The sequence below is a fragment of the Labrenzia sp. 5N genome (assembly GCF_012395805.1).
GTDB lineage: Bacteria > Pseudomonadota > Alphaproteobacteria > Rhizobiales > Stappiaceae > Roseibium > Roseibium algicola.
The window spans coordinates 397909-455579 of the sequence record NZ_JAAZTM010000004.1 but is presented as its reverse complement, the minus strand read 5'-3'; the positions used below and the strand labels follow the sequence as shown (position 1 = coordinate 455579).

The following is a 57671-nucleotide window of genomic DNA, read 5'->3' as shown; positions in this document are numbered from 1 at the left end:
GCGTCGCGATAATGTGCCTGACCGGCCAGTCGTTATCATCCCAATTCAACGAACTGTGCCAGCCAACGAGCAGAACAGATTCAAACGTTTTATTGGCATGGGTAATGAGACCGACATAACCACGACGGCGATCGACGCCGATGTCTCGGCTTACGTTTCACGCATACTCGGCAAGGACGCATCTGGGTATGAACGGATCACGCTAAACAAGGATCCAAACAAGTCCATTCTAGTGGGCATGAAAAACGCAAACGACTATTCACAATTCCACTTTGGAGCAGGCGAGGCTTCGATTATCGAGATGGTGTCGCAGATTGAAGAGGCTGATGACAATACCTTAATCTTGATTGAAGAGATTGAAAACGGCCTGCATCCTCTCGCAACGCGTAAGATGGTCGAATACCTCTTTGATGTGGCGAAGAGGAAAAAGGCTCAGGTCATCTTTACGACTCACTCTGAATATGCGCTTGACGTTCTGCCACCTAAAGCAATTTGGGGGTGCATTGATGGGGTGGCATATCAGGGCAAACTCACGATAGAAAGTCTAAGGGCGCTGACGGGCACGGTGAGCAAGGACCGAGCGGTCTTTGTCGAGGACGAGTTCGCGAAAGATTTATGCATCGAGATTCTTCGCCAATATGCGCCTGAAATTCTAGATCAGACTGAAATCCATAAAGCTGGTGGATTCCCCTACGTCGTCGACGTGCTTAAGCACCACAACACTAATCCGACCATTAAGAACAAAGCAGTGGCGGTCATTGACGGTGATAACCCACCCTTGCCAGAGGCGAATGACTATGTTCTCGAACTACCAGACGGGGCCCCGGAGGCCGTTGTATTTGGTTACATCGAACAGAATGCAGAAACGGTGGCGGGTCTAGTTCAGCAACGGTGCCAGTGCCCAGGGATTAGTCAAGATAAAATAGTTGAAATAATTAAAAAAATCGCAATTGATACTACAGATCATCATCTATATTTTTTAAAATTAGGAGAGCGATTGGGATTTATTTCTGAAATTATAGTTCGACGAGGTCTATGTTCGATTTATGTACAGAATGCTGCCGAAGAACTCACACCGCTAGTTTTGCGTCTTAAAGAAAAATTGAAGCATTGAGAATGAGCTGTAACTACTAAAGATACACGTATAACTTGAGATTGAAGGGCGACTACATAGGATCAACCACTAAAACCTGATATTCAGCCCCCCAGCCCTTTCAGACACCACCCCTCAATGAAAATCCCGGCTCGGGAACAGGCGCTTGGCCTGTTCGCGCGGGTGCATGGCACGGGTGCGTTGTGCGTCTGATTTCAGATGCACCGGCACGTCGTCGGTCTTGGTGGTCGTCTGGCCCAGAACGTCGTCGTTCGGGTGGCCCAGAAGCGACAGGTCGCGGGAGCGGTCTTCTATGTGGTCGGCGATCAGGTGAACGACCATGCCTTCGCGCTCCAGCCGCCCGGTGACCTTGAGCAGCCGTCCGCCGAGAACGGCGGGTCGGAATTTTTCGTACATCTTCGGCCAGACAACCACGTTGGAAACGCCGGTCTCGTCCTCCAGCGTCAGGAAGATCACACCCGAGGCCGTGCCCGGGCGCTGGCGGGTGATCACCAGCCCGCAGACGGAAACGCGGCGCGCCTCGCGCGGGGTCAGCGCCGCCAGCCGGTCATGCGGGGTCAAGTGAGGGATATGCGGGCGCAGCAGCTCCATCGGGTGGGCGCGCAAGGTCAACCGGGTGGACAGGTAATCCTCCACCACTTCCTGCCCCAGATGCATGGTGGGCAGGAGGACATCCGGCTCGAAGATCGCCTCGCCGTCGATGGGGTCGTTGAAGAGCGGCAGCGGTTTGGGGCTGCGGATGGTCTTCACCTGCCAGAGCGCGGCCCGGCGGCTGAGCCCCATGCCGGCAAAGGCATCGGCTTCGGCCAGCCGCTCCAGCGTGGCCGGCATGACGCCGGTGCGCAGCCACAGGGTTTCCGTGTCCGGATAGCCGTTGCCGCGGGCAGCGACGATCCAGGCCGCGTCCTCCTCGCGCAGGCCCTTGATCTGGCGAAACCCCAGGCGCAGCGCCAGCGCGCCGTCGCTGCGCCGCTCCAGGGTGTTGTCCCACAGGCTGGTGTTGACGCACACGGGGCGCACCTCCACCTGGTGCTCGCGGGCATCGCGCACGATCTGCGCCGGGGCATAGAAGCCCATCGGCTGGGCATTCAGCAGCGCGCAGGCGAACTCGGCCGGGAAGTGGCATTTCAGGTAGGCCGAGACATAGGCCAGCATGGCAAAGGCGGCGGCATGGCTTTCCGGAAAGCCGTATTCGCCGAACCCCTCGATCTGGCCGAAGCAGTTCTGGGCGAATTCCAACTCGTAGCCGCGCTCCAGCATGCCGGAGATGAACTTGTCCTTCAGCTGCCCGATGGTGCCCATGCGCCGGAAGGTGGCCATGGAGCGGCGCAGCTTGTCGGCTTCCGACGGTGTGAACCCGGCGGCGACCACGGCAATCTGCATCGCCTGTTCCTGGAACAGCGGCACGCCAAGCGTCTTGCCCAGCACCTCCTCCAGCGCCTTTGAGGGGAAGGTGACCTTTTCCCGGCCCTGGCGGCGGTTGATATAGGGGTGCACCATGCCGCCCTGGATCGGGCCGGGGCGCACGATCGCCACCTCGATGACGAGGTCGTAGAACTGGCGCGGGCGCATGCGCGGCAGGAAGTTCATCTGCGCCCGGCTTTCCACCTGGAAGACGCCGATGGCATCGGCCACGCACAGCATGTCATAGGTTTTTTTGTCGGCCTGGGGCACGGTGCCGAGGGTCAGTTCCTGGCCATGGTGGGTGTCGATCAGCTCGAAGCACTTGCGGATGCAGGTCAGCATGCCGAGGCTGAGCAGATCCACCTTCAGGATGCCGAGCGCGTCGATATCGTCCTTGTCCCATTCGATCACCGTGCGGTTTTCCATGGCCGCGTTCTCGATCGGGCAGAGCGCGTCGAGCCGCCCCTGCGTGATCACGAACCCGCCGACATGCTGGCTGAGATGGCGCGGAAAGCCGATGATTTCGCGGATCAGCTCGATGGTCTGGCGAACGCGCGGATTGTCGAGATCGAGCCCGATCTCCTTCATCCGCGTTTCTTCCGGCCCCTTGCTGGAGCTGCCCCAGATCTGCCCGGCCAGCGCGGCGGTCACATCCGCATTCAGCCCCATCACCTTGCCGACCTCGCGGATCGCCGCGCGGGTGCGGAAGTGGATCACCGTGGCGCAGAGCCCGGCGCGGTGGCGGCCGTATTTTTCATAGACATACTGGATCACCTCCTCGCGGCGTTCATGCTCGAAATCGACGTCGATGTCCGGCGGCTCGCCCCGGTGTTCGGAGATGAAGCGCTCCGACACCATGGTGATGGTTTCCGGCCCCACATCGGTGATGCCGAGCGCATAGCAGATGATGGAATTGGCCGCCGAGCCGCGCCCCTGGCACAGGATGTTCTTGCTGCGGGCAAAGCGGATGATGTCATGCACGGTCAGGAAATAGGCGGCAAAGGCAAGTTTGCGGATCAGCTTCAGTTCCTTTTCCGCCAGCGCCAGCGCATGATCCGGAACGCCCGCGGGATACCGCCTCTCCAGCCCCTCGTAGGTCAGCCGTTCCAGCCGCTCCTGAGGCGGTTCGTTGCCCGTGATCTCGTCCGGATATTGGTAGGAGAGTTCGGAAAGATCGAAGCTGCAGCGGGTGGCGATCTCAAGCGTCCGGCGCAGGGCTGCCGGATGGTGGCGGAACAGCCTTGCCATATCCTCCGGTGCCTTCAGCCGGCGTTCGCCATTGGGCAGGGCCCGTGTGCCGATATCGTCGATGGTGCAGCCTTCGCGCAGGCAGGTCAGCACGTCGGCCAGCCGGCGCCGGCCGGCATGGTGCATCATCACGTCGCCGACGGCGACCATCGGCGCGGCAAGCGAATGCGCCGCGCGGGCGCAGGTGCGGAACCAGGCCTGGTCGGTGCCGTCATAGCGGGGCGCCGCGCCCAGAAACACATGTCCCGGCGCTTCCTGGCGCAGGCGGCGAATGTGATCCTTAGCCGTCTCACAAATTGTCTCCCGCGCCATCTCCGGCTGCGGCAGGGCAATCAGGATCATGCCCTTGCAGGCGTTCATCAGGTCGGTGAAATTCAGGTGACACTCGCCCTTTTCCGCACGCCGCTTGCCAAGGGTAAGCAACTGGCTCAGCCGCTCATAGGCGGCGCGGTCGGTCGGCAGCGCCACCCAGTGCAGCGGGCTGTCCTGCAGGCAAAGCCGCGCGCCGACGATCAGCCGCGGCAGCTTCAGTGTCTGCGGCGCAGGCAGGGGCGGGCTCGTGTTCGTCTCCTTGCGGGAGGAGGTGTCGATCTGCGAATGCGAGCGGATCTGAACGCCTTCCTCGGCCGCCGCCCGCTTGATCTCCTTCAGCGCCGAATAGGCCCGGACAACCCCGGCCAGCGAATTGCGGTCGGTAATGGCAACCGCATCGAGATTGAGCATGGCGGCACGGGTCACCAGTTCCTCCGGATGGGAGGCGCCCCGCAGGAACGAAAAATTCGACGTCACGGCCAGCTCCGCATAGCGGACCGGCTCGGGCCGGAACTCGTCAGGCGACGGAAGCACGCTCATCGAAGGGCCTCCCTGTTCTTTCCAAAGCTGTCCTTGCAGAACAAGCGCGCGGGATCCCCGTGTCCCCGCGTGCCGTCCTGGCGAAGCAAAAGCACAAAGCCCGGTCCCAACCGCCGGTCCGCTTGCCCTGCAGGCACCGGAAGTCCCTGACGGCACCGCTCTGCAAATGAGTGCACCCCGGATCTCGCGATGCTCGTCCGGGAGGGCACCGGGCAAGGGGCGGGGAGAGCCGGAACAACAACTGTCCCCTCCATCGTCATCCCGGACGCAGCGCAGCGGAGATCCGGGACCGGGGAACCCGGGATCTGCGAGCCCGGGATCTGCGAGCCCGGGACCGGGAAGGCGATAGAGGCGGGGCGCAAACTGCGGAAACCCATCAGCCGAACTCCCCTTGTACGAACCAGGCCGGGTGCTGGGGCGTGTGGAACAGCCACAGGCGCTGGCCCTGGTGGGTGGCGATGCGCCAGTAGTCGCGCAGGCCCTTGGCCCAGCTGTCGTCCAGGTCCCACCAGGCGGGGGTGATCCGTTCCGGCCCCTCGGCCTCGAACACGGTCAGGGCCCGGCCGCGCCAGCGAAAGCGCCGAGGCGGTTCGAAGCCGGTGCCGGAAATCGGCTCGGGCGCGAACAGGCGGATCGGGCGCGGCCGGTTGGCGGGCCAGGCTTGCGCCGGGCGGCTGTAGGCGGCGGGCACCAGCTTGAAGCTGCGCTCGGGAATGTGGCTGTCGACCGGCTGGAACCGCAGGATGTTGTCGAGGCCCACCCGGTTGCCGAGCTGGGTGATGAGATCGTCGAGCCCGTCCTTCTCGAGGCCCTCGGTGCGGTCCAGCTGGCGCATGCCGAGCGGTTCCACCTCGGTTGCCTCCAGGCGGATCATGTCGATGCCATAGCCCGCATCGACCGCGCTGACCCCGCGCTCGAACAGGGCCAGGATCCGTTCCGGGTCGCGCATCGGCCGGGCGAGTTTCAGTTCCACCGCCTGGTTTTCCTGGTCGACCCGGCGAAAGGTCAGCTTCAGGCTGCGTGCACCCTTCTGCGCGGTGTCGAGCCGTTGGCACAGATGCGCGGTCAGCCGGCGTGCGGCGGCCATGACATCGTCCAGAAGGCCGATGGGGTCGGGCAGGGTCATGCGCACCGCAAAGCCCGGCTCCTCGCCAAGGGGGGAAATCTGCTCGGGCAGCGCCCCCAGCGCCTGGTCGAGGCGGCGCAGGACGTCGGGCTCGTATCGCCGGGCAACAGTGGCGCGCGGCAGATTGTAAAGCTGCGAGACCGTGGCGATGCCGAGCCGTTCCAGACTGGTGCAGGTCTGGTCGGACAGCCGCAGGGCGGACAAGGGCAGCGGGCCGATGCGGGCAAGGGTCTCGCCGGTCCCGGCGATGCCTTCGGCGAACCGGGACAGCGCCCAGGCCGTTCCCGGGGTATCGGCAAGGCCGAGCCGGGCGGTCAGCCCCGCCCGGGCCAGCCGGGCGCGGATATCGTCCAGCAGCGGCTCCTCGCCGCCAAGCAGATGGGCCGAGCCGGTGATGTCGAGAAAGAGGCCGTTGCGCCCGTCAAGGCCCACCCAGGGGCAGTAGCGGGTCGCCCACCGGGCCAGCATCCTCAAAAAGCGCTGGTCGGCGGCCGGGTCCGCCGGGCGGGTCAGCAGGCCGGGGCAGAAACTGCGGGCGTGAACCAGCGTCATGCCGCGGTTGAGGCCGAAGCTTTCGGCACGTGGGCACAGGTCGTAAAGGCGTTCGGAATTGCGGTCGAAAAGGCTCAACGCAAAGGGTGCGTCGACGGGCCGGGCACGCAGGGAGCGCTCAGCCGCCAGCCTCGGAAACCACAATGACACGATGCGCCGCTGCATCCCAACGTACTACCCATTCCGACAATGTTCCTATTTTGTTCTTTATAAGCGACCAGCGCCAATGAGTCGAGTCGTGACCATTTTGACGAGGCTCCGGTGCAAGACCGGAAGAGGGGGCGGATTGGGCCGGAAGACAGGTGCTGCGCCAGCGGGTTTCGGCGGCATTGCTGCCCGCGCCTTCCGGGATCAGCAGGATGGCCGTGGTGCGTCCGGCCTCGGCCGCCAGCTGCAGCCGGCGGCCTTCCGTCAGTCCGACGGTGCCGGAAAGTTCAGCCACCACCAGCCCGGCGGCGCCGGACCTGAGCGCGGTTTCCGCACTTGCCAGAGCAGTCAGCTGGTTGCCGGCGCGGGTCAGAAGCAGCCGGCCCGGATCGCAGTAGGCCGCAAGGCCTTCCGGGTTCACCGTCGGGCGCCAGTCTTCCGAAATCCACACGACGGCCCCCTTGGCCATCCCGGCGGCGATCGCGGCAAAGCTCAACGCGCTGTCGCCGCACACTTCGTGCGCGCGGGCGTGTTTCAACGGAAAGACGGAAGAAAATTTCAAGGACATGCAAGGATCGTCTGTAGCAATCGGTTGAGCAAAGCCTAACTCATGGAAGCTGTTTGCGGAACCGGATACGGTCAGTATCCATTCCAAACAGCCGTTGCCGGGCACGACCCGGGTTGCTATACGCCCGGCACAACAGGCAGGAAAGCACCAATGACCAGCAGCCTTCTGGACGGCCGGAAGATCAGGACGATTTCCATCGTCGGCAACGGACCGATTTCTGAGGCCGATGCGCCGGAAATCGACAAGGCGGACCTGGTGCTGCGCTTCAACAGTGCGCCGGCCCTCGGGGTTGCGGGCCAGCGGATCGACGTTCTGATGCTCAACCGGGCCCGGGTCTATATGTCGAAGCGGATCAACCCGCTTGCCCTGGAACGCGCGCCGGAAGTCTGGGTGAACGACATAAAGGAGAACGGCGAGGTCGACTGGCTGTTCGCGCGCGAATGCAAGCCGCGCTATCTCGGGTTCGGCCCGACGAACAAGGCGCGGGAACACCTGAAGAGATTCGATCCGTTCGACCGCAGCAACCCGACATCGGGCGCGTCCATCATCGCCGAATTCCTGGATGTTCTGCCGGACGCCGAAATTCACCTCTTCGGCTTCACCCATCAAGGCAAGCAGCACACCCACGACTGGGATGCGGAAAAGCAGTGGGTCCAGCAGCTCTGCGACGAGGGGCGGATCCACAAACACCTGACGCCAGGGCCGAAGCCCCGGCGGAGCCTCAAGGGCAAGCTGGAATACGCCTTCCGGTTTCTGGAGAAGCGGGCCAAGCATTATCTCCACAACAAGATCCTGCATTCCTCCGAAAGCACGAAACGCCGGATCTTCGGACAGGACGCCTGAGGCGCCAAAAGCATCATCAAGGTATCTGACAAGCACCCGCAAAGTGCCTTGCCGTGTCCGCAGCTCCAGCTTCGGGCCTGCAGGCGATTGAAAAAATCTGCACTTTCCACAGGCCGGTGAATGTCACCAAGAGTTCATATGAACGACGGAACAGTTTCATATGAGCCAACTAAATTCTGCAAAAAGTCCAGCATTAGCCGGGATTGCGGCAAGGGTGGAGCCGTGTCCGGGGGCACGCTTTTACTGTCGGACGAGAACTTGGCTTCCGTAGGAAATGCAGCCCTGGATCCCATCAAGGGTCGGGATTCTTCAAATTTCCTGCGTTCCCTCTTGCGGACGCGGTCAAGGCGTCTTTTAATGTTCATATGAGCGTCATATAACGTTCATATGAAAACAATACGAAACGCAGGCGTTATCGTTTCGGGTGCCGATGAAGCCATTTCGGCACCGAGAGAGAACCAACTGCTGACCGGGGCAAAGACGCCCTGCTAGATGGGAGCAAATGAACATGGCTTATCGCAAGACCGTCGCCAGCCTCGTGGCTGCGGCCGCCCTCCTGGGCACGTCCTCCGCTTCTTATGCGGCCACTGACATCACCTGGTGGCACGCCATGGGCGGCAAGCTCGGCGAAGTGGTTGTCGAAATTTCCAACGGCTACAACGGATCCCAGGACGCCTGCCAGATCACGCCGGTATTCAAGGGCACTTACGAAGAAACCCTGACCGCCGGCATCGCAGCGTTCCGCGCTGGCGAACAGCCGAACATCCTGCAGGTGTTCGACGCTGGCGCCGCCACCATCATCGGTGCCAAGGGTGCTGTCGTTCCGGTTGAAGACCTTCTCAACGAGAGCGGTGCCGAGTTCAACATCGAAGATTACATCGCCGGTGTCCGTTATTTCTATGCCGACAGCAACGGCAAGATGATCGGCATGCCGTTCAACTCCTCCGCTCCGATCCTCTACATCAACGACGATGCGATGAAGAAGGCCGGTGTCGAAGCTCCGAAGACCTACGAAGAGTTCGAAGCAATCGCTCCGAAGCTGAAGGAAGCCGGTTACGTGCCGCTCGTTCAGTCGCACCTGCCGTGGGAATTCGTCGAGAACTTCAAGTCCCGTCATAACCTGCAGTTCGCAACCAACAACAACGGTTACGACGGCGCAGAAGGCACCGAGCTGGTCTTCGGCGAGCCGATCAAGAACCACTTCAAGGCTGCCAAGAAGTGGCTCGACGAAGGTCTGTTCGGCTACTACGGCACCGGCTGGGGTGACAACCAGACCCCGTTCAACGAAGGCAAAGTGGCTCTGTGGATCGGTTCTTCCGGGTCCTTCGGCGGCATCGCCGACACGGTCGACTTCCCGTTCTCCGCAACCTACCTGCCTTACTGGGAAGCAGTTGAAGGCGCCAACAAGGCTTCCTTCATCGGTGGCGCGGCTCTGTTTGCAATGTCCGGCAAGCCGGCTGAAGAAAACAACTGCGTTGCATCTTTCTTCGAATACCTGACCTCTCCGGAAGTCCAGTACATGTGGCACAAGGAAACCGGTTACGTGCCGGTCACCGAAGCTGCCTATGAGCTGGCCAAGAAGGACGGCCACTACGAGCGCACCCCGGCAGCTGAAGTTGGCATCCAGCAGCTTTCCCTGGAAGGCGGCGAGTGGACCAAGGGCTACCGCATGGGCTTCTACGTCCAGATCCGCGACGTCATGAACCGCGAACTCGGCAAGGTCTTCTCCGGTGAGACCAGCGTCGACGACGCATTCGCGACCATCAAGGCCGACGGCGACAAGCTCCTTGAGCGTTTCGCCAAGACCACCAGCAACTAAGCTCGACTTAGTCGCCAGACCGATAGGGGCGCCTTGCGCCCCTATCGACCTTTGAGCGTGGCTGTATACGCATACCAATTCAACCGAATATCATGCGTTTATGGCCCGGATCGACCGACATTCAGCCAGAGGGGTCTGGGTGGTCGGATGTCGATCCGCAGCGAAATGAATGAAGCCTCCGGCATTAGATCCAATGCCTGATGTTTCGGGCAGGTCGTCCCACAAGGGGAGGCCGGCGCCAATCGTTCCCGGTGGTCGAGAAACGAAATAATGAAAAAAGTCCAGTTTCAGTCTCCGTGGCTGCCTTACCTGCTGCTTCTGCCGCAGCTCGGCATCGTGACGGTTTTCTTCCTGTGGCCGGCCGCGCAAGCGATCCAGTCCTCCTTCTATCTCGAAGATCCGTTCGGTTTCGGTTCGACCTATGTCGGGCTCGATAATTTCAAGGACATGATCACCTCGACCGACTACGGCCGGGTGGCGCGGTTCACGGCGGTCTTCACCTTCTTCGTGACGTTCCTGTCGCTCGGGCTTGCTCTTCTGCTGGCCGTCAAGGCAGACAAGGTTCTGCGCGGTGCGTCTTCCTACAAGACCCTGCTGATGTGGGTCTATGCGGTTGCGCCGCCCGTCGCCGGCCTGATCGGCGTGCTTCTGTTCGACCAGCATGTCGGCCCCATCGTTGACTTGTTCGCCCTGTTCGGCTGGAAGATGCAGATCGGCGTAAGCTATTTCGACACCAGCTTTGCCATGATCGTCACCGCCGTCTGGAAGCAGATCCCGGTGAACTTCATCTTCTTCCTGTCCGGTCTGCAGGGCATTTCCAAATCCGTTCAGGAAGCGGCCAGCATCGACTGCCGGTCCGGTTTCCGGCGTTTCTGGACCGTTACCTTCCCGCTGCTGGCACCCACCGGCTTCTTCCTGCTGATCATCAACATCACCTACGCCTTCTTCGACACGTTCGGCATCATCGACGTCATCGTGAAGAACGAGCCCGGCAACAACCCGGTGACACTTGTTTACAAGGTCTACCTGGACGGCTTCCGCGGCAACGACCTCGGCGGGTCCTCGGCCCAGTCCGTGATCCTGATGCTGATGGTGTTCATCCTGACAATCATCCAGTTCCGCCTGATCGAGCGGCGCGTGCACTACACGTAAGGGAGGCGACGATGAAAAAATTGCAGATCTCGGATCACGTCATTCTTCTTCTCGGCGTCTTCTTCATGGTCACTCCGGTCGTGCTGGCGTTTCTGACCAGCACGCACGATGCGATCACCATCTACAAGGAAGGCATCCAGTTCACGCCGGGTGGCAAGTTCTTCGAGAACTATCAGACGGTCCTGTTCGAGGCCGGTGGCTTCACCAAGGAAGTCGACGGCTTCGTCATGCTCAAGAACTCGATGATCCTCGGCCTTGGCTTTGCCATCGGCAAGATCGTCATCTCGATGCTTGCGGCCTATGCCATCGTCTATTTCCGCTTTCCGATGGCAACCCTCTGCTTCTGGGTGATCTTCGCAACGCTCCTGCTGCCGCTGGAAGTGCGCATTTTGCCGTCTTACGAAATTGTCCAGTCCCTCGGCATGGTGAACACCTATTCCGGCCTGATCGTGCCGCTCATCGCTTCGGCAACCGGCACCTTCTTCTTCCGGCAGTTCTTCATGTCGGTACCGGACGAACTTCTGGAAGCCGCCCGCATCGACGGAGCCGGTCCCTGGAAGTTCTTCAAGGACATCCTGGTACCGCTGTCGCAGACCATGATCGCGGCAATCTTCATCATCATGTTCGTCTATGGCTGGAACCAGTACCTCTGGCCGACGCTGATCACCACCGACGAAAGCCTGTTTACCCTGGTTCGCGGCATCAAGCAGATCCTGCAGGTCTGGGTCGGAGCCCAGATCCCGGACTTCAACGAGGCCATGGCACTGGCGATCCTCGCCATCGTGCCGCCGGTGCTCATCGTGGTGATTTTCCAGAGCTGGTTCGTCAAAGGGCTCGTCGAGAGCGACAAGTGAGGTTTTTAGATAAATGGCAACGATAACTCTCGACAAGGTCCGCAAGGTCTACGGCGGCAGTGTGGAAGCGGTCAAAGGCGTTTCCATCGACATCGCGGACGGTGAATTCATCGTCCTGGTCGGTCCGTCCGGCTGCGGCAAGTCCACACTGCTGCGCATGATGGCAGGCCTTGAGGAAATCACCACCGGCGACATCAAGATCGGCGACCGCGTCGTCAACAACGTCGATCCGGCGGATCGCGACATCGCGATGGTGTTCCAGAACTACGCGCTCTATCCGCACATGTCGGTCTACAACAACCTTGCCTACGGCCTCAAAAACCGCGGTATGGCCAAGGACGAGATCGATCGCCGGGTCAAGGAAGCCGCGCGCATCCTGGAAATCGGCGACTACCTGGAGCGCAAGCCGCGGGCACTTTCCGGCGGCCAGCGCCAGCGCGTTGCCATGGGCCGCGCCATCGTGCGCGAACCGGCGGCCTTTCTCTTCGATGAACCGCTGTCCAACCTTGATGCCAAGCTGCGTGTGCAGATGCGCGTCGAGATCAAGCGCCTGCAGCGCTCGCTCGGCACCACCAGCGTCTACGTCACCCATGACCAGCTGGAAGCGATGACACTGGCAGACCGGCTCGTGGTTCTGAATGGCGGCAACATCGAGCAGATCGGCGCGCCGATCGATGTCTACGACAAGCCTGCCTCCACCTTTGTGGCCAGCTTCATCGGTTCACCAGCCATGAACCTGCTGAAGGTCAAGGCGGATGGGAACGGTCTTGCTCTTGCAACCGGCACCGGCCTCAAGGGGGCCAATGCAAAGGGGCGTGATGCCTACACCATCGGTATTCGGCCGGAACATCTCGAAGTGGTGACTGCACCCGGTGAAGGCGAAGGCCTTCATCTGGAAGCCAGCGTCAACGTGCTCGAGCCGGTCGGCGCGGAAAGCTATCTCTATTCCAGCTTTGCCGATGGCGGCGAAGAGATCCTGGTTCGCGTGTCGAGCCATGCCCGTCATGAGCCGGGCGAGAAGCTTTATCTGCGGGCGGCTCCGGAAAACGTTCACTACTTCGACGCTGAAACCGGACGGCGGATCGACTGATCAGGAAACGTCAGGCGAGGCGGTTTAACGAGGGCCGCCGGACCAGGACAGAGCCACCCCGGGCAACCGGGGTGGCTTTTTGTTTTTGGCCATTCGAACATCCTCCTGACGGTGCTTGTCAGGAGAGCGGCAGGAGATGTCTGGAACTCCTTCCGAAGCTCTGGCAAACACCTCGAAACCGCTTCAGGGAGAAACCTTTGGAACCCTTCAAGAACAACATTTCACCGGATCTGGTGCGCTGCATCGGTGGCCATGTCGCGCAACATCATGCCGATTTCGACCGGTTGGGCTTTGAAGCGGATATCCTGGAAGAGCTGGACAGTCTGGAACTCAAGCAGCGTGCTGCGCTGATCGCAAGACATCTGGATCATCATCTGCCACGGGAACTGTCTGTCCGCTTTGCCATCCTGCAGGCCATGCTGCATCCGATGACGGAAGTCGCCTTCGACAGGGGCAGCGACGAGCAGGGTATCCGAGGATGGGGCATGATGCCGCTCGGCATGGTCGTTGCGGCAAGTGGCCTGGAGGATTTCGAGGCTTCGTTCGTGCTGCTGAAGGAAATGACCAAGCGGGCGACGGCCGAATTCGACGTGCGCCCCTTCCTGGCCAGGGACCAGGATCAGGCACTCGCCATCATGGCGCCCTGGGTGAAGGACGAGAGCGTCCATGTCCGCCGGCTGGTTTCCGAAGGAACCCGGCCGCGCCTGCCGTGGGGCATGCGGCTCCAGGCTCTGGTGGCAGACCCCACACCCACTCTGCCGCTTCTGGAAGCCCTGAAGGACGACCCGGAAGACTATGTTCGCCGGTCCGTAGCCAATCACCTCAATGATATCGCCAAGGACCATCCTGAACTGGTAGCCGATATCGCGAAACGTTGGCTGAAGGGGGCGGACAGGAACCGTGAAAAACTCGTACGTCACGCCTGCCGGTCGCTGATCAAGCAGGGCCACACGGCAACACTGGAAGCCTTCGGGCTCAATCCGCCGGAGATCCGGGTCGAAGGCCCGCAGGTCCTGACGTCAGAGGTTGCTTATGGAGACGCCGTCGGCTTCAACATCGAGCTGGTTTCGACCAGCAGTAAAACGCAGGATCTGGTGATCGACTACCTGATCCATTTCAAGAAGGCCAACGGCACACTGGCGCCCAAGGTGTTCAAATGGACCAAGCTGACACTGGCTCCGGGGGAACGGCTGACGCTGTCCCGCAGCCACGCCATCCGGCCGATCACAACGCGGGTCTATTACGGAGGCACGCAGGCGATCAGCCTCCGGATCAACGGGAAGGATTTCGGATTTTCCGAGTTTGAGCTGGTGATGCCGACGGCAATGAACTGATCGCGGTTCAGGAAAGCCGCTTAAGCCTGAGCATCCCCAAAATTCCGAGCGCCGGGCCGATGGCCATCAGGACAAACACGCCGGGCCAGCCGATCAGCTCAGCGCCAAGCGGCGTCAGTTGCACCGTGAAGAAAGTCAGCGCGAAGCCTAGGGCGGTCTGGAAGCTCATCAGGCTGCCGGCCTGGTCAGGCGGAGCGTAGTCGGCGACAAGGGCAGAGAACTGGGCCGAATCCGGCAGGATGGAAGCGCCCCAGATGAGGACGCACAGGATTGTCAGCCAGACGGGACCGCCGAAGGTGAGGGCCGAGGCGAGCGCGGCGGTGCCACTGATGACCATGGCGGCAATCGCGATGTTCGCCTTGCCGACGCGGTCGGCCATGATCCCCGCGACAACGCAGGCAGCACCACCCGCTGCAATGGTCAGAAACGCGATCAGGCGAGACAGCGGGATCGCGGTTTCTGTGGGCATATGGGCGGAGAAGGAAACGGCAAGGGCAACGCCGATCCAGGCCCACATGGCGTAAAGCTCCCACATGTGGCCGAGATAGCCTGCATAGGCATAGCGGATCTTTGGGTTTGTCCATGCGGTGAAGATGGCCTTCATCTTCATGCGGGGCGCCTTGGCATGGAACGGCCCGAGTCCGGCAAAAAGGCACAGCACGCCACCTGCAGCGGACGCAAGAGAGGCAACGCTCAGGCTCCAGCGCCAGTCGGTGCCACCAAGCAAGGCCAGAAGATGAGGGGCGGCGGAACCGAAGGTGAGCGCGCCGACAAGCGTACCGACCAGAAACCCGCGATCCTTCTGGCCCCAGCCGACGGCGATCTTCATGCCGACCGGATAGACGCCCGCAAGCAGCGCGCCGGTTGCAAAACGCGCAAGGATAGAGGTCAGCCCACCCGGCTCGACCACCAGCAGGCTTGCGTTGAACAGGGCAGCGGTGATCGCGCTGAAAGCGAAGAACCGCCGAGGGTCGATCCTGTCGGCGAGGCCAAGAAAGGCCGACGCGACAGCGCCGAACACAAAGCCGATCTGGACGGCGCTGGAAAGAGCGGCCTGGGCAAAGTCGGATATGGGAAATTCACGGGTCAGATCGGGCAGGATCGCTGCGGACATGAACCACAGGCTCATGGCGGCGATCTCGGCCAGCATCAGCAGGCCGAGTGATCGCCATTTGCCCGCCATCTCACCCGGCAAGACCCAGTTCCTTCTGCTGCTTCCTGGTCAGCTTGGCCGCGATGATCTTGTGCGCGGCTTCGATATAGGCCTTCAGGTCCGCATCGGACAGCGCGCCTTCTTCTTCCATCTGCACCCATTTGGCACGGGCAAGATAAGGCGCGGGGATCATTCCTTCCTTCTGAGTGAGCAGGGAATAGGAAATATCGGAGCATTTGAAGCTGAACCGTGGAAAATCGCCTTCGCCCCAACCAGAGCAGATGGCGAAGATCTTGCCGCCAACCTTCCAGACCGATGCATTGCCCCATTGGATCACATGCGTGGTTGCCGGAAGCTTTTTGCAGAAGGCGTCAAACTCGTCGCGGGTCATTGGCGTGCTCGTAAAGTCGTGGGACCGGAAACGGGGTCCTTCGGCAGGAGCGGCAGAGTGGCTTTTCCAGCTGAATCACGCAAGCTGCATCGCAATGAAAAAAACGTGTCACACATTCCAGCCCCGCGCTCTCTAACATTACGAGACACCAAGAGACGGAACACGACATGACGGCAATCAGCGTAAAAACGGAAACGGTCCAGGCGGCCCAGGAAGGTGACAGGATTGCTCTGGAACGGGTTCTGGAGGGCGTACAGGATCAGATCCATCATCTGGCCCGCCGCATTCTGGTCAATCCGGAAGATGCGCGCGAGGCGACGCAGGAAATTCTCATCCTAATCCTGACCAAACTTTCAACCTTCAAGGGCGAGAGCCGGTTTTCGACCTGGGTTTACCGCGTGGCCGTTCGCTACCTGGTGAGCGCCAAGAAGGTTCGCGACCGGGATCTCGGACTGACATTCGATGCCTTTGCCGCCGATCTGGAAGACGGCCTGGTGGCGGAACCGCCCAAGGCGCCGGACGATGTGCTTCTGCTGAATGAACTCAGGATTTCCTGCACCATGGCCATGCTGCTTTGTCTGACCATGGACCTGAGACTGGCCTATGTGCTGGGCGATATCCTGGAACTGGAACACGGCGAAGCTTCCAGCATTCTGGAAATTGCTCCTGCGGCCTACCGCAAGCGGTTGTCGCGGGCACGGGAGGAAGTGATGGCGTTTACCTCGCGCCACTGCGGCATCGTTTCGGCAAAGGCGAAATGCAATTGTCCGAAGCGGCTTCCTGCAGCCGTCGCTTCCGGCCGAATTCAACCCGGATCCTATCCCAATTCCGCCGGAGGGGCGCAAACCTATCACGACGCCCGGCGGCAGGTCGCATCGGTGATCGACGGTCTGAAGGCTTTTGAACTTCAGAATGCGGTTCCCCGGCAACGTTGCCCTGAAGACATCCGCGTTCAGCTGACCGAGATCCTGTCCCCCGGCCACTGACGCAACCAGACCCGCCAGTAATCGCACAATACATCAACCAGCCCGGCAAAGGGCGGGACTGGCACCGCCTTGCCGATCGAAAGGAAGACCTCCGTGACCCAGTTGAAACACCTTGCAGCCATGGCGGCCACCGTTGCCGTCGTCACCTTTTCCCAACCCAGCCTCGCAGAAGGAACGAAAGACATGAGCCCGGAACAACAGAACGTCATCACCCTTATCGAAAAAATGACGACCTCCTTTGAAAAGGGAGACATCGATACGGTGATGCAGACTTATGAACCAAGCCAGAGCATTGCGTTCGAGCCCGGAAACCCGGTGTCCGACAGCACCCTGGCGCGCGAATTGTTTCACCAGTTCCGCTCCGTTTCGCCGAAATTCACCTATTCCGGCCACGAAGTGATCGTGGAAGGCGATCTTGCTGTCCACATCGCACCCTGGACGATGACCGGCACCGATCCGGAAGGAAAACCGGTGGCCGGCGAAGGCCTTTCCATCGCCGTGTTGCGGCGGCAGCCCGATGGCAGCTGGAAGATGGTGATCGACAATCCTTATGGCAGCCGCCTGATCCCGGTCGCGAACTGAACCGCGTCAGGTAGCCGGTACTGCCGGAGAAACGGTGACACGGGCCTGGCCTGCGCAGCCACGATCTGTTGCGCGCTTGCCAGGCGGGTCGCCGCAAGGGGCCTCGGAGATACTCCGGGGCTTCTTCCGTCTGCGGGGATGACCAAGGCACATCCTCAGGAATTTCATCACGGCCAGCCGGCGTCGTTTACGGGCCAGCCTCTTTCCGAGTTTGAGCAGCCGGACATGCTCCGGGATCTGCTGCGGCCAGAATTCCGCATGATGCGGATAGAGCGATCTGACAGGATCGTCCCAGGCGGGCAGGCGGCTCACACAGTGTTTTTTTCGCAACGGCAAGGAATAGGGAATGAGCATCTGCTGCTCCCTTCAATTTTGATTTTGTTGAAGAGGTATTTGCAGATAGTCTCATGAGACGCGCCTATTCCCATGTTTTCTAATTGAAAACGAGATTTCAAAAATGAAACGAAATATCGATTGGGAAGATCTTCGACTGTTCCTGGCGGTCGCGAAAGCAGGCAGCCTTGCCGGAGCGGCTGACAAGACCGGCGTCAGCTCCGCAACGCTCGGCCGCCGGGTTGCCGCTCTGGAGAAAAGCCTCGACGTTCGCCTTGTGGAGCGCGAGGCGCGAGGTTACCAGCTGACCGCTGCCGCACATGATCTCCTGCGCTACCTGGAAGACATGGACCAGACCGCCCGCAGCATCGATGCGTGGAAAGAAGGAGAAGGCCTTCGCCGGAGGATCCGGATATCGGCGGGTGACTGGACCGCGCGGCTGCTCATCGACAACCTGTCGTCTTTCTGGACCCCTGACGCCGGCTGGCTGCCGGAAATCCTTGCGGATCTCAGAAACCGGGACATTGCCCGCCGGCAGATCGATATCGGTATCCGCAACAGCCGGCCCAAACAGGCCTGGTTGGCAGGACAGAAGGTTGGAAAGGTCCAATATGCCGCCTATCAGGCTGCAAAGGTTGCAAAGGGTGCAGGGCTTGGTTGGGTCGGGCTGGTGGAAGACGATGCCCATTCGCCGACGGGCCTCTGGTTGAAGGAGAACCATGGCACTGATGCGGTAATCACCGTCAACAAGGCCTCGCTTGCTCTTTCACTCGTCCGCAAGGGCAATGCCCGCATGCTGTTGCCGACCTTTGTCGGCGATGCCTATCCCGATCTGATGCGCATCGAAGGCCCGTTTGACACCATGGAAACCGAGCGGTGGCTGGTCATGCATCAGGACGAGCGTCATGAACCAACAGTTCGCCAGGCCGTATCCGCTCTCACGAAGTTCTTGAAACAGAACCCGATTTTGTCTTCGTTCTCCTGAATAATTCACAGAACAGTGAAAGCAAAAATGGGTGAAAGCATGGCTCCTTGAATCAATTTTAACGAAGCTCCATATTTAATCATGAAAGGAACCGGTTGGTTCCGGTCCGGATGCCTTGAAAGGGTCCGGGCGCAAGGTCGCTTCGACAAGGACTTTGAGGATGTCACGCATGTCAGCGTTTTCTAGCCCGTTCATGCTCGGGTTCGACGATATCGAGCGCGTGCTCGATCGCGTCTCCAAGGCCGCCAACGACGGTTATCCGCCCTATAACATCGAGAGACTTCCGAAAACAGAAGATCAAGGCGATGTCATTCGGATCACCCTGGCGGTGGCAGGGTTCACACGAGAGCAGCTTGAAGTCTCGGTAGAAGAGAGTCAGCTGGTCATCCGGGGTCGTCAGGTAGACGACAAGACCCGGCAGTATCTGCATCGCGGCATTGCCGCCCGTCAGTTCCAGCGGGCCTTTGTCCTGGCCGAGGGGATCGAGATCCTCGGAGCCGACTTGAAAGATGGGCTCCTGTCCATCGACCTGGCACGCCCGGAACCGGAGCGTGTCATCAGAAAAATAGAAATCTCCAGCGGCGAATGAACGCTCGTCGGCCAACATATGGAGAATGACTGATGCAAAACCCCAATAGCCCGTCATGGGCAGACCGCACGCTACTTTCCGAATTCATGTCGGTCGATGAACTGACCGAACTGGGCACCGGAGATGTCGCCTATATCAAGCCGATCAAGGCCCGGGATCTGAAGGAAATGTTTCCGGATGTCCCGCCGCTGCACGACAACATGACGCTTTACGCGCTTCTCAATGCGGACGGTACGCCGATCCTGCTGGCAGACAGCCGCGAAGCTGCGGTTGCCAATGCCTTTGAAGCAGAACTGGAAATGGCGTCACTGCACTGACGTCAACTGACAAGACTGCAAAACGAATGCGACACCGGCCATCTGGCCGGTGTTTTTGTTTTTGAGGCCCTGTATTGAGCTGGGCCGGGTCTCATTGCTTCACAGGTGAGCGCTTCCAAATGGTGAAGCCCGGGGCCTTTGGTTATCGAATGAAGGTATTCCCCACAAACGAAACGCCCGCAGAAGCAGGACTTCTGCGGGCGCTCTTGTGTCGGGCAGGAGGCCGGCCTGATCAGGTGAGGGCCGGTTCCCGGGTTTCGGCCTTTGCCTTGGCAGCAGGTTCACCGCCATCTGCCGGAGGTGTCTTCGGTCGTTCGGACGGTCCGGTTGAGGAAGTCGCAGGCGGTTTGCGCCAGGGCTGGCTCTTGTACCAGCCAGCCACATAGGCAACGGCAATCAGCGCCAGGAAACCGAGCAGGTTCGACAGGATTTGCGGAAGCCATTCGCCGCGACCCCAGACCATGTCGCGCAGGATGCCCGCAGCCTGGGCAATGACCAGGCTTGCCATGAACACGGGCAGTGACTGCTGTCCGACCTTCTGGACAACACGCACGAACCGGCCCCAGATCTCGCCATGTCCGAGCAGGCGTCTGCCGTGCTCGCCCGCGGCAACCCAGGCCAGATAGGCAAGGGCAAGGAAGTGCAGGTAGCGGAACAGGCCGAATTCCGTCTTGATCCAGAGCGGCTTGATGATCTCGCGGATTTCGCGGGCCCAGACCAAGTTCAGGTGATTTTCCTGATAGGCGCGGAAGTAGGCGAAGGGAACCGTGGCGACAAGCACCACCGCGCAAAGCACGATCAACGTCTTGCTGACGGGGGGGGCCTGTATCCAGCCGCGCATGAACGCAAAGCCGGTGAAGAAAAGCATTTGCCAGGCGAAGGGATTGAAGAACCATTCCCGGTCCGACCAGGGCTCGGCCGGCAGGCTCAGAAGGTCGAACTGGGCGGCCAGCCACAGGCCGATCGACAATGCGAAAGCGCCCGGCACGGAATAGCGGGCGACAAGCATGATCGCCGGGATCAGCGACAGGATCACCACATACATCGGCAGAATGTCGAAGTAGTTGGGCACCCAGGTCATCGTCAGCAACCCGGGCAGAGCCATTTCGGCGTTGTCATAGAGATGCAGGAGGTTGAGCGAGGCGACATAATTTTCTTCCAGGCCGCAGCACTCAGCCAGGTAACCGCTGTTCTGAAGCATGACAAGGCCGACGGCGAGGACCAGGAACTGGCCGATATGTGCCCAGTACACCTGCCACATGCGGTGCAGGATGCGTGCTGCCCCCATGCCCCAGCCATGAACGTCGAAGATCTTGCCGAAGGCGAGCGCGGAGGCCATGCCCGAACAGAAGACGAAGATTTCAGTCGCATCGGAAAACCCGAACCGGGCGGGAATCCAGAGTGTCCACCAGTTCCAGGGCAGGTGGGCAACGTAGATAATGAACATTCCAAGGCCGCGGAAGAAATCAAGCCGCGGATCGCGTGGGCGTTTCGTTTGTGTGTGAGCGTTCACGTTGGGTCCAGAGATAATTGGTCAGTCGAGTGCCGGCAGTGGGTCAGACCGAGCCGGTAGCCCTGAGTTTTTGGTCTTCCATCACTCGGTGGGCGCGGTGCATTTTGTCGCATATTTCAAGACGTTGTTCGGCGAATCTGTCCAGTGCACCGCGTTTGTGCGTCCGGCTGTTGAGCAGCCGTTCCGCATCTTCCGGCATGCCTGCCCGCAGGGCTGCATCGATTGTGATTCGCTCGAAGACATCGCGCTGAGCGTGCGAGCCGCCGACCATGTATAGATTGTCTCTCGCCGAGTCCAGCAGGGCAAAGGCGGAGGCATAATTGCCCTTCCGGTACTGTTCCAGGCCGAGGCCTGTCGGCAGTCCGGTTTCCGCGGTGATCCGGCCAAGATCCGTTTCGGTTTGCGCCCGTTCCTTCAGTCCGGTCAGCAACCGCTCGGCACCCATGCGGCGGCCACCGTTCAATAGGGCCAGCAGGTAATGCAGGTCGGCGAAGACATTGCAGCCGTCTTCGGCGCGCTTGTCGGACAAAAGTGCCAGCTCGTCCCAGCGGGGGCCAGTATCGACCCCTTCAAGCTCCAGGCGGACAAGCAGCGAGGCCGCATTGGAAATGTCCCGGTAGTCGTCGGTCTTGTCCTTGCGGATGTCGGTGTCATAGAGCGCAAGCGCCTTGTCGGCCTGGCCCTGGTCCAGATACATCAACGCCAGGTGCCACCAAACGTGATAGCCGAAGTTGTTGCAGTGGGCCCAGCCTTCCGGCTGTGTTTCCAGCCAGCCAGCCCCTTCTTCGGAGCGGCCGGTCATGTCGTGCACATGGGCGACGGCGTGAAGGCCCCAGGCATCATCGCGGGCAAATTCCAGTCCCTTGCGGCCGGCAGCTTCTGCCAGGCGGTAGTCGCCGGTTTCTTCCAGAGAAAACGCCCGGCAGCCAAGCATGTAGCCATAGGCCGGGTGGGTTTCGCCATAGGCCGCATGCACCCGCTCGATCGACTGGCGCATACCCGTGGCATCGCCCAGCACGAAGCGGATAGCGTGAACCAGTTTCATGATCAGGGCATCTTCGGGAACCGTTACCAGCACGGTATCTAGAAGGTCGGCAGATCTTGTGGGATATCCCTGCAACCAGGACCCGAGGGCGTCGACCACGGCAAGTTCGCGTGCCGTGACCGGCGTATGCTGGACCGAGGTTCTGGCAATCGCCAGGCATTCCTGTGCCGTCGCTGTCAGTTCCTTTCGGCCGAGCAGCAGGCAGAAAATCCCGCGTGCTGCATGCCCAAGCGCGAAGTCCGGCGCCAGGGCGAGGCATGTCTCGAGATGTTGGGGAGTAGTCCTGCCATGCGCCAGAAAGGCTTTCACGGTCTCGTTCCAGGCGGTCAAGGCTTCCTTGTCCGACAGGGTAAGCTCATATCCGAATTGATCAGTTAGACGCATAACAGGCCTTTTTGTTTCTCATTCCGGTCCTCTGAAACCGGGTCCCGCCAACTGCGGCTGTAAATGGCCGGATGGCTGAATATTCCTATCCAAAATCCGCAGGCGGCACTTGAACTGCAAAACACAAAAAGGTGTTGGCAATGTGTAGGTGAAGAAAAGATACCTTCGTTGCGAAATTAAGGCGGGAAGTGCAAGTCTTCGTATCGAGGTTTTAAAGTCGGATCTGCGCGGGAGCAGGAACACATGGCCTTGGCCATCGGGAAAACTCAAGCAGCTGTTGTCGCCATTGCGGGCGGCCTTCTGGCCATGGTCGCACTGGGGGCCTATGGCGAAGCCGGACCGCGCCAGGCAGTGGCGGTCCTGATCGGCGGTCTCGCAGGCCTGTCGCTCTATCATGCAAGCTTTGGTTTCACGGCCGCATGGCGACGGATCGTCACGGAAAAACGCGGCGGGGGGCTCAGGGCGCAATTCGTTCTCATTCTTCTGACCAGCGCGGTTTCCTTTCCCCTGATTGCCTGGGGACACGCGCTTGGCTGGCCCACGGGCGGCTTCGTCTTTCCCTTCGGGGTGGCAGCTGCCTTCGGTGCCTTCCTGTTCGGTCTCGGCATGCAACTGGGCGGCGGCTGCGGATCCGGCACGCTGTTTACCGCCGGTGGCGGTTCCACCCGCATGATGATTACCCTGGCGTGCTTTGTCCTCGGGTCAGTGGCTGCCACGGCGCATCTGCATCTCTGGGGCCGCTTGCCCAAATTGCCGCCGAAGTCCCTCATCCGGGAATTCGGCCCGCATGGCGCTTTTCTTCTGACCGCGCTCATCCTCGGCCTGTTGGCAATTGCAACCATCATCATAGAGCGGCGCGCTCATGGCTCGATTGCCCAACCGAAGCCGACAGTTTCGTTTCTCAGCGGTCCCTGGTCCCCCATGCTGGGTGCGGTGATGCTGGCGATCGTCGGCATTGCCACATTCGTGGTGATTGGACGCCCCTGGGGCATCACCTCTGCCTTTGCGCTTTGGGGCGGCAAGCTTTTTCACGCGGCAGGCGTGCCGGTGGACAGCTGGCCCTACTGGACCTGGCAGCGCGGAGCTTTGGAAAACCCCGTGCTGCGCGACACGACCTCCGTCATGGACTTCGGCATCATTCTGGGTGCAATGGCGGCGGCGGGCCTCGCCGGACGCTTTGCTCCGGTCTGGCGTCTGAACCGCCGCGACGTGCTGACGGCAATCGCGGGCGGGTTGATGATGGGCTACGGCGCCCGCCTGGCGTATGGCTGCAATATCGGTGCTTACCTGGGCGGTCTGGCGTCGGGCTCGCTGCACGGCTGGCTGTGGCTGGTCTTTGGCTTCCTCGGCAGTCTTGCCGGAACCCGCTTGCGCTTGCGGCTTGGCATGGACTGAAGACGTCCTGAAGCACACCGCATTGTGACGCGTTCGTGAGGCAGGCCCCGCTAGAGTGCGCGGCATTGCAACATCGCCTGCGGGAGAAAGAAAATGCGTCTGTTTGCCCTGGTTGTCGTCACAAGCCTGTTTGCCGTCGGATTGGCCAGAGCGGACAGCCTGACCGATCGCGAAGGCTGGCAGGTCCTGCCCACGACCAAAAGTTACCCTGCGCTGGTTGATGATCTCAAAAGTGCGATCGAGGGAGAAGGCATGTTGCTGGTAACCCAGGCCAGTGCCTCGGACGGTGCGAAGGGCAGGGGAATTACCATTCCCGGCAACCGCATCATTGGCGTCTATCGCAATGATTATGCCGTCCGGATGCTGGAAGCCTCCGTTGCCGCGGGTATCGAAGCACCGATCCGGTTCTATGTCACCGAAAACACCGACGGCACCGCAACGCTTTCCTGGAAAACGCCCGGTTTTGTCTTCGCACCCTACATGGACGAGGGCGGCCCGGCCTTGCAAGAACTTGCAAGGGAACTCGATCAGGTCTTCACCTCTATCGCCGACAAGGCTGTTGCCGCACAGTGACAGTCCTGTGAATTGCGTAATCGATTGGCAACCACGCCTTGTTTTTGGGCTTGTGAAACTGTCTGGGCGACCCCACACTCTTAGTGTGTTCAACAACTGAAAGGAGGTGTGCCCATGTCTAATGAGTATCGGTGCGTGGCCCAAGTGTCTGGGCGGAATCGAACGGTGCTGGAGCAGCCTCTGGTAGTGAGAGATTTCGCTGGGATCTGATCCGGGACCTGTGTCACGTCGATCTCATGGGAGGGCCGCTAGCGCGGCCCTCTTTTGTTTTTGAAGCCTCGTTGGCCTGTTGAGGGCCTACCTCGTTCCATATTTCAGACGGTCATCCCGGACGCAGCGCAGCGGAGATCCGGGATCTTGGGGGCTGGACAGCCGACCGGCGTGCTGACGGAACTCAGATCAGGCCGACAGACTTGCGTACATCCTCGTCGCGCAGCGAGCAATCCACACCACGGTAGGCATCGCCCGCGGGCGTGCACAGCCAGCAGATGGCTTCACCGACCCAACTGGCCGGAATATGCACCGACGGATCCAGCTGGCTGACCGGGTTCAGTCCGGAGGCCTTGATATCGACCTGCATCTGCGTTGCGACCGTGCCCGGGCTGAGGCCGACGATGCGCAGGCCCTTGTCACCGAATTCCTTGTCCGCACAGCGGGTGAGGGAAAGCGCAGCCGCCTTGGAAGCACAGTAATGGCTCCAGCCTTCCAGCGCACTGACCGCAGCTCCCGAGCTGATGTTGACAACGGTACCGGCGCCCTTGGCCAGCATATGCGGCGCCACGGCACGCAGGCCGTAGTAGACGCCCTTCACATTGATATCGATGACCTTGCCCCACTCCGCCGGATCGCTGTCCTCGATCCGGGAGATCGGTTCGATCACGCCGGCATTGTTCACCAGGATGTCGAGGCCACCATAGGTGTCGATGGCCGTCTGTACTGCCTTGACCACCTCGTCATAATCCGCGACGTCGCAAACGACTGCCGTCGCATCGCGACCTTCCGCGCGGATTTCGCCGGCGATGCGTTCGATATCCGTGCCGGAGCGTGCCGCCAGAAGGACCTTGGCACCATATTTCGCCAGGCTGCGGGCGGCAGCTTCTCCAATGCCTCGGCTCGCGCCCGTCACCAGGGCAACTTGTCCCGACAAATCAAACATGTAACGTTCCCGTTCTGGATGGGCCTTTACGGCCTCTGGACCTGCCGGTATTCGCGGACGTTTGCACAAACGCCGGAATGCGGGCGGGTTCTGACAAAGGTTCGAGCGTCCTGCATTCAGCGGAATTCAGGAGGCTCTGGTTGATCGACAGCGGACATTAGTGCGGTCGGCCGCGAGAATAAACAGCTTGTTTGCAACAGCATCGTGCGGCATCTGCACGAATGATCCAGCCAGCGCGCAAAGCGTATGCCGGTCAGTTCGCAAGGAAACAGGGGAAGCCGATGGCGGACACGAAGCGGAGTTTGCAGACGATCCTGCGCCAGCTCTATTTTGGCGACACGGTCGGGTCGCGGGCGTTCCGGTATGCGCTTTTGCTGTTCGACCTGGTCACCATCGGCTATTTCATCGTCTCGTCGATGATCGACAAGGACCGCATCCATCATGAGCTGGATTATGCGATCGCCGCGGTTCTTGCTCTCGACTATGTTGCGCGTCTGATCGCCGAAAGACGGCGGACCAAATACGTCTTCAGCTTCACATCGCTTGCTGATCTTGTCGTGATCGTCTCTCTGGTCGCTCCGGCCTTCTTCGAGAATTTCGCCTTCCTGCGCGTTGTGCGCATGCTGCGGCTAATGCGCTCCTATCACCTGCTGAAGGAGCTGCGCCAGGCGTCGAAGTGGTTCCGCCGCAACGAGGAGATTTTTCAGTCGGGCATCAACCTGATCGTCTTCATTTTTGTCGTGACGGCCCTCGTCTTCGTGGTCGAGAACGACCGCAACGCCAACATCAACAACTATCTCGACGCGCTCTATTTCACCGTAACCACGCTGACGACAACCGGCTTCGGCGACATCACCATGACCGACAGCGTCGGCCGGCTGATGACGGTGGTGATCATGATCTTCGGCGTCGCCCTGTTCCTGCGACTGGTGCAGACGATCTTCCGCCCGGCAAAGGTCAATCTGTCGTGCCCCGATTGCGGTCTCAACAGGCACGATCCGGATGCGGTGCACTGCAAGCATTGTGGCCGAATTCTCAATATTCCGACTGAAGGCACGTGGGACTAGCCACCTTGCAGGCCTTAAGCCCTCTCGCCGATTTGTGAAGACGAACCGCTGGACAAACGCCGTCCGGGAGCCATCCTTACCGGCGGAGCGGGGCAATGGTTTTTACCGTGCAAGGAGCACTTCATGTCATTGGCGACAGTTACCGGGTTTTCCAGACGCCTCGGCCTGCTGGCGGGCGCCGTGGTTCTGGCTCTGGGCGCATTCGGCGCACCATCGCACGCGGCAGGCACCGCAGCCTGCGGCGAGGAAAAACCCTGCGACGTCACGAACGGCGAATATTTCATCCACCTGCCGGAGAACCGGCCGGTCGACAAGCCTCTGGGTGCAATCTTCTTCCTGCATGGCCATCGCGGCAAGGCCATCAACGAGATCCGCAACCAGAGCTTCCGCAAGATGGCGGACGATCTGGGTGTTGCCTTCGTTGCTGTTCAGGGCATGAACGGCACTTGGTCTTTCCCGACAGCGCCGCGCAACCTGCGGAACGAACCGGCGTTCTTCGACAGCGTCCTTCAGGATCTATCCGACCGCTTCGGCATCGACCGAAGCCGCACCATGCTGTCCGGCTTTTCCTCCGGCGGTTTCATGACCTGGTACATGGCCTGCGAGGATTCCGGCATGTTTGCAGGATATGCACCGATCGCGGGCGCCTTCTGGGAACCTTTGCCGCAGTCCTGCGTGACGGAGACCCCCTATCTTTTCCACGTGCATGGCACGTCGGACACCGTTGTGCCGCTCGAGGGACGCTGGCTTGGCGGGGGCAAGTGGAAACAGGGGGACGTTTTCAAGAGTTTCGACGTCTGGCGCCGCAAGGACGGTCTCTCTGAAACCGCGCCGAAGACCCATACCGAAGGCAACCTCACCTGTGAAACCTGGCAGCCGAAACACGGCTTCCTGGAGCTTTGCCTCCACGACGGCGGCCACAGCGTGAGCGCCAGCTGGATCAAACGCGCCTGGAACGAGCTTGCCGAGATGAAGGGCTGGACGACCTAGGCAAGAACGAGGCGTGCGCTGAGCCCAGTTGGATTTCAACGCATCCAAGGTCAACAAACCTCTCGGGGATGGGGAACATCCTTCTCATCTGCAGTCCCCAAAATATCGAGCCCTTCGTCATCCAAAGTCCGGATCTCGGCTCCGTCCGGGATGACGACGGAGAAATATGCATTCTCACACGTCGCCTGCCCACTCCACTCAAAGGAGACTGGAAAGGACAAGCCGCAAGTCTCTTGCCCCTCTTTCCTCCGTCATTGCCGGACTTGATCCGACAATCCATGCCTCTTCCTCACATCTCGCAATGCAGTGAGTGGAGGAAGGGACACGGCATGGATGCCATGGTCAAGCCATGGCATGACGAACTGGATGGGGGGCACCAAAGATGGTTGGATATTCATAGGGTTGGAAACTGACCTGCCGCAAGAAAACCCTTTCCGTCGTCCTCCCGGGCGAGCACCGCGAGACCCGGGGCCTACTCGTTTCCTGGGCATCAATTGTCTCGCAACCGCTTCTCCTGGCACTTAGGTGCGTTGATCCCGACACTCCCTTTGCCCGGTCTGGGCCATTCCTCTGCCTGCCAGACGTTCTTTTCCGAACGCCCCTCCTTCCCGTTTTCTAACGAGAAAGTGAGGCGGCTTGTCCGGGGGGCTGATGCTGGCTTGTTGACGGCGCCCATCAGCCTGTGGCCTTTACCGGGAAACGTCATTTTGAAGGTGAGCCTTGTCCCAGCCGTCTCCTGCCGCATCCGGCGCCTTGTCCGGCCTTGTTGTCCTCGACCTTTCCCGCATTCTCGCCGGACCGACCTGCACCCAGATCCTGGGCGATCTCGGTGCGGAGGTGATCAAGATCGAACGGCCGGGCCGGGGGGACGACACGCGCGGTTGGGGACCGCCCTTCCTGAAAGATGGTGAGGGCAGGGAGACCGGCGAAAGCGCCTACTACCTTTCCTCCAATCGCAACAAGGCGTCCGTCGCCATTGATCTCGCCAGCCCCGAAGGGCAGCAGCTGATTGCCGATCTGGCGGCAAAGGCCGACATTCTGGTGGAGAACTTCAAGGTCGGTGACCTGAAGCGGCGCGGACTTGACTATGACACGCTGAAGGTTCGCAACCCGCGCCTGATATACTGTTCCATAACCGGCTTCGGACAGACCGGCCCTTACGCACAGCGGGCAGGATATGATTTCCTGATCCAGGGCATGGGCGGGATCATGTCGCTGACGGGCTTTGCGGATGAGGACGGCGGCACGGAAACCAAATGCGGCGTCGGCATCGCCGACGTCATGTGCGGGATGTATGCGACCGTCTCAATCCTCGCTGCACTCAACCACCGCAACAGCACCGGAGAAGGTCAGTCCATCGATATCTCGCTGCTGGATGCTCAGGTCTCCTGGCTGATCAACCAGGGTGTGGCCTATCTTACCTCCGGCAAGGTGCCGGGCCGCCTCGGCAACGGCCATCCCACCATCGTGCCCTACGAGACTTTCCCGGCAAGCGACCAGTCCTTCATTCTGGCGGTTGGCAATGACAGCCAGTTCGGCAAGTTCTGCAAGGTTGCCGGTGCGCCGGAACTGGCCGAAGATCCGCGTTATGCCAGGAATGCCGACCGGGTGCGCAACCGTGCGGAGCTGGTCCCGAAGATCCGCCGTCTGACAATCGAGAAGGCCGCGGCAGAGTGGATTGCCGAGCTTGAAGCTGAAGGCGTTCCCAGCGGCCCGGTGAACGATCTGGAACAGGTTTTTGCCGATCCGCAGGTGCTGGCGCGCCAGATGCGGATCACCCTGCCGCATCCGCTTGGCGGCGAAGTCGACCTGATAGGCTCGCCCATCAACCTGGAAAAGACGCCGGTTGCCTACCGCAGCGCGCCACCGCTTGTGGGAGCGGATACTGCGGATGTTCTGACCCGTCTGCTTGGACTTGGTGCAGACGCCCTTTCCGATCTTGCCGGCAGAGGCATTCTCGACCTCGGCCCAACCCCGCCAGACACGGCGACTGAAGGACACAGCAGCAAATGACCACTGGTGCGGATATCATCGCAGGTAAACTTCACGCGGCAGGCTGCCGTCACGCCTTCGGCATTCCGGGCGGCGAGGTGCTAGCCCTCATGCAGGCGCTGGACGAGGCAGGCCTCAACTTTGTGCTGGTGAAGCACGAGAATGCGGGTGGCTTCATGGCCGAAGGCGGCTGGCATGCCGACGGCGCGCCAGGCGTGCTTCTTGCAACGCTCGGGCCGGGAGCGGCCAATGCGGTCAACGTCGTTGCCAATGCCTGGCAGGACCGGGTGCCGCTGATCTTCCTCACCGGGTGTGTCGACCAGGGAGAGGCGGAAAGCTACACCCACCAGGTGTTCGATCATCAACAGTTGCTGCGCCCCATCGTCAAGGCCAGCTTCTCTGCTCGTCTGGGCGCTCTGGACGTGATGATGGAAAAGGCACTGGCCATTGCGCTCGACGGCCAGCCTGGCCCGGTGCACATCGACGTACCGATCCGTGTTGCCGAGGGGGACACACAGGAAGCCTGGAGCCGTGTGTTCCAGTCTTCACCGGTCGCAACCGCACCGGTGTCCGGCCCGGATCTGGACACTGCGCTGGACCTTTTCAGAAAGGCTGAACGGCCGATTGCGATCGCCGGTGTCGATGCCGTCAACGAGGCAGCTTCGGCTGCAATTTCCGAATTCTGCGAAGCGTTTCAAATTCCCCTTGTCACCAGCTACAAGGGCAAGGGCCTGCTCGACGAAAACAATCCGCTTGCCCTTGGCGGAGCCGGCCTCTCACCCAAGGCCGATGGCCTGCTGCTGCCGCTCATCAACAAGAGCGACTGCATTCTGCTGCTCGGTTACGACCCCATCGAGATGCGCATCAACTGGCGCAATCCGTGGGATGCCGACGCGCCTGTGGTCGACATCACCCCGGTGCTGCGCACCCATGGCATGCACAGTGTACGGTCAACGCTGCGCAGCGCAGTGCAGCCGGCGCTTGATCTATTGGGCGCCGCGCGCCAGCCGGCAAAGCCCTCCTGGCCGGCTGGCGAACCTGCCGCTGTCCGGGCCGAGCTGGACAAGGCCTTCGCACCGGAAGCGTCCGGCTGGGGCCCGGGCACGGTCTTCCACACGCTGCGCGCGGCCTTGCCGGCCGACACGGTGGCAACCGCCGACAGCGGTGCTCACCGCATTCTTGTCAGCCAGATCTGGCGCTGTCCGATGCCTCGTCAGATGCTGCAGTCTTCCGCGCTCTGCACCATGGGCTGCGCCGTGCCGCTGGCCATGGGCCACCGCGTGGTCGAAGGGGCATCCCCTGTGATTGCCTTTGTTGGCGACGCAGGTCTGGAAATGTGCCTTGGTGAACTTTCCACCCTGCGTGACCTCAAGATACCCGTCATCATCTGTGTGCTGGTCGACACAAGCCTGTCGCTGATCGAGTTGAAGCAGCGCTCCAGCCAGCGCCCGAATGTGGGTGTGGATTTCGGCGAAACGGATTTCCCGGCCGTCGCCAGGGCCTATGGCGGCCACGGTGTGTGGGTGGAGGATGCAGAAACTTTGCACCGTGAGGCCGAGGACGCGCTCGCCCGCGAAGGTTTCACCCTGCTGGCCTGCCGGATTGAGCGGCGGGCATATGACGGGACGTTTTAGAGAAGGCTAGACCTAGCTGAGATTTGCGCAATGTCTCTGGACGTCACGATTTGATTAGCCAGTGGAAGGCATCCCGGAGAAAGGCCTGGCCGTTTTCGGACACCGGGGTGCCGTGCGCGATCAGAACCCTCTTGCTGGGCCAGTCCAAGATTTGCCGCACGGCAAACCGGGCGGCATCCCGGTTCGTGAAAGCGAGCCGGAATTTCCGTGGAACGGAAGGCGTTTGCCTTGTCATCAGGTCGAGGCGGGCAACCAGGGCACGCCATCCCTTGAACCAGCCGGGTGAAAACTGCTGCAGCAGATCCGCGAAGATAGCCGTGCCGCTGGCCCGGTGGAACAGCACGGCTTCGCTGGTAATCCGGTTCCCTGGAACTACTACGACATCAATCTCTGCCTGCCAGCCGGGCACCGTGATGCCAGCGAGTTCGCCAGCGAAGACAAGATCAGGTCGCTTTCTACGCAGACCCGGTGGTGCGAGAATTGCGGCGTCGGGATAGGCCTGCTGCCATTCCGCAAGGAAGGTGTCATGCAGACTGTTCGGCGGAACGATGTATCGGACCGTGCCGAGCGCATCGACGGCAGAACCGAGCTCCGGAGAAAAGGCAACAGGCGACCAGACGACTAACCCTTCGCTGGAAAGGCGGATGATCGCCATGCGCGTGGGATAGTGAAATCCGGCAGCGGCTCTCACTGTTGGGCCTTCCGCAATCCAGATTTCCGGTCCGAATTCCTTGAGCATCGCTTGGCTCCATTTATTTACAAGAGTGTAAAATTACACTAGGGTATAAAAATGACAAGCCTGAAACGCACCGAGCGCTCGCGCGCACTCATCCTCGATGCTGCGGAAATCGCGTTTCGCGAACTTGGGTTCGAAGGGGCTACGGTTCATGTGATTGCCGAGCGCGCAGGGCTGACGCGCAAGACCGTCTATAATCTCTTCGGGTCGAAGGAAGACATTGCTCTCAGCCTCATAGCGCGGGTGGAAGCCCGGGACACAGACTATCGTGACCGCATGGCCGAGGGGCAGCATGCGGTAACGTTGCTCGAAGCGGTGCTGATAGACAGTGCCCGTTGGTGCGTGGCCAACCCCGCAGTGGCGCGGCTTGCACTGGTGCCGGTTCAAAGACCTTCCCTCGAGCCACCGTCAGACCGCACCTCGTTTCAGGGGCTCGTGCGGGACATCCTGGCTCTCGGCCAGGCCCAGGGGCTGATACGCAAGGATGAAGGACCGGAATTCATGGCCCTGATCGTACTGGGTGTCTATGGACAGGCCATGCTGAACGGTTTGCAGGTTGGCGTGGTTCCAGAAGCAGACATCCGCAAGATTGTGCGTCTTGTGGTGGAGGGCATTGGCGGAGTGACTGCCTGATGCATCCATGTGTAGCGACGCTGCCATTATTACTTAGTTCGCTAGCCTCCACGACGGGGCGAATTTTAATCAGTCTGGCAAGAAACCCTTAACCATCGAGCCTGAAACCGCCTGCCAAGCATTGTTACCCACTATCGGTGGTCGTGGGTGTCACACAATTTCCCCTATTCGCTGTGTCTGATTCACTTTCTGTGGGATGAGGAGTGATTGATGACGGAGAAGCGTGCCAGAACTGGCTACCCCTCTTTGGTGGTGGCCATATGTGGTTTTGTTGCACTTGGAGGTTTGATTGCGGTGCTCAGTGCCTGGTCGTTCGTCGGCCAGCGGCTGAAGGAAAGCCGCGACGCTGCACTTGCGGAAGCCGTCTCGGTCAGGGCCAGGGGCGTTGGGCTCGATTTTGCCCGGGAACTCCACCAGGATTGGCGCAATCTTCGGCTTGTTGCGGTTGAGATGACAGGGCGCGGCGAGCCTGCCGTCAGAACAGCATTGGATCTGATCGTCGCCGAAAAGGAGCGAATCTCCTGGGCCGGTCTTGCGTCGGTCGATGGAAAGGTCCTGACGGCCTCATCCGGCATGCTGGAAGGCGCCGATGTTTCTTCTCGTCCGTGGTTCACGAACGGCCTTGGCGGAGATTTTGCCGGGGATGTTCATCCGGCCGTTCTTCTGGCGGAGCTGCTGCCACCCATTGGAAACGAGCCTCGCCGCTTTCTCGATATGGCTACGCCTGTAACGGATGAATTCGGGTCGGTCGAAGGGGTGTTGGCCTTCCATATCAATCACCACTGGGTCGAGCAGTATCTGACTGAAACCGCCCATTCCATGGGGCTGGATGTCTATGTGATCGACCGGACAGGGAACATTGTTGCACGAACAGATGGCCTTTCCGAGCGGATCGACAAGCTGCAGAGTTTTCGGTCCGCAATGACCGGTGCCCGGCAAACCGGGGTGGAGAAATGGCCGGACGGCGCAACTTACTTCACGACCGTGATCCCGGTGCTCGGCTATGCGGACCTGCCCGCATTCGGCTGGAGCATGATCGCGCGCATCAACAACACTGCGCACCCCATCGGCGAATTCACGAGCCTTTTCATCGTCTACTTCGTGACCCTCGGCATCGTCCTTGCCGCTCTTACGGCCTTGTTCATCCTGATTTTCGTTCGACCATTTCGCAAACTGGCAAAAACCGCCAGGGCTGTCATGCGCGGTGAGGACATCTACCCCTATGAAGCAAGGACCACGGCGGAAGCGAGCGTGCTGAGTGCGGCTGTCGCACGGTTACAAAACAAGATGCAGCCGTAAGATCTTGTGCTGTCAGCGCTGTGGCGCTGACAGTCTTTGTGCAAGGTCACCAAGCAACGCGCGGTACCGGGTTTTGGTTACGCCCGGGGCTTCTCCCGTTGTGTAGAAGCGGCGTAGCAGGGCTTCATGCTGTTCCGGTTGCGGCTCCAGCAGGAGGCGGGCGCCGTCGTCGTCCGGCATCGTCACAATGGCATTGACGATGCCAACACCGTCGATTTCGATCCGGACCGGGGTATCGTCAGGTATCGACGCACCACGGATCCTGACGGAGTTCTGCGTCAATCCCACGATCCAGACCCGGGTTCTGCCAATGTCTGAATGAAGAATGGCCCGTTCGGGTTTGTCCTGGTAATGGATTTCGCGTCTGGGAAGTTCCACGCAGACAATCATCGTCACGCCGAGGACAATCAGGTTGTAGAACGTCCAGAACATGATCACGAGCTTGCCATCGCCCGCGTCATTATACGCAAAGTGGTCGGAGATGATGCCGAGCAGCAAGCCGACAATGGTCAGCAGGAAGAACGTACCGAAGAGGGCAATCAAGCGCCACTGAACGACCACCCGGCTTCTGTCGCCGCCTTTTGCGGTCACCGAGAAGGGATGTCCCTTTGGAAAGAACAGTCCCGTGAAGGCAGCCCTGGTAATCGGCACTGCGCCAAGCAGCTGGCTGATGTCGTTGACGATCGGAACGACCAGGCCTCCGGACACAAAGTTCAAGGTGATCAGGATCCAGAGGTAATAGGTGCCGAAATAGCGCAGCACTTCCTGCAAGGTCGCATCGACGACCATGATGTTGAAGTACCAGTAGAGCAACGGGTAGACGAGGATAGCGATCCGGAACGGAAAGTTCGTCGTCCAGTAAAGCACGCTGTCGATCACGCTCCACCGATCGGCAAGCCCCAAGCGATTGTTGGAAAAGGGGCCGAACCGGCTGCGGGCGATCTGCATCATGCCGAGGCACCATCTGGCGCGCTGGCTGATGTATTCCTTGAGACCTTCCGGTGCGAGGCCCTCGGAAAGGGCTTCATTCAGGTAGACCGTGTTGTAACCGGCGTCCTTCAGGCAAAGCGTCAGAAGGAAATCCTCGGTGATGCTTTCCGTCGAAAACCATCCGATCTTCTGCAGCGCGTTCCAGCGGATGACGGAAGAAGTTCCGCAACAAAAGGCAATGCCCCAGGCATCGCGCGACGGCTGCAGGTAGTCGAAGAAAAAGCGTTGTTCGTCCGGATAGGACCGGCTGAGGCCGAGATTGTGCTGGATCGGATCCGAGTTGAAGAAATGTTGCGGCGTTTGAACCAGTCCAACCTTTTCATCCTTGAGAAGAGCGACCGTTCTCTTCAGGAAATTGCTGTGTGGAACGAAGTCTGCATCAAGGACGGCAATGAAACTGGGCGCTGTATCTTCTTCGGCCATTTGGCGAAGCGCATGGTTCATGTTGCCTGCCTTGGCACCCGTGTTTTCGGGCCGGCTGACGTAGGTAACCCCTTGCGCAACACAATAGTCCTTCAGCCAGTCGCGCCTGCTGTCATCAAGCACATGGACGCTGAAGTCCGGATAATCGAGGGCAAGTGCTCCAACGATCGTCCTTTCCAGAACGTCTCGCTCTTCGTTGTAGGTGGGGATGAGAACCGTCACCTTTGGAGCGGGCTCGGGTTCCCACCAGTCTTGCTGCCGGTCCGCCTCCTGCTTGCGGTCGCGGTGCCTCGACAGGATAAGAAACGCACTGAGCGAGGACAGGCACGCTGCGCATTCGATCGCGAAGAAGGACCAGCTTGCGAGGCAGTCGAAGGTCAGATCCAGCGGTGCAAGCGTGTAGGCGGCGCGCCAATACAGATATCGCGCGGTCAGCACGGCGCAGGCTGCAAAGAGCAGGGCCCTGTGCCAGGTTTTTTCCCGGGACAGAAGCAAAGGAACAAGCATTCCAAGCGCCAGCACAAGGTTGAGCTGCACGATGCTGGAAACGGTGTCGCTTAGGTAAAGGACCGGGAACATCTCAGAGCCAGAGGGTGCGCAGGAAATCGAGAGGTCTTGCTTCGAAGAAAACCCGGCCCGTTCTCCCGATCGCACAGGCGAGTGCCGGATCTTCGCGGATTGCGGGCACGACAAGCGTCACGTCGAAGCGCTGCAGGTGTCTTTCGCTGGGCGCAACGGCAAGGTTTCGGTAAATCGTCTCTGCTCCGGAACCGGCCAGACGCGTGATTGTACCCTCCAGAACCTTCTGGTCGTTGCTCACGCGAAACTTGGCAAGGTCTCCGATCTTGAGGCGGTTATAGACGGATTCCGCGACACTCAAGGTGATGATCGTGGAGGTGCAATTCACCAGGCGCATCAATGGCTCGCCTCGTTCAACCGTCTCGCCGTTTGCCGTCAGCACTTCCCAAACGGTTCCGTCGACGTTCGAAATGAGTTTCGAGGAGGCCAGCCGGTTCACTCTCAGCCGCTCGACATTGATGCGATTGTCCAAGGCCTTTGCCTTTTCCTTTTCCGCATTGAGCAAGGCCTGGTTTTCGGATTGTTCCAGTGTCAGTTCCGAAATGCGTTGTTCGGAGTAGGGAGCATCATTGTAACCATCGCCTAGAAACGTTCCGTCTTGAGCCGCCTGCAGTTCGATCTCGACAACGGCCGCCCGTTGGCGTGCACTTTCCAGATCCTGCGCTGCAACTCTTTGCGTCGCTCTGATCCGCTCGAAGGAGGCTGAGGCCTCCAGGCCGCGATCTGTCAGCTGTTTGGAGCGCTGGAAAGCCGCCTCCGCCTCATCCCCTCTGGCTTCGGCAGCACCGATTTCGAAGGTCAAGGCACGCAGCTCCGCTTGAAGCTGCAGGATCCGCTGCTGCTGATAGCGCTCCGATCTCGCCTGCAAATCACTGACGGACTGTTCGATCGCGGCTATCACGGTCGACAGTCGGTCGACCTCGGCTGTCGCAAACGCCTTTTCGCGGATCATGTCGTTGAGGTAGATGTTGTCGACAAGGGGATCATCAATCGACCCCAGTTGTTCACCCTCTGTAACAGACGATCCGAGCAGCCGGTGCTCCAGCGTCAGTTGTCCGGCTGTCGGCGCCCGTACCGTTGTGAGCCTTGCATTGATAACCGCATCTGCGCTGGTGCCTGACAACTGCTCCCCTGCAATCACAAACCCCGCGGCGACGATGACCAGGCCTGCAAGCAACAATCTCAGAATCCGCATCGGACCTCTCAAATGAGTCTGTCGAGAATGAATGCCCCCAGCGCAAACTCCCGTATCGCGTGAAGCGTGTAAAGGGAGCTTCTTTGCATTAGTTAATATCCCGGGCCTGTGGAAAGAAATCCAATCTATTCAATCGACAAGGAGGCTTGGGCGAATTCGATCAAAGGTTGTGGAGGGAGGGAAATCGAAGCATTCCTGCATCCCGTGGCGCATGAGCGAGGCACGTCCTGATCCCGAAGGACAGTTTTGCAGACCCTTCAAGCCGACCTGACTCCACAGATTTTCTGGCAATTGCAGCGGTTTAAGACGCAGGGCAGTTCAAGCGTCAATTCATTGAGTATCGTCTTCTTGTAATCAGCCCGCCCGTGCGGCGTTCCAATCCGCAAGGTGCCGCAGGATTGGCACCAGGGCGAGGCCATCGCGTGTCAATGAATAGCCGGTTGCAACATGTGCCGATCGGGACACCAACCCATCTTTTTCAAGTTCGCGCAATGCCCGGACGAGGACGCGGCGGCTTGCAAATTCAAGGCGGCGCTGAATGTCCGGTAGGCCGCTATCCTTCTCGGACAGCACAATCAGGATCGACGCTTTCCATTGTCCGCTCACGGTCTGGAGGCCGGCTGCAAGATCACACCATCCGTGGAGGTTCCCTCGGTTTCGCTCCTGGATCGTCGACCAGGTCCGGCGGGCTGTGTCAAAATTGTCAGACTGGTCCATGCGCGGGAAACTCCGATAGGTGTCTCCCGAAACATGGAGACCACGCGATGTCAGTACAAGTTTTCACCGGATTTCATCACTCTGCGATCCGCTCGCCGGACCTTCAGCGCTCCGTTTCCTTTTATGAGGAAATCGGTTTCCACCAGGTGCACGACTGGAGACTGCCGAGCTACGGCATCGATCGCGCGATAATGATGCAGGCACCCGACAGGAAAAGCTGGATCGAATTGTTCGACCTGAGGGCCGAGATCCCGATGCAAGGTGTTGGTGCGCAGCAAGGGCAAAAGGTTTCGACAGGTGCGCTCGCACATCTCTGCTTGAGCGTGACGGATCTTGATCAGGCTTGCGTGCGGATTGTCGAAGCCGGTGCGAGGCATCTGCACGGCCCGGAAGCACTGACACTTGGCCAACCCGAAGTGCGGGTTCGCAACGCAATTTTTGAAGGGCCGGCCGGCGAGATCATCGAACTCTTGCAGACCGTTAGCTTCCCCGGTGATCGCTAGGTTTGGATAGCTCTCGGGAGATCGCGTCGCCCACTAATCCCGCCCGTTGTCCCAGGCCTTGAGCTGGTCCACGGCCCGTTTGGGGCCAAGGGTCAGGCGGTAGAAGTCGAAGAGACCCGGACGCACCGAGGCGAAAAAGTAATTGAAGTGAAGCGCAAAGAAGCGAAAGCGCAGGTAGCGAAACCTCTTTGCGGTCATTCGGTCCGGAATGCACACGCTGTACCGTCTGGGTTCCGGCAACGTCTCGCCCGATTTGTTCGGCTGCGCATAACGCGCCACAGGCGTGGTGCGGCCACCGCAAAGCGGGTCATGCGGGCCGTAAAGATCCGTCCAGTCGACACCGGACCGTGCCACCGCCGTCATGGCATCACCAAAGCCGTCTTGCGCCCCGAACCCGCCGAGGCAATCGAACGCCGGTCCCATCGTGACAAAAGAGAAGCCGCCGGGGCGTCGAACGATATCCGGCTGCCGGCGCAGGACAGCGGCAAGAATGTAGATCGCCACGAACGTGCCGCAGCTGTGCGACACGAACACCAGGTCCGTATCTTCGTCCGCTTCCACGGCCGCGGCAACGATGAGGTCGGCGCTTTCTTCGATACGGGCAAGCATCTCGGGGTGGTCGTTACGGGCAAGCCGGGCCATGAAGTGCCAGCTGTTGACCAGGTACCGGAAGTAGGACCTGGGTTCCAGCCAGGTCATGAGCAGGTAAACCGCGAGCATCCACGCCGCGCTGCCTCCCAGCAACACGGACCAGGCGATTTCTTCGGCATGGCCTTGCCGAACCGCCGCGCCCACATTGCGCAGAATGACCGGTGCCAGAAGAATGGGTGGCAACAGGCTGGCCAGGAAATACAGAAGCAGTCCAACGGGGGGATAAAGACAGAAGACCCCATGCGCCCAGTTGCTTTTCAATGCAGCCCGATATCCGCCCGCCTGGGCGATCATCATGAAGGACCGGATGGCATCTGCAATCGTGCGTGGCCAGGAGCGACGAAAATCGGCCTTGATGACGTCCCGCCAGCCAAGCTGCACAAACGTTGTCTCGACACGGCTGTCCGGCCAGTCGACATGCCCGCTCCAACTGGCCGTGGTGCCGCCGGGATCAAGACCTTCGGTGAGCTGGGAAAGGGCACCGTTCACCTTCCGGATCTTCAGGAGGGTGTCGAACTCCTTGCGGAGCAACGGGAAGCAGTAACGGGCCGGACGCAAATCATAGCCAGGAAAATAGATCACCAGTCGGTTCAGGCGGTTCTTTATTTTTCTCTCCTGACAATACTGCTCGTTTAACCGGTCTTTGCGAGCCGGCTATTATTCTTGTTCGGACAGGTTCCATCGACTTCCCCAGCCTGCGGATCCAGCATGCACCAAACGACATGGAGGCGGCACCTGGCAAGGTCTGTTCCCCTCTTTGCCCACTGGACTTTCGTTTCGCCGTCACTATGCTGCACCTGCGAAAAGAAACCCCGGGCGGGAAACGGGGTCGCGGGAGGATGAAACAGATGATCATCTGCCGGACGAAGGCGGAGATGCGCGAAGCTGTGCGAGGCTGGAAACGCGCGGGTGAAACCGTCGGGGTGGTGCCGACAATGGGCTATCTGCATGAGGGCCATCTCGGCCTCGTGCGCATGGCGCGGCAAAAGGCAGGCCGCGTGGTTGCCACCATTTTCGTCAACCCCACCCAGTTTGGCGCCAATGAGGATCTGTCGACCTATCCGCGTGATGAAGCGCGTGATCTGGCGCTTCTGGAGGCGGAAGGCACCGACGCCGTGTTTCTGCCGAGCGTTGAGGAAATGTACGGCGTCGGCGGAGATACCTTCGTCGAGGTTCCGGGCCTCTCCGCCATTTTGCAGGGCGCTCTCAGGCCTGGTCATTTCCGGGGTGTCTCTACGGTCGTCACCAAGCTCTTCAACATTGTCACGCCGGATTTCGCTGTCTTCGGCGAAAAGGACTATCAGCAGCTGACCTTGATCCGGCAGATGGTCCGTGATCTCGACATGCCGCTGGAAATCGTGCCGCACAAGACGGTGCGTGAGGCAGATGGGCTCGCGATGTCGTCGCGCAACGTTCGCCTGACGGCGGCGCACCGGGCCGACGCTGTCCAGCTCAGCCGGTCGCTCAGCGCTGCGGAGGAACTCGCGAAATCGGCCCCGGCAATTTCGGTGCTGGAAGCTGCTGTCCGCAAAAGCCTTGCCGAAGCGCCCTCGGGAAAGGTGGAAAGCGTCGACATTCGCGATGCGGAAACCCTTGAAGAGCTTTCCGGCATGCTTGACCGCCCGGCCGTGGTGCTGCTGGCCGTGCGCTTCGGCACTGTTCTCCTGATCGACCAGCGGGTGATTGCACCTGCCGCCTGACAATCCGTCTCAAGCCCCTTATCGAAAGGACGCCGCATGAGCACCCAGAAACCCGTTCGCCGCATCACGGCCCCGCAGATCACCCGCCGCAAGGGCGGTGATCCCATCGTCTCGCTGACCTCCTATCACGCGCATACGGCGGCCATCGTCGACAAATACGCCGATTTCATCCTGGTGGGTGACAGCCTCGGCATGGTCATGCACGGCATGGAATCCACCGTCGGTGTCTCGCTGGAACTGATGATCATGCACGGCAAGGCCGTGGTACGCGGCACCAGCCGGGCGCTGGTGGTGGTCGACATGCCGTTTGGCACCTATGAGGAAAGCCCGTCGGTGGCCTTCCGCAACGCTGCCCGCGTGATGAAGGAAACCCAGTGCGGGGCCGTCAAGCTTGAAGGGGGTGCGCGCATGGCCGAAACCATCCGCTTCCTGAGCGAGCGAGGCATTCCGGTGATGGCCCACATCGGTCTGACGCCGCAATCGGTCAACGTCATGGGCGGTTTCAAGACGCAAGGGCGCGACGAGGACAGCTGGGCCAGCCACGAGGAAGACGCAAAGGCCGTTGCCGAGGCCGGTGCTTTCGCGCTGGTTCTGGAAGGTATGGTCGAGCCGCTGGCGGCGAGGATCACCAAACAGATCGCGATACCGACCATCGGAATCGGAGCGTCCGCGGAGTGCGACGGTCAGATCCTGGTGCTGGAGGACATGCTCGGCCTTAATCCGACGCCACCGAAATTCGTCAAGGTCTACGGCAATCTTGGCGGCCAGATCGAGGCAGCGGTGAAAGCCTATTCGGAAGAGGTCAAGGACCGCAGCTTCCCCGGTGAGAGCGAGGTTTACCGGTAAGACCAGTTTTTTACCTCTCGGTTGGTCATCCCGGACGCAGTGAAACGGAGATCCGGGATCGGGGCGCCCGTGCCTTGCCTTTTGCACGTGTGCTCACACCGACCGCCGGTGGCTCTCCGATCCCGGCTCGCGCTGCGCTTGGCCGGGATGACGATGGAGTGGGTTTGCCATGGTGTTTCACGAAATATCTGGCCGCGTGACTTCTCTCCTCTCAGTTGGTCATCCCGGACGCAGTGAAACGGAGATCCGGGATCGGGGCGCCCGTGCCTTGCCTTTTGCACGTGTGCTCACACCGACCGCCGGTGGCTCTCCGATCCCGGCTCGCGCTGCGCTTGGCCGGGATGACGATGGAGTGGGTTTGCCATGGTGTTTCACGAAATATCTGGCCGCGTGACTTCTCTCCTCTCAGTTGGTCATCCCGGACGCAGTGAAACGGAGATCCGGGATCGGAGCGCCCGCGCCTTGCCTTTTGAACGCGTGCCCACGCCGACCGCCGGTGGCTCTCCGATCCCGGCTCGCGCTGACGCTTGCCAGGATGACGACGGAAAGGTTGGTTTTCCGGCGCTAACCGATGGAATGAAATTAACGCCCGATTTCCGGCTGCAGTGAATTCTCGCCGGGCGTAAGGTCGGGTCATGCTTATGACCCGACCCAGTTTCGACACGCTCTATGAAGCGCTTCTGAACCGTGATCCGTCCTACGACGGACGCGTTTTTGTCTGTGTAGCTTCTACCGGGATTTTCTGCCGGCTAACCTGTCCGGCGCGCAAGCCGAAGCGGGAGAACTGCACCTTCTATGACACCGTGTCCGAATGTTTTGACGCCGGTTTCCGCCCTTGCAAGCGCTGCCGTCCAACCACGCCGGAGGCCACTGCCGACCCGGTGGTGAAGCCGTTGATCGAGGCACTGGAAAAGCGTCCATCCTACCGCTGGGGCGAACCGGATCTCGTGCGCATGGGGTTCGACACCTCAACGGTGCGCCGGGCCTTCAAGCGGCATTTCGGCATGACCTTTCTGGAAATGGCGCGCCAGCGGCGCCTGCAGGAAGGGTTCTCGACACTTGCCGACGGCGGCAAGGTGATCGATGCGCAGATCACGGCCGGGTTCGACTCGCCGAGCGCGTTTCGCGAAGCCTTTGCCAGGATTCTTGGCCAGTCTCCTGGGGTCTTTTCCGCCAAGCCCCTGCTTTTCGCCGACTGGGTGGCATCGCCGCTCGGTCCGCTGATTGCCGTCACCGACAGGACCCAGCTGCATCTGTTGGAATTTCTCGACCGAAAGGCCTTTCCGACAGAGTTCAGGAAGCTGCAGACCTACGCCAAGGGTGAGATCGGCTTTGGGCGAACGGAGGTCACCGACCAGATCCAGGGAGAACTCGATCGTTTCTTTGCCGGAACCGGCGGCCAATTCCAGACAAGGCTTGCCCTTCACGGTTCTGCCTTCACGCGGGATGTCTGGCGCGAGCTGCTGACCATTCCGCCTGGCGAGACCCGCAGCTATTCCGAACTGGCAAGGGCGCTGGGGAGGCCGGAAGCTGTGCGGGCGGTTGCCCGGGCCAACGGGGCCAACCAACTGGCTCTCGTCGTGCCGTGCCACAGGGTGATCGGCGCGGACGGCTCCCTCACCGGGTATGGTGGGGGGCTCTGGCGCAAGCAACGCCTGATCGAACTGGAGCAGAGCTACCGGCAGACCCCTGCTGCTTGACGGTGCTCGCCTTGCCCTCGTTTTGGTTCGGCGTGTTAGTGGTCGAAGCGGACTGGCACCTGCATGTTCATGCGCGCAACACGAATATCACCCGGAAACTTGGGCATGGGCGAAGCCCTGCGCACCATGTCGAGCGCGGCCTGGTCCAGCACCGGGTGCCCGGAAGACCGGGTCACGCGAATACCGGAAACAGCACCGTTGGATGAAATCGTGAAGCCGACACTCACCGTTCCCTCCAGTCTCTGACGTTTCGCTTCACGGGGATAACGTTTTGCGCGGCGCAGTTTGGCCACCACCTTGCCCTGATAGTTGGACGTTGCTCTGGTGCCGCCATCATTGGTACGGGCATTCGCCCGGCCATTGGTGTTGGATTTTGCGTTCTGGCTGGTGACGCGTTCACCACCCTTTCGGGCGCTGGTTTCCGCACCCTTCCTCTGCGCTTTCACAACCTTCCTGGCTTTTTCCCGCTCTTCGGTCTTGGGGGCTTCCGCATTTCGCACGGGCGGCTTGGGTTTGCGGTTCGGTGTCTGCGTGACCTCGGCCAGCGGATCGGCAACAGGCTGTTGCACTTCGGTTTGCAGGTCCACCGGCTGAACAGTCTCGACCGGTGCGGCTGGCTCCACCCGTGCAATTTCGACAGGTTTTTGCTCCGGTGCCGGCTCGACTGGCTCTACTGGCGGCTTGACCGGTTCCGGTGTGACACTGCCCTGCAACGTTTCGGACGCCGTCGCCACCTCCGGCGTTGTCGCCGGCGCTTTCACCGGTTCCAATGAAGTAACGCCTGCGACCATCGGAACGGACGGAGCAGGTTCTGAAGCTGGCGTGTCAGGCACTGCCTCGGCAACGGCCGGGCTTGGCTGCACTTCTACCGGTCTCACCGGCGTGCCGGACCGCACCTCGGGCTTTGCGGTGTCCACCTGTACTTCTTCGATTGGCTCTACGTCCGGCTTCACGTCCTCGACAGGCTGAGGATCGGCTACGGCATCCACTTGTGCTCCGGCTACAAGATCCTCGATGGACCCGATCACCGAAACGCCGCCGCCTTCAGAAGCTGCAATGGAGATCTCATTCGGATCTTTCGCGAAAAAGGCGGCGCCGGTGCCGTGCAGCACCAGAGAAAGGATGGCCCCGGCAGCCAGGAAACGCGCGAAACTCACTTAGAGCCTCTTCTTGTTATGAGCACGATGTCGGTGCGTCCGGCATCCTTCAGCTCGCGCAACACCTTTTCCAGGGCGTCCGCCTTCAGCGTGCCGTCCGCAGCCACCTTGATCGGGCCGTCAGTGCCGCCTGGCTCTTCCTGCTGCGCAAGCCAGTCGGCAACGTCGACTTCAGCCTCTCCGGCAAAGGTGCGGCCTTGCGGGTCAACAATGAGTGCGCCGGTGGACCGGATGGTCTCGTCTTCCAGTATGTTCAGCGGCGGTTCGATTTTCCTGGCATCGTCCCGGGCAACCGACCCTGCAAACAGGAAGAAGATCAGCATCAGGAAAACGACGTTGATCAGCGGAATGGTGTTTTCCGGCGGTTCGCGGCGCTGTGGGGATTTCGTGCGCATGAGGTCACCTATTGTCCCGTCACCAGAACGCTCTTCAGCCCGCTTCTGCGAACCTCGGACATGACATCAACCACGTCCTGGACGTTTGCATCCGGGCCGGACCAGATCGCGACGACACTGTTTTCCTTGAGCGCGGAAAACAGTTCCGCCATGTCCGCCTTCATCAGGGGGCGGCCATTCAGGTCCAGCTTATCCGACGTGTGAATACGCAGGTAGGCGGGCCTTTCCGCCGCGCCGCCACCTTCAGCACCGCTGGAAATGTCCAGCGACTGGTACCGTGTGAAGCTGGACGCCAGCATGAAGAACAGCAGCAGCAGGAAGATGACGTCGATCAGCGACGTGAGGCCGACGGGCTTGCGCCGCACTCTTGCTTTAAACTGCATGCCTCGTCTCCGAAGCCTCCAGGGCCACGATCCGGGCCGCACCGCGTTCGGCGATCGCCCCGGTGAAGAACGCCGTGACCAGCGCTTCCATCTCGGATTGCTCCGCCTCGATACGGCTGTCAAACCAGCCGACAATGGCCGACACAGGTATTGCGACCGAAAGACCGACGGCGGTCGTCAGCAAGGCTACCCAGATACCGCCGGCGAGAACGGAAGGGTCCACCGCCGCGCCGGCGCCCTGCATGGCCTGAAAGGCCTCGATCATGCCGAGTACGGTCCCCAGAAGGCCGATCAGCGGTGCTGTCTGCGCGATCATGTCGAGCGGGCGAAGGTATGCCCTTAGCGTGTTGATCCGCTGGATGCAGATCCGCTCGACGTCCTCTTTCAGAAGCTCGGTCCTGGTTTCGCTGCGAGCGCTGCCCTGCACGAGCTTCAGCATGATGTCGGCAACCACGGATTTTCCACCAGCCGCCATCGTTTTCGCTTCCTGGGGCCGGCCGTCCAGCCAAAGGTCCAGCGCCTTGCGGGCGATACCGAAACGACCGACACCCAGATACAGGAACTGCAGCAGCTTGGCGGCAATCAGCGCTGCCGCCACCAGGGAAAGGGCAAGCAGGAACAACACCACCGGGCCGCCCTGATCGACGAGACCGGTCAACGGAGACAGGAAGTGCGACAGGGCCGCGGTAGGGACATCAGGCATTTTGATCACGCTTGGGTTTTCATCAGAGGATCAGGTCGATTTCCGACCGCGAGTCGATCCGCAGCAGCGGCAGGCAGTCCTGTTGGGCGGTGTCCTGAAGGTCACAGGCGCGCACCTCGTTCACAAGGACGCGAGAGATGCCGGTACAGTCTCCCTTGGCAACGTCATATTGCCGGACACGCGTCTTGCCGGTGGGGAGATCGCCGAAGTCGATCGCCGCATAGCCGGAAACGCCGTCGGACGTGTCGAACATCACCAGGTCGAGGCCAAGCGCGTTTACGGGTGTTGGCAAGGTGTTGCGGATGACGAAGGTCAACCGGCAGGACCCGTCGACCGTCTCCGCATCGTTCAACTGGACGGAAATCGCTTCGCTTGTCTTGGAGGCGGTTTGGGACGCTGCCTGAGACGCCGATTGCGCGTTGGCTGCGGCAGCAAACTGACTGCTCAGCATCAAGGCGAGCGCAACCGCCCGAACCGGCGCCGAAACCAAAGATCTCTTCATCCCTTCGCTCTCCCGTAGCGGCTCGCGGCCTGGTTCCTGATAAGAACCTCGGCCGCGCGCCATTCGAGTTAAAGACTTGTCTCCAGGGCAGCACGTGGGTGGCATCGGCGAAGCCGGATGGAGCTATCAATCCGCGAAAAGGGCTGTCCCGTCGGGACGCACGAAACGCACGATTGGCTTTCAGAACTGCTGGAGATTTTTGAAGGCTGAGGCGGTCTGCACGATCATCATCAAGACCGTCGCTGCCCTGGCTAATCGATCTTTACACCGAAAGCAGCGGGGGAGGGAACCGGTCCGGATTAAAAAAGTTGAATTTTTAGTTCAGAATTTAAACAGGTCACCGGCGATGCCGGGACACAGACCATTTCAGCGCCTGCCAGGCGAACCCACGGGCCGCAGAGTTGCCGTCCTGAAGTACCTTTCAGAGCACTCGTCAGAAGACTGGTAGATGAAGGTCGGCGGAATGGAGAGCGCTTGTGGGCGCAGCTAAACCCGATCGAAGCACGCAAGCCGCCAGTTCGCTGCTGACCCTTGGCGGATGAGCCGTTGCCAGTCGTCCGTTGCCATCGATCGCCGAAATGACAGAAAGCAAACCAAGTCTGTCTCTCTCGAGAGAAACGGCATTGCGGGAAGCGTCAATTCTCTTCTCGTTATACCCAATTGAAAGAGAGTGGATTTACAGGTCACATTTAGAGTTTATCTTGCGGCGAACCAAAAATATTCGCCCAAATGGCTAGCCTTCAATCCGGATCGGTTTCCATTGGGCATATCAGCAAAGGGAGCGGCATGCCTCTGATCAATTACGTAACCCGGGTCCAGTTCGGTTTTGGCGAGCTTGCCACGTTGAAGGAGGAACTGGCGCTCGCCGGAATTTCGCGCCCGCTCGTAGTGACGGACAAGGGCGTGCGCGGGCTCGGATTTCTCGACAAGATTGAAGCCGTCCTCGGCAAGGAGCTGGCAGGCGTCTACGACGAGACCCCCGGCAACCCGAATGAGGCGGCCGTCCGTGTCGCGACTGACTTGTTCAAAGAGGTTGAAGCCGACGGAATTATTGCCATTGGTGGCGGATCGGCGATCGATCTTGCAAAGGCAGTTGCCATCCTCGCCGCACATGGCGGCGCCCTGAAGACCTATGCGGTCATCGAGGGTGGCCTGCAAAAAATCACGGCCAAGACCTGGCCGACCATCGCTATTCCGACAACGTCAGGCACCGGTAGCGAAGTTGGACGCGGGGCGATTGTGATACTGGATGATAGTCGAAAAGTCGGCTTGCTGTCTCCATTCCTTGTTCCGAAAGCCGCGATTGTCGATCCGGAATTGACCATGACGCTGCCGCCCGTTTTGACTGCAGCCACCGGAATGGACGCTATCTCGCACTGCATCGAGACCTATCTTGCCCCGTCCTTCAATCCGCCGGCAGACGGCATCGCACTTGAAGGACTGCGCCGCGCCTGGGCGAATATCCGCAAGGCGACGGAAACACCGGATGACAAGGACGCCCGCGCCAACATGGCAATCGCCGCAACCATGGGCGCGATGGCCTTCCAAAAAGGGCTGGGCTGTGTGCACAGCCTCAGTCATGCGCTCGGCGGGCTCAATCCGAAACTGCACCACGGCACCTTGAACGCGGTGTTCATGCCTGCAGTTCTGGAATTCAACAAGGCGGCCCCGACATCCGTCAGCGAAAACAAGTATGCCCGGATGGCCGATGCTATGGGGCTGGCAACCGGAACGGATATCGGAGCGGCCATCAAGGAGATGACGGCGGCCATCGGGTTGCCCGTCAGCCTGTCGGAGTTGGGTGTTTCCGAAAATCTCTTCGACCGCATCATTCAGGGTGCCTTGGCCGACCACAGCCACAAGACCAACCCCATTGACGCAACCGCCGACGACTATCTCAGAATGCTGCAAGCCTCTTACTAACAGCGAGTGTTAGGACCGTCTCTGAAACACCCTTGAGCGCTCTCCGGACCACAGCACCGCCCAGAATCGCCCAGAATCGCCCAGAACCGATGTGTCGGTGTTTATGGAAGCTGGTGGTTCGGAATGCGTCCCCATTTTGGACGTTCGTCGGCTTTCCGTTTGCTCCCAAAAGCCATCATTCATCGCATACGGATTGAACTCACGAGTTGGGCGTGGAATGACCGTTCATTTCGCGTCGGGTGAAGGTGTTATGGGTAGAACCTTCTAAACCTTACCAGGTGCGCTATTTTCAAAGGCAGGGAGTTACCGACAATGCGCGGATCACATATATTGGTCTGAAGCATGAGCGACCAGAAAGAGACCGGAGACTGATGTGTCACCAAGTAAGGGCCGCGTTGAAAGACTGATTGATAGGATAGGCGCAGAATTTCAGTCTCATCTCATCGACTTGCGGAACACCTCCACAGTCTTTGATATTCAAGACGGCGCCGTTCAAAAGATGATCTCACGCGAAGCGCCATTTGGTGTCATTGGGATCAAGATCCTGGTGCACAATCCCGGAGACGTAAATCGTCTTTTTGAGCACCAATGGAATTTCAGTATTGGGATCACCGGATGTGAATTCACGCTTTTGGATGTCGATTACCAGAACGACGTTTTGGTTGGTGATGCGAATTCAGCCGAATTCGTTGGGCACGAACACATTGCCTACAAGTCGGTTGAACACATGATAGCCTTTCATGGCGATGAGTTTGGCATAGGAAAGGTCTTCATCGAAAAAATTGGCACTTTCTGCCCCAGCCTGCTTGAAAAGCCACCATTGTTTTTTCGAATGCCGCGCAGGGCACCACCCGCCTACAGATACACAGAAGCACCCCAGGCCATTCGCGAGGAGGTGGGCCTATCGCCTGATGGCGGCATGCTTCTGATTGAGGCGATGATCAAAGAACATGGGATTGCCCCTTATACGATCCTTCTGTCCTTCCATTCTGACGAAAACTTCTGGCTGGTTGACCTCCCAGAAACGCTTGTCGACCGTTACCAGCATGGCCTGATTGATCCGAGCCTTGGTGAACACCATTCAAATCTTGAGGTTGGGGTATCCATTACAGCGGAAGCCCTGAGGAACAGGGTTCGGCAGAAGCCAAACAGCGCTGAGCGTGATAACGGCGTCTTTTTCTCCATTTCCGGAAGCGGTTCTGCGTCAGGCTATTTGAACGGATTGAATTGACTTTCTGTTGGCTGGGGTCATCTCAGTTGCAGTGAGAAGGCGCGCAATTCCCGACAACCTACTCTCTGACACGATCCGGACCTTGGCTGCGTGGCGCACCAATGTCCGCATTGTTAATCGCTGCGGGCATTATCCGACGGTCCGCTGCCGTTCATCGGTGGAACTGCATGCTGCGCGCCGGCCCGCCACACCACCCATCCACTGCTGCGTTATCTACCTCACTTCCAAGGCCCACTTAGGGGACTTGGCTGCCATCTACATTGTCGCGGGCAACGTCCGCTTTCTCACTTCGACGAGGCTTGCTGGAACACCTCGTACTGCGCGTCGAATGCTCGCTTGTAGGCGGGTCGCTCTGCCGCACGCGCGATGTAATCCATAAAGATTGGATACTCTTCCAGTATGCCCGATCCCTCTAACCTGCGGATCGCGTGAACCATAAGGATATCGGCTGCGCTGAAAGGTCCGGCCAACCAGGTCGGCTCTCCCAAGGCGGCGGCGAGTTGATCCAGCCGTGTTCGGATGCGGTCATCGACCATGGCGAACCGTTCCGCTTGCCAACTCTTGTCGGCCTCGAAATACTTGACGTAGTCGCGCTCGACGATCGGAGGCTCAACCGTGTTCAAGGCAGCGAACATCCAGCTTATCGCCCGTGCGCGTCCTGCTCCATCGCCGGGCAGCAGGCCAGCGTGACGCTCCGCGATGTGGAACACGATGGCCCCAGATTCGAACAAAGCCACGTCACCGTCTTCATAGGTTGGTATCTGACCGAAGGGCTGGAGGGCGAGGTGCGCTGGCTGCTTCAATTCTTTGAAAGTCACCAGTCGCACATCATAGGACTGGCCGACTTCCTCAAGCGCCCAACGGACACGCATATCACGCGCAAGGCCGACACCTTTGTCGGGAGATGATTTGAATGCGGTGATGGTGGGCACGGGTTCTCCAACGCGAATTTTGGATGGGTGCGCTTAAGACAAGTCTCTTACAAAGCTGACTTTGCTGCAAAATGCAGCATTGGTCAAAGCGGGCTCCAAGCAGCCTTTCGCCGTCGTGACGCGCCTATCCCTACCTCGTGGTGCTGGTCGACACAAACGGCCGATTCCGGACATTCACCTTCGATTGGTTCAATGGCGGCTTCGCGGCCCCACATAGGTCGTTTAGTTCCGTATGCAAGTTTCCCTGAAGCAGACATAGGCAGCGCAACTCCTGTCGGGAATTGATTTGAATTCCAGCAGCTAACATTCGATGTCTTTTAAGAGGTAAGCCACTTAGGAAGTGATTGACCGCGAACTGTTGAACAACACTCCGTTCGTGTATTTGAGGCCGCTGTCACAAACGACTGTAACGACGGTCGCGGTCGGTCCGAGTTCTTTGGCGAGCTCGATTGCTGCCAGCACGTTTATTCCAGTCGACGTTCTCTTCGCTCGCCAGACGCTGACATACAACGCGGGCCTGGCCTCCGGCACGCTGCGTGTGTCTTGGTTGCCACCTACGCCTCAAGCGATAAGCAGCGATGCTTCAGGTTGCAGCGGAAATAGCGCAGCATGAGCATAATTTGGACAGATTGTGGGAAGACCGGGCCTGCCACGGCCAGAATGATGGGTTGAGCGACGGCCAACCTTAAAAACAAAAAATTTCAATGTCTTGGAAAGAGAAATGGCGGACAGAGAGGGATTCGAACCCTCGATACGGTTGCCCGTATACACGCGTTCCAGGCGTGCGCCTTCAACCACTCGGCCACCTGTCCGTCGCAAGCGTCACCCGCTTGAGTGGGGCGCAATATACCCATGGCGCGATCAAGTGCAAGCACTTGAACAAGTTTTTTTTTCGGTACCTCGCCGCTGTGGATTGTCGAGGGGTTGCGGGGCTCGGACGAGCTGCAAAAAACGGCTGTAACGTGCCATGCAGCCGGCAATGCCTGGACCGAAAAAATCTTTCCTGTCGTGGCAGTACCAAGGCGGTTTGTCTGCGGCTGGAGGCTGGCCGGGCGCATGTATGGCCGCGCAGAATCAGCGTCTGGTGTTTTCGAAGGTCGAGAGACGTCTCGCAGGCAAGGTCATGGCATGGCTCAGTCTCTGTGCGGGAAGATAACCTCGCTTGGGGTTCGGCATTGCGATAGGCCGGGGAGACGAGGTGGCCACGGTGTGACACAGGTCTGAGCAGGCGGCTTTGTGCTTGCGTATTCGAGAAATGCTGCACTGCAACTAACGCGCTGCCTGAATTAATTTCGAAGCATTTGAAACGAAAACACTTGCGAAAGCCGGGAACCAAAGTCACAAGAATGTGTTGAATATCAAATCTTGTTCCTGCGCGGGGTGATATTACCCTAAAGGAATGCTCAACATCCGGCGGCTACTATTTGAAGGCCTGACTGGAACGAGCGCTCCGTTTAATATTTTGGCGAAGCTGAAAGCAAAGCGATGATCAGTGTTTTGAAGTTTTTATTCCGCATCCTCGGCTACGGCTTTGTCGCCGTCGCCATTATTGCCGGCATTTCCGATGCCAGTTCTTCCATTGCCCTGTCCGAAATCCGTCTGGCCCAGCTTGGCCAGGTCTGGCAGAACCTGTCGCCTGTCTCTCTCGAAATGGCGGAAGCCCACATCGTGGCGTCTTTTGACCCGACGGTCTGGCAGACCTTGAAAGAGACTGTTCTGACCTGGCCGGTCTGGGCGGTCTTCGCTCCGATCGGCCTGGCGCTGCTTTGGCTGGGAGCCAAGCGCCGCAGCCAGCGTGCGCTTTACGCCTGACGCTGCTTCTTGCAGAACCAGACGAGGTGTCGCAAAACGGCAGTTTCCGCTCACACGCGAACACCGTTGCGTGACGGGCCTCTTGGAAAGCGGGCGCAGCTGCGCCACATTAGCTCCTGAATTAAGCCGACTGCTTCCCGGGATCCTCGAGAGGCTTTGTTGGCATGTGTGGGAGAAAGCCATGTCGTTCATGACGATGCTGACCAAGAAATTTTCGCTGCCGGCCAAGGACGAGGCCCTGCCGGGGCGTTCCGAAGCGATCCGGCCGGCTGAGCCGCATTTCGTCAACGGACGGCCGCTCGCAGGCCCCTATCCGGACAACATGAAAACCCTTGTTGTCGGAATGGGCTGCTTCTGGGGCGCTGAACGCCTGTTCTGGCAGCTACCCGGTGTCTATGTCACCGCGGTCGGCTACGCGGGCGGATATACGCCCAACCCGACCTACCATGAAACCTGCACCGGGCGCACGGGCCACACGGAAGTGGTCCTGGTCGTTTATGACCCGGCAGAGATTTCCCTCGGAGATCTTCTGAAAGTCTTCTGGGAAAATCACGACCCGACCCAAGGCATGCGCCAGGGCAATGATACCGGTACCCAGTATCGCTCGGCCGTCTACGTGAGCGAAGGAGACGACCTTGCCGGTGCCGAACAGTCGAGGCAAGCCTATCAGGCCGCCCTGAAGGCCGGCGGCGTGGCAAGCACCATCACGACGGAAATCCGGGAGCTGGATACATTCTATTTCGCCGAGGATTACCATCAGCAGTATCTGGCCAAGAACCCGGCCGGCTATTGCGGGATCGGCGGCACGGGCATCTCGTGCCCGGCCGGGCTGGGCCAGACCGCCTGAAGGCTGTCCGATCGCTAGCTTGGTTCCGGTTGAGTTCAAGACGGGGCAGTGCCAGTGACGGCGCTGCCCCGTCTTTTTGAATTCTCCGGCTCTTGAGGCTGGCAGTGTCTCAGTCTTTTCCTTGCCAGGATCGCCCATATTGAAAGCCAGCTGTCGCGGGTCAAGAAAGTCAGGATCTATATAAGTACAATTTCGTAGATAGCTTATATCTTTCAGTACTCTAGGGAAGTTTCAGGCTTTTTTAAATTTGCGCTGCGAGGATTGACCTGACGCATGGGCGTTTAAGGATCGACTTCGTGAGCCGTTCGGCAAAAATTTTTGCAACCGGATACTTCCTGGCCAGCTGCCTGTTGATGCTGGTCGGCTCGTTGATGCCAGCGCGCGAAGGGCCGGTCGCGGTATTCGCATGGCCCTGGGGTGAAAGCGCGGTCAGTGTCATCGCCAGATCGGGTGGCCCGGTACTGTTCGTCGGGGACAGAAGCTGGGTGGCGCTCACCGAAGCCGGTGAACAACAGTCCATCGCAAATCTTTACCGGTCAGGCGCCGGTTTTGTGGCGTCTTCCTTCATCGCGCAAGCCTGTGCGCGATTGAGCGGTGTCTCCCTGGAGCAGTTGAAATGAACGGTGTGGAAATGTCTCAAGCGGATCAGATGTCGGGTCAGCTTTCCGGTCTGGACCAGTTCCGGCAGAAGTTTGCGCGGATGCTGATCCATTTTATCTGGGTGAATGTCTTCCTGGTCATGGGAACGGCCTGGTGGGTTGGCTATGTTTCGCTCGTGGCGGTTTGCGGGGCAGCCTTGCTCCTGGGTGTTGCGGCCACCGGTACATGGATCAAGTTCGGAGCCGGCGTCGAAACGCGCCTTGCCACCTCCATGTCCCTTGCCGGGCTGGTTGCCCTGTTCGTGGCCGCTCTGGCGACGCCGGATGGGCAGATCACCTATCAGCTCGACGCACATATGTATTTCTTCGCCGTTCTGGCGATCCTGGCCAGCTGGGTCGACTGGCGGGCGCTGGTTGCCTATGCAGCCGTCGTCGCCGTGCACCACCTTGTGTTGAATTTCGCGATGCCCTGGGCCGTGTTTCCCGGTGGGGCGGATTTCAGCCGCGTGGTCTTTCATGCGCTTGTCGTGGTTGCGGAAGTCGGGGCACTCTGGTGGATGACCGACAGCCTGGCACGAGCGTTTGCCGCTTCCGACAAGGCACGCGAGGAGGCCGAGGCCGCTCGGGCCCAGGCAATGGTGCTGCAGCACCGGACCGCTGAAAATGACGAAATGGAGCGCGCCAAGCAGAAGGTCATCAACGAACGCATCATGGCGTTTGAAAGTGATATCGCTGCCAAGCTGGACGGTGTCGGCCTGAAGGTGCGCGAAATGCGGGATGCCGCAACCGAGCTGGGCACAGTTGCCGAAAACACCTCGTCGCGTGCAGGCTCCGTATCGGATGCGTCCGAAACGGCGTCCTCAAACGTGCAGATGGTTGCTTCCGCCGCAGAAGAGCTGTCGTCCTCGATCGCGGAGATTTCGCGCCAGGTCGAACAGACCACCGGCATCGTCAACCGGGCGACGGAAAATGCGCAAACCAGCAACAGCAAGGTCGCGGGCCTTGCGAATGCGGCCAATCGGATCGGCGAGGTCGTCACGCTGATTCAGGCGATCGCCGAACAGACCAACCTTCTGGCTCTCAATGCCACCATCGAGGCGGCCCGCGCGGGCGAAGCTGGCAGGGGCTTTGCGGTTGTTGCTGCCGAAGTGAAGGAACTGGCGACACAGACGTCCAAGGCAACGGAAGAAATCGGCGCCCAGATCGCGGCGATCCAGGCGGAAACCAAGGACGCGGTGGAATCCATCGGAGTGATTGCGACGACGATGGACGAGGTCAACAGCTATACGGCCGCCATTGCTGCCGCCGTTGGTGAACAAGGCGCGGCGACCCAGGAAATCTCGCGCAATGTGGCGGAAGCCGCGGACGGCACGGGACGGGTTGCCAACAACATCGACGGTGTGCGGGAATCTGTCGAACGCACCAGCCACTCGGTCGGCTCCATGGTCGAGGCGGCCGAGACCCTCGATCTGGAGACCCAGGACATGCGCCGGGCAATCACTGCCTTCCTGAAGGATGTCGCGGCCTGAGAGTACGGCCGCAACAGATCGTGATCTTCTGAAACCGGCGGCCAGTCCGCCGGTTTTTTCGTTCTTGGGGTGCTCTCCTGTCCTGCATGCTTGACCTGATGTCGCTTGAATGCCATGAGCCGCCCCTAACGAACCAGCGTTGCGAATGAAAACGTGCCACGCTGGCAGCATTCTTCACCCTTGCGGACACTGACGCCAAACGATGCCTGCATCCTCCTTCGCGCCCGGAACGGTCCTGCTGCTGGACCTGTTGAAGCAGCGGTCTGCGCTGTTGTTTCAGGCGCCGGATGAGGTGATCACCTGCTCCCGGCTCGAGGAGGTTCAGGGCTGCCTCGAACAGCTTGAGGCCGCCCAAGCGGACGGGCGCCATGCGGCAGGCTACCTTGCCTATGAACTGGGTTTTGCCTTCGAGGAAAAGCTGCGGAAACGGTTTCATCAAACAGAAGAGCCGTTGCTCTGGTTCGGGCTGTATGGCGCGCCGGCGGAACTGGGTCTCGACGAAGCCAAAGCTATGCTGGAAAGCGTGACTGGCGATGGCGAGGCTGCCATCGGCAAGCCGGAGTTCGATATGGACAGGGCCGCTTACGATACGGCCTTTGCCCGCGTCCGCGACCATCTGGCGAAGGGCGACATCTATCAGGTCAACCTGACCATGCGCGCGCGGTTCCGGCACCAGGGGGCTCCTGAACGGATCTTCCAGACCCTTCTGCGTCGCCAGCCGGTGGAATTTGCCGCTTTCCTGCGCCTTGAAGACCGGACGATCCTGTCTCTCTCGCCGGAACTCTTCCTGGAGCGCCGGGGCACCTGCCTGCGGACCAAACCCATGAAGGGCACCGCGCCCCGAGGGCGTTACGCTTCCGAGGACGCCAAGATTGCGCGCACGCTCTCAAGCGATCCCAAGCAGCGGTCCGAAAACACCATGATCGTCGACCTGATGCGCAACGACCTTTCACGCATCGCCGACACCGGCACGGTCAAGGTGACCAAACTGTGCGAGGTGGAGCGCTACCAAAGCCTTCACCAGATGACCTCGACGGTCGAAGCTGAAGTTCCCGATGACGTCGGCTTTGCACGCATCGCCGAACATCTCTTCCCCTGCGGTTCGATTACGGGAGCGCCGAAACTCAGCGCCATGCAGATTGCCCAGGATCTGGAAACCGGCCCGCGTGGCGTCTACACCGGTTCGATCGGCTATCTCGCGCCTGGAGGCGATTTCCGGTTGAATGTCGCCATCCGGACGCTGGTGCTGCGAAACGACGGCAGCGGCGAAGCCGGAAGCGGGTCCGGTGTGATCTTCGACAGTGGCGCGTCTCCCGAATACGACGAATGCGCCCTGAAACTGAGGTTCATGAGCGAGGACACGCCCGGCTTCGATCTGATCGAGACGCTGGCTTATCACCCGGGCGACGGCTATTTGCTTCTGGAACGGCACATGCAGCGCCTGCAGGCCTCAGCGGCCTATTTCGGCTTTCCTTTCCGCGAAGAAGATGTGCGTGAGGAGCTTCTGCAGCATGTTCGCACCTTTGCCGCTTCCAGGCGTGTGCGGCTGTTGCTGTCGGCGGATGGCGGCATTTCGGTCACGTCGACGGATCTTCCGCCGGCCGGTCAGGAGGCCGTTTTCAATCTGGTGATTGCGCAAGAAACCACGTGGTCAACCGACAGGTTCCTGTTCCACAAGACCACCAACCGGGCCTTCTACGATGACACGCGCCAGCGGTATCAGGCGGAAACCGGTTGCCAGGAGGTGCTGTTCCTGAACGAGAACGGCTATCTCACCGAGGGCAGCTACACCACTCTTTTCGTGAAACGGAACGGCAGCTTGCAGACGCCTGCGCTTCGTCACGGGCTTCTCCCCGGCACCTTCCGGGCGGGGCTTCTGGAACGTGGTCTGGCAAGCGAGGCAGACCTTACGCTTCAGGATCTGCAAGAGGCCGAAGAAGTCTACGTCGGCAATTCCGTGCGCGGTCTGATACGCGCTCGCCTGCTTTCGGAACAAGCGAGTCGTTCGTGGCACATGGAAGCCGGGCAACACAATGAAGCCACCCGCAAGGCAGGGTGATAACCGGTACGCTAACAGAGCATCGCTGACGTCTCAGGCATTGTCCCAGGGAATGACTGTCAGCTCCGGCCAGAGGGCCATCATCCGCGCCGCCTTTTCCGCATAGGTTTCCGGGTTCGGCTGTGTGTAATTGGGCACCAGCCGCATGCCGAACAGGTTGGCAAGGCCGAAAGGCGCATGCAACACCATGCGCCCGTCTTCTTCGAGCCGTGCCGCCACCGAATGGGTGCGCGAGGCATAGGTCGTCAGCGAATCCATGGCACAGTCGAGAGGGCGGTATGGCCTGCCGAAACGGCTCTCGTACCACAGGTGGACGCGAGCCTGATTTCTCACTTCCAGAAGGCTCGCCAAGTCGGGCAGGGCCTGGTTGACCTTGCCGATAACAGCGTCCTCGGCCTCATAGGATAGATCGGTTCCGTCGAAATAGATGATGTCGAAA

General features: G+C 60.0%; 51 protein-coding genes and 1 tRNA gene (2 of these 52 only partly in view). 31 read left to right on the top strand and 21 right to left on the bottom strand.

What is annotated here, in order from left to right; all coding sequences use genetic code 11:
• Positions 1–1114 carry the 3' portion of an AAA family ATPase gene (locus tag HEP89_RS05160; RefSeq protein WP_168691476.1) on the top strand. Its footprint begins 353 nt before the window's first position, so the window shows 1114 of its 1467 coding nt (coding positions 354–1467); the start codon falls outside the window, past its left edge; the stop codon is at positions 1112–1114.
• A gap of 114 nt (positions 1115–1228) precedes the next feature.
• Here HEP89_RS05160 and HEP89_RS05155 read toward each other — a convergent pair whose 3' ends face one another.
• From HEP89_RS05155 to HEP89_RS05145, 3 genes are all read right to left on the bottom strand, one after another.
• A complete protein-coding gene (locus HEP89_RS05155; protein WP_168691475.1) occupies positions 1229–4618 on the bottom strand; it encodes an error-prone DNA polymerase in 3390 nt (1129 codons plus the stop codon).
• Between the two features lie 376 nt (positions 4619–4994).
• Positions 4995–6461, bottom strand: coding sequence for a DNA polymerase Y family protein (locus HEP89_RS05150; RefSeq protein ID WP_168691474.1), 1467 nt, complete (start codon positions 6459–6461; stop codon positions 4995–4997).
• The gene (locus tag HEP89_RS05145; RefSeq protein ID WP_022999626.1) at positions 6415–7011 is read right to left on the bottom strand and encodes a hypothetical protein; all 597 of its coding nucleotides are present in this window, start codon (positions 7009–7011) and stop codon (positions 6415–6417) included. Before HEP89_RS05145 ends, HEP89_RS05150 begins: the two co-directional genes overlap by 47 nt.
• Positions 7012–7161: 150 nt before the next feature.
• Between HEP89_RS05145 and HEP89_RS05140 the strand changes: the two genes are divergently transcribed.
• The 6 genes from HEP89_RS05140 (at position 7162) to HEP89_RS05115 (ending at position 14103) form a co-directional block, all read left to right on the top strand.
• Complete coding sequence (locus HEP89_RS05140; RefSeq protein ID WP_152508612.1) at positions 7162–7854, top strand: hypothetical protein; 693 nt, start codon at positions 7162–7164, stop codon at positions 7852–7854.
• Between the two features lie 508 nt (positions 7855–8362).
• Positions 8363–9673, top strand: a complete 1311-nt coding sequence (locus HEP89_RS05135) for an extracellular solute-binding protein (protein WP_031268865.1) — start codon at positions 8363–8365, stop codon at positions 9671–9673.
• Positions 9674–9943: 270 nt separating this feature from the next.
• Positions 9944–10825: an ABC transporter permease subunit gene (locus HEP89_RS05130; RefSeq protein ID WP_055657334.1), complete on the top strand. Its 882-nt coding sequence runs from the start codon at positions 9944–9946 to the stop codon at positions 10823–10825.
• An 11-nt stretch (positions 10826–10836) separates the two neighbouring features.
• Complete coding sequence (gene ugpE / locus HEP89_RS05125; RefSeq protein WP_022999630.1) at positions 10837–11679, top strand: sn-glycerol-3-phosphate ABC transporter permease UgpE; 843 nt, start codon at positions 10837–10839, stop codon at positions 11677–11679.
• A 13-nt stretch (positions 11680–11692) separates the two neighbouring features.
• Entirely contained in the window at positions 11693–12769 is a 1077-nt protein-coding gene (locus HEP89_RS05120) for a sn-glycerol-3-phosphate import ATP-binding protein UgpC (protein ID WP_168691473.1), read from the top strand.
• Positions 12770–12966: 197 nt separating this feature from the next.
• Complete coding sequence (locus tag HEP89_RS05115; RefSeq protein WP_168691472.1) at positions 12967–14103, top strand: DNA alkylation repair protein; 1137 nt, start codon at positions 12967–12969, stop codon at positions 14101–14103.
• A 7-nt stretch (positions 14104–14110) separates the two neighbouring features.
• Here HEP89_RS05115 and HEP89_RS05110 read toward each other — a convergent pair whose 3' ends face one another.
• Both HEP89_RS05110 and HEP89_RS05105 read right to left on the bottom strand, forming a co-directional pair.
• Complete coding sequence (locus tag HEP89_RS05110; protein WP_209014458.1) at positions 14111–15298, bottom strand: MFS transporter; 1188 nt, start codon at positions 15296–15298, stop codon at positions 14111–14113.
• On the bottom strand, positions 15288–15647 hold the full coding sequence (locus HEP89_RS05105) for an MmcQ/YjbR family DNA-binding protein (RefSeq protein ID WP_168691471.1): 360 nt from the start codon (positions 15645–15647) through the stop codon (positions 15288–15290). Before HEP89_RS05105 ends, HEP89_RS05110 begins: the two co-directional genes overlap by 11 nt.
• 167 nt (positions 15648–15814) lie before the next feature.
• Here HEP89_RS05105 and HEP89_RS05100 point away from each other — a divergent pair, with 167 nt between their 5' ends.
• From HEP89_RS05100 to HEP89_RS05080, 5 genes are all read left to right on the top strand, one after another.
• A complete protein-coding gene (locus HEP89_RS05100) occupies positions 15815–16633 on the top strand; it encodes an RNA polymerase sigma factor (RefSeq protein ID WP_022999635.1) in 819 nt (272 codons plus the stop codon).
• Positions 16634–16726: 93 nt separating this feature from the next.
• Complete coding sequence (locus HEP89_RS05095) at positions 16727–17215, top strand: DUF4440 domain-containing protein (protein WP_145903640.1); 489 nt, start codon at positions 16727–16729, stop codon at positions 17213–17215.
• A gap of 457 nt (positions 17216–17672) precedes the next feature.
• Entirely contained in the window at positions 17673–18533 is an 861-nt protein-coding gene (locus HEP89_RS05090; RefSeq protein ID WP_168691470.1) for a LysR family transcriptional regulator, read from the top strand.
• 160 nt (positions 18534–18693) lie between these two features.
• Entirely contained in the window at positions 18694–19122 is a 429-nt protein-coding gene (locus HEP89_RS05085) for an Hsp20 family protein (protein WP_006934007.1), read from the top strand.
• A gap of 32 nt (positions 19123–19154) precedes the next feature.
• Positions 19155–19439: a DUF1150 domain-containing protein gene (locus HEP89_RS05080; RefSeq protein ID WP_031268868.1), complete on the top strand. Its 285-nt coding sequence runs from the start codon at positions 19155–19157 to the stop codon at positions 19437–19439.
• Positions 19440–19671: 232 nt separating this feature from the next.
• Here HEP89_RS05080 and HEP89_RS05075 read toward each other — a convergent pair whose 3' ends face one another.
• Positions 19672–20952, bottom strand: a complete 1281-nt coding sequence (locus tag HEP89_RS05075; RefSeq protein WP_209014456.1) for an OpgC domain-containing protein — start codon at positions 20950–20952, stop codon at positions 19672–19674.
• A 43-nt stretch (positions 20953–20995) separates the two neighbouring features.
• Positions 20996–22381 (bottom strand): tetratricopeptide repeat protein, encoded by a 1386-nt coding sequence (locus tag HEP89_RS05070; RefSeq protein WP_055657352.1) that lies wholly within the window; start codon positions 22379–22381, stop codon positions 20996–20998.
• Between the two features lie 243 nt (positions 22382–22624).
• Here HEP89_RS05070 and HEP89_RS05065 point away from each other — a divergent pair, with 243 nt between their 5' ends.
• Positions 22625–23776 (top strand): YeeE/YedE family protein, encoded by a 1152-nt coding sequence (locus HEP89_RS05065; protein WP_077290928.1) that lies wholly within the window; start codon positions 22625–22627, stop codon positions 23774–23776.
• 93 nt (positions 23777–23869) lie between these two features.
• The gene (locus HEP89_RS05060) at positions 23870–24349 is read left to right on the top strand and encodes a DUF302 domain-containing protein (protein ID WP_168691468.1); all 480 of its coding nucleotides are present in this window, start codon (positions 23870–23872) and stop codon (positions 24347–24349) included.
• Positions 24350–24743: 394 nt separating this feature from the next.
• On the opposite strand, the gene HEP89_RS05055 is transcribed toward HEP89_RS05060, so the two are convergent.
• The gene (locus HEP89_RS05055; protein ID WP_022999646.1) at positions 24744–25505 is read right to left on the bottom strand and encodes an SDR family oxidoreductase; all 762 of its coding nucleotides are present in this window, start codon (positions 25503–25505) and stop codon (positions 24744–24746) included.
• 281 nt (positions 25506–25786) lie between these two features.
• Here HEP89_RS05055 and HEP89_RS05050 point away from each other — a divergent pair, with 281 nt between their 5' ends.
• The 4 genes from HEP89_RS05050 to HEP89_RS05035 all read left to right on the top strand — a co-directional run bounded on the left by HEP89_RS05050 (position 25787) and on the right by HEP89_RS05035 (position 31188).
• Positions 25787–26572, top strand: a complete 786-nt coding sequence (locus HEP89_RS05050) for an ion channel (protein WP_055659316.1) — start codon at positions 25787–25789, stop codon at positions 26570–26572.
• Between the two features lie 123 nt (positions 26573–26695).
• Positions 26696–27562, top strand: coding sequence for a poly(3-hydroxybutyrate) depolymerase (locus HEP89_RS05045; RefSeq protein ID WP_208984392.1), 867 nt, complete (start codon positions 26696–26698; stop codon positions 27560–27562).
• A 720-nt stretch (positions 27563–28282) separates the two neighbouring features.
• Positions 28283–29575: a CoA transferase gene (locus HEP89_RS05040; protein WP_168691467.1), complete on the top strand. Its 1293-nt coding sequence runs from the start codon at positions 28283–28285 to the stop codon at positions 29573–29575.
• Complete coding sequence (locus HEP89_RS05035; RefSeq protein ID WP_168691466.1) at positions 29572–31188, top strand: thiamine pyrophosphate-binding protein; 1617 nt, start codon at positions 29572–29574, stop codon at positions 31186–31188. Before HEP89_RS05040 ends, HEP89_RS05035 begins: the two co-directional genes overlap by 4 nt.
• Positions 31189–31231: 43 nt before the next feature.
• Here HEP89_RS05035 and HEP89_RS05030 read toward each other — a convergent pair whose 3' ends face one another.
• Positions 31232–31927: a DUF4336 domain-containing protein gene (locus tag HEP89_RS05030; protein WP_168691465.1), complete on the bottom strand. Its 696-nt coding sequence runs from the start codon at positions 31925–31927 to the stop codon at positions 31232–31234.
• Between the two features lie 51 nt (positions 31928–31978).
• Here HEP89_RS05030 and HEP89_RS05025 point away from each other — a divergent pair, with 51 nt between their 5' ends.
• Together HEP89_RS05025 and HEP89_RS05020 are read left to right on the top strand one after the other, a co-directional pair.
• Complete coding sequence (locus HEP89_RS05025) at positions 31979–32557, top strand: TetR/AcrR family transcriptional regulator (RefSeq protein WP_168691464.1); 579 nt, start codon at positions 31979–31981, stop codon at positions 32555–32557.
• Between the two features lie 210 nt (positions 32558–32767).
• Entirely contained in the window at positions 32768–33856 is a 1089-nt protein-coding gene (locus HEP89_RS05020) for a cache domain-containing protein (protein ID WP_168691463.1), read from the top strand.
• Between the two features lie 12 nt (positions 33857–33868).
• Here HEP89_RS05020 and HEP89_RS05015 read toward each other — a convergent pair whose 3' ends face one another.
• From HEP89_RS05015 to HEP89_RS05005, 3 genes are all read right to left on the bottom strand, one after another.
• Positions 33869–35848 (bottom strand): cellulose synthase catalytic subunit, encoded by a 1980-nt coding sequence (locus tag HEP89_RS05015; RefSeq protein ID WP_168691462.1) that lies wholly within the window; start codon positions 35846–35848, stop codon positions 33869–33871.
• Position 35849: 1 nt separating this feature from the next.
• The gene (locus HEP89_RS05010) at positions 35850–37043 is read right to left on the bottom strand and encodes an HlyD family efflux transporter periplasmic adaptor subunit (RefSeq protein ID WP_077290918.1); all 1194 of its coding nucleotides are present in this window, start codon (positions 37041–37043) and stop codon (positions 35850–35852) included.
• A 354-nt stretch (positions 37044–37397) separates the two neighbouring features.
• Positions 37398–37760 carry a helix-turn-helix domain-containing protein gene (locus HEP89_RS05005; RefSeq protein ID WP_077290917.1) on the bottom strand — a complete coding sequence of 121 codons (363 nt, stop codon included), beginning with the start codon at positions 37758–37760 and terminating at the stop codon, positions 37398–37400.
• A 47-nt stretch (positions 37761–37807) separates the two neighbouring features.
• Here HEP89_RS05005 and HEP89_RS05000 point away from each other — a divergent pair, with 47 nt between their 5' ends.
• Positions 37808–38263: a VOC family protein gene (locus tag HEP89_RS05000; protein ID WP_077290916.1), complete on the top strand. Its 456-nt coding sequence runs from the start codon at positions 37808–37810 to the stop codon at positions 38261–38263.
• Between the two features lie 33 nt (positions 38264–38296).
• Here the strand turns inward: HEP89_RS05000 and HEP89_RS04995 are convergent, their stop codons facing one another.
• A complete protein-coding gene (locus HEP89_RS04995; RefSeq protein WP_168691461.1) occupies positions 38297–39496 on the bottom strand; it encodes a hypothetical protein in 1200 nt (399 codons plus the stop codon).
• Positions 39497–39762: 266 nt separating this feature from the next.
• On the opposite strand from HEP89_RS04995, the gene panC reads away from it, so the two are divergent.
• The 3 genes from panC (at position 39763) to HEP89_RS04980 (ending at position 43160) form a co-directional block, all read left to right on the top strand.
• The gene (gene panC, locus HEP89_RS04990) at positions 39763–40614 is read left to right on the top strand and encodes a pantoate--beta-alanine ligase (protein WP_167579628.1); all 852 of its coding nucleotides are present in this window, start codon (positions 39763–39765) and stop codon (positions 40612–40614) included.
• Between the two features lie 36 nt (positions 40615–40650).
• The gene (panB, locus tag HEP89_RS04985; RefSeq protein ID WP_077290913.1) at positions 40651–41460 is read left to right on the top strand and encodes a 3-methyl-2-oxobutanoate hydroxymethyltransferase; all 810 of its coding nucleotides are present in this window, start codon (positions 40651–40653) and stop codon (positions 41458–41460) included.
• Positions 41461–42095: 635 nt separating this feature from the next.
• Positions 42096–43160 (top strand): trifunctional transcriptional activator/DNA repair protein Ada/methylated-DNA--[protein]-cysteine S-methyltransferase, encoded by a 1065-nt coding sequence (locus HEP89_RS04980; RefSeq protein ID WP_168691460.1) that lies wholly within the window; start codon positions 42096–42098, stop codon positions 43158–43160.
• Between the two features lie 35 nt (positions 43161–43195).
• On the opposite strand, the gene HEP89_RS04975 is transcribed toward HEP89_RS04980, so the two are convergent.
• From HEP89_RS04975 to HEP89_RS04955, 5 genes are read right to left on the bottom strand one after another with little or no spacing between them, the layout of a single operon-like run.
• Positions 43196–44317, bottom strand: a complete 1122-nt coding sequence (locus tag HEP89_RS04975; RefSeq protein ID WP_168691459.1) for a TonB family protein — start codon at positions 44315–44317, stop codon at positions 43196–43198.
• The gene (locus HEP89_RS04970) at positions 44314–44712 is read right to left on the bottom strand and encodes a biopolymer transporter ExbD (protein WP_062490616.1); all 399 of its coding nucleotides are present in this window, start codon (positions 44710–44712) and stop codon (positions 44314–44316) included. Before HEP89_RS04970 ends, HEP89_RS04975 begins: the two co-directional genes overlap by 4 nt.
• Positions 44713–44720: 8 nt before the next feature.
• The gene (locus tag HEP89_RS04965) at positions 44721–45095 is read right to left on the bottom strand and encodes a biopolymer transporter ExbD (RefSeq protein ID WP_168691458.1); all 375 of its coding nucleotides are present in this window, start codon (positions 45093–45095) and stop codon (positions 44721–44723) included.
• The gene (locus HEP89_RS04960; protein ID WP_209014454.1) at positions 45085–45798 is read right to left on the bottom strand and encodes a MotA/TolQ/ExbB proton channel family protein; all 714 of its coding nucleotides are present in this window, start codon (positions 45796–45798) and stop codon (positions 45085–45087) included. Before HEP89_RS04960 ends, HEP89_RS04965 begins: the two co-directional genes overlap by 11 nt.
• A 22-nt stretch (positions 45799–45820) precedes the next feature.
• Positions 45821–46300 carry a hypothetical protein gene (locus tag HEP89_RS04955; RefSeq protein ID WP_062491970.1) on the bottom strand — a complete coding sequence of 160 codons (480 nt, stop codon included), beginning with the start codon at positions 46298–46300 and terminating at the stop codon, positions 45821–45823.
• A gap of 786 nt (positions 46301–47086) precedes the next feature.
• Here HEP89_RS04955 and HEP89_RS04950 point away from each other — a divergent pair.
• On the top strand, positions 47087–48223 hold the full coding sequence (locus HEP89_RS04950; protein WP_168691456.1) for an iron-containing alcohol dehydrogenase: 1137 nt from the start codon (positions 47087–47089) through the stop codon (positions 48221–48223).
• Positions 48224–48596: 373 nt separating this feature from the next.
• A complete protein-coding gene (locus HEP89_RS04945) occupies positions 48597–49454 on the top strand; it encodes a hypothetical protein (RefSeq protein WP_168691455.1) in 858 nt (285 codons plus the stop codon).
• Between the two features lie 284 nt (positions 49455–49738).
• Here HEP89_RS04945 and HEP89_RS04940 read toward each other — a convergent pair whose 3' ends face one another.
• Together HEP89_RS04940 and HEP89_RS04935 are read right to left on the bottom strand one after the other, a co-directional pair.
• Complete coding sequence (locus tag HEP89_RS04940; protein ID WP_168691674.1) at positions 49739–50326, bottom strand: glutathione S-transferase family protein; 588 nt, start codon at positions 50324–50326, stop codon at positions 49739–49741.
• Between the two features lie 782 nt (positions 50327–51108).
• Positions 51109–51198: transfer RNA gene (locus HEP89_RS04935), tRNA-Ser, on the bottom strand.
• A gap of 685 nt (positions 51199–51883) precedes the next feature.
• Between HEP89_RS04935 and HEP89_RS04930 the strand changes: the two genes are divergently transcribed.
• From HEP89_RS04930 to pabB, 5 genes are all read left to right on the top strand, one after another.
• The gene (locus HEP89_RS04930; RefSeq protein ID WP_168691454.1) at positions 51884–52198 is read left to right on the top strand and encodes a hypothetical protein; all 315 of its coding nucleotides are present in this window, start codon (positions 51884–51886) and stop codon (positions 52196–52198) included.
• Positions 52199–52379: 181 nt separating this feature from the next.
• Positions 52380–53045, top strand: coding sequence for a peptide-methionine (S)-S-oxide reductase MsrA (gene msrA / locus HEP89_RS04925; protein WP_167579507.1), 666 nt, complete (start codon positions 52380–52382; stop codon positions 53043–53045).
• Between the two features lie 296 nt (positions 53046–53341).
• Positions 53342–53665: a hypothetical protein gene (locus HEP89_RS04920; RefSeq protein WP_022999673.1), complete on the top strand. Its 324-nt coding sequence runs from the start codon at positions 53342–53344 to the stop codon at positions 53663–53665.
• The gene (locus HEP89_RS04915; RefSeq protein ID WP_062490604.1) at positions 53662–55173 is read left to right on the top strand and encodes a methyl-accepting chemotaxis protein; all 1512 of its coding nucleotides are present in this window, start codon (positions 53662–53664) and stop codon (positions 55171–55173) included. Before HEP89_RS04920 ends, HEP89_RS04915 begins: the two co-directional genes overlap by 4 nt.
• Before the next feature lie 202 nt (positions 55174–55375).
• Positions 55376–57232, top strand: a complete 1857-nt coding sequence (pabB, locus tag HEP89_RS04910) for an aminodeoxychorismate synthase component I (protein ID WP_077290903.1) — start codon at positions 55376–55378, stop codon at positions 57230–57232.
• A 33-nt stretch (positions 57233–57265) separates the two neighbouring features.
• On the opposite strand, the gene HEP89_RS04905 is transcribed toward pabB, so the two are convergent.
• Positions 57266–57671: the 3' portion of a nucleotidyltransferase family protein gene (locus HEP89_RS04905; protein WP_077290902.1), read on the bottom strand. Its footprint extends 239 nt past the window's final position; only the last 406 of its 645 coding nucleotides appear in the window; its start codon lies beyond the right edge, outside the window; the stop codon is at positions 57266–57268.

Coding starts and splice junctions, on each gene's coding strand:
- HEP89_RS05155 (WP_168691475.1), bottom strand. CDS start 4,618: ATGAGCGTGCTTCCGTCGCCTGACGAGTTCCGGCCCGAGCCGGTCCGC.
- HEP89_RS05150 (WP_168691474.1), bottom strand. CDS start 6,461: ATGCAGCGGCGCATCGTGTCATTGTGGTTTCCGAGGCTGGCGGCTGAG.
- HEP89_RS05145 (WP_022999626.1), bottom strand. CDS start 7,011: ATGTCCTTGAAATTTTCTTCCGTCTTTCCGTTGAAACACGCCCGCGCG.
- HEP89_RS05140 (WP_152508612.1), top strand. CDS start 7,162: ATGACCAGCAGCCTTCTGGACGGCCGGAAGATCAGGACGATTTCCATC.
- HEP89_RS05135 (WP_031268865.1), top strand. CDS start 8,363: ATGGCTTATCGCAAGACCGTCGCCAGCCTCGTGGCTGCGGCCGCCCTC.
- HEP89_RS05130 (WP_055657334.1), top strand. CDS start 9,944: ATGAAAAAAGTCCAGTTTCAGTCTCCGTGGCTGCCTTACCTGCTGCTT.
- ugpE (WP_022999630.1), top strand. CDS start 10,837: ATGAAAAAATTGCAGATCTCGGATCACGTCATTCTTCTTCTCGGCGTC.
- HEP89_RS05120 (WP_168691473.1), top strand. CDS start 11,693: ATGGCAACGATAACTCTCGACAAGGTCCGCAAGGTCTACGGCGGCAGT.
- HEP89_RS05105 (WP_168691471.1), bottom strand. CDS start 15,647: ATGACCCGCGACGAGTTTGACGCCTTCTGCAAAAAGCTTCCGGCAACC.
- HEP89_RS05100 (WP_022999635.1), top strand. CDS start 15,815: ATGACGGCAATCAGCGTAAAAACGGAAACGGTCCAGGCGGCCCAGGAA.
- HEP89_RS05090 (WP_168691470.1), top strand. CDS start 17,673: ATGAAACGAAATATCGATTGGGAAGATCTTCGACTGTTCCTGGCGGTC.
- HEP89_RS05085 (WP_006934007.1), top strand. CDS start 18,694: ATGTCACGCATGTCAGCGTTTTCTAGCCCGTTCATGCTCGGGTTCGAC.
- HEP89_RS05080 (WP_031268868.1), top strand. CDS start 19,155: ATGCAAAACCCCAATAGCCCGTCATGGGCAGACCGCACGCTACTTTCC.
- HEP89_RS05070 (WP_055657352.1), bottom strand. CDS start 22,381: ATGCGTCTAACTGATCAATTCGGATATGAGCTTACCCTGTCGGACAAG.
- HEP89_RS05065 (WP_077290928.1), top strand. CDS start 22,625: ATGGCCTTGGCCATCGGGAAAACTCAAGCAGCTGTTGTCGCCATTGCG.
- HEP89_RS05060 (WP_168691468.1), top strand. CDS start 23,870: ATGCGTCTGTTTGCCCTGGTTGTCGTCACAAGCCTGTTTGCCGTCGGA.
- HEP89_RS05055 (WP_022999646.1), bottom strand. CDS start 25,505: ATGTTTGATTTGTCGGGACAAGTTGCCCTGGTGACGGGCGCGAGCCGA.
- HEP89_RS05050 (WP_055659316.1), top strand. CDS start 25,787: ATGGCGGACACGAAGCGGAGTTTGCAGACGATCCTGCGCCAGCTCTAT.
- HEP89_RS05045 (WP_208984392.1), top strand. CDS start 26,696: ATGTCATTGGCGACAGTTACCGGGTTTTCCAGACGCCTCGGCCTGCTG.
- HEP89_RS05035 (WP_168691466.1), top strand. CDS start 29,572: ATGACCACTGGTGCGGATATCATCGCAGGTAAACTTCACGCGGCAGGC.
- HEP89_RS05030 (WP_168691465.1), bottom strand. CDS start 31,927: ATGCTCAAGGAATTCGGACCGGAAATCTGGATTGCGGAAGGCCCAACA.
- HEP89_RS05025 (WP_168691464.1), top strand. CDS start 31,979: ATGACAAGCCTGAAACGCACCGAGCGCTCGCGCGCACTCATCCTCGAT.
- HEP89_RS05020 (WP_168691463.1), top strand. CDS start 32,768: ATGACGGAGAAGCGTGCCAGAACTGGCTACCCCTCTTTGGTGGTGGCC.
- HEP89_RS05015 (WP_168691462.1), bottom strand. CDS start 35,848: ATGTTCCCGGTCCTTTACCTAAGCGACACCGTTTCCAGCATCGTGCAG.
- HEP89_RS05010 (WP_077290918.1), bottom strand. CDS start 37,043: ATGCGGATTCTGAGATTGTTGCTTGCAGGCCTGGTCATCGTCGCCGCG.
- HEP89_RS05005 (WP_077290917.1), bottom strand. CDS start 37,760: ATGGACCAGTCTGACAATTTTGACACAGCCCGCCGGACCTGGTCGACG.
- HEP89_RS05000 (WP_077290916.1), top strand. CDS start 37,808: ATGTCAGTACAAGTTTTCACCGGATTTCATCACTCTGCGATCCGCTCG.
- panC (WP_167579628.1), top strand. CDS start 39,763: ATGATCATCTGCCGGACGAAGGCGGAGATGCGCGAAGCTGTGCGAGGC.
- panB (WP_077290913.1), top strand. CDS start 40,651: ATGAGCACCCAGAAACCCGTTCGCCGCATCACGGCCCCGCAGATCACC.
- HEP89_RS04980 (WP_168691460.1), top strand. CDS start 42,096: ATGCTTATGACCCGACCCAGTTTCGACACGCTCTATGAAGCGCTTCTG.
- HEP89_RS04970 (WP_062490616.1), bottom strand. CDS start 44,712: ATGCGCACGAAATCCCCACAGCGCCGCGAACCGCCGGAAAACACCATT.
- HEP89_RS04965 (WP_168691458.1), bottom strand. CDS start 45,095: ATGCAGTTTAAAGCAAGAGTGCGGCGCAAGCCCGTCGGCCTCACGTCG.
- HEP89_RS04960 (WP_209014454.1), bottom strand. CDS start 45,798: ATGCCTGATGTCCCTACCGCGGCCCTGTCGCACTTCCTGTCTCCGTTG.
- HEP89_RS04955 (WP_062491970.1), bottom strand. CDS start 46,300: ATGAAGAGATCTTTGGTTTCGGCGCCGGTTCGGGCGGTTGCGCTCGCC.
- HEP89_RS04950 (WP_168691456.1), top strand. CDS start 47,087: ATGCCTCTGATCAATTACGTAACCCGGGTCCAGTTCGGTTTTGGCGAG.
- HEP89_RS04940 (WP_168691674.1), bottom strand. CDS start 50,326: ATGCGTGTCCGTTGGGCGCTTGAGGAAGTCGGCCAGTCCTATGATGTG.
- msrA (WP_167579507.1), top strand. CDS start 52,380: ATGTCGTTCATGACGATGCTGACCAAGAAATTTTCGCTGCCGGCCAAG.
- HEP89_RS04915 (WP_062490604.1), top strand. CDS start 53,662: ATGAACGGTGTGGAAATGTCTCAAGCGGATCAGATGTCGGGTCAGCTT.
- pabB (WP_077290903.1), top strand. CDS start 55,376: ATGCCTGCATCCTCCTTCGCGCCCGGAACGGTCCTGCTGCTGGACCTG.